The sequence below is a fragment of the Candidatus Kaistella beijingensis genome (genome assembly GCF_020084865.1).
Classification (GTDB): domain Bacteria; phylum Bacteroidota; class Bacteroidia; order Flavobacteriales; family Weeksellaceae; genus Kaistella; species Kaistella beijingensis.
The window spans coordinates 1960829-2018499 of sequence record NZ_CP071953.1 but is presented as its reverse complement, the minus strand read 5'-3'; the positions used below and the strand labels follow the sequence as shown (position 1 = coordinate 2018499).

Annotated in this window: 56 protein-coding genes (2 of these 56 running past the window's edge); 25 read left to right on the top strand and 31 right to left on the bottom strand. The window is 37.3% G+C overall.

What is annotated here, in order from left to right:
- Positions 1 to 1268 carry the 3' portion of an NADP-specific glutamate dehydrogenase gene (gene gdhA, locus J4771_RS09405; protein WP_224134766.1) on the top strand. Its footprint begins 91 nt before the window's first position, so 1268 of the gene's 1359 nt are visible here — the last part of the coding sequence; its start codon lies beyond the left edge, outside the window; the stop codon is at positions 1266 to 1268.
- A 164-nt stretch (positions 1269 to 1432) separates the two neighbouring features.
- Here gdhA and J4771_RS09400 read toward each other — a convergent pair whose 3' ends face one another.
- The 3 genes from J4771_RS09400 to J4771_RS09390 form a co-directional block, all read right to left on the bottom strand.
- Complete coding sequence (locus J4771_RS09400) at positions 1433 to 1720, bottom strand: hypothetical protein (RefSeq protein ID WP_224134765.1); 288 nt, start codon at positions 1718 to 1720, stop codon at positions 1433 to 1435.
- 110 nt (positions 1721 to 1830) lie between these two features.
- Positions 1831 to 2322, bottom strand: coding sequence for a YkgJ family cysteine cluster protein (locus J4771_RS09395; RefSeq protein WP_224134764.1), 492 nt, complete (start codon positions 2320 to 2322; stop codon positions 1831 to 1833).
- Between the two features lie 194 nt (positions 2323 to 2516).
- Positions 2517 to 2663: a hypothetical protein gene (locus J4771_RS09390; RefSeq protein WP_224134763.1), complete on the bottom strand. Its 147-nt coding sequence runs from the start codon at positions 2661 to 2663 to the stop codon at positions 2517 to 2519.
- Between the two features lie 227 nt (positions 2664 to 2890).
- Between J4771_RS09390 and J4771_RS09385 the strand changes: the two genes are divergently transcribed.
- On the top strand, positions 2891 to 3280 hold the full coding sequence (locus J4771_RS09385; RefSeq protein WP_224134762.1) for a group III truncated hemoglobin: 390 nt from the start codon (positions 2891 to 2893) through the stop codon (positions 3278 to 3280).
- On the opposite strand, the gene J4771_RS09380 is transcribed toward J4771_RS09385, so the two are convergent.
- The 7 genes from J4771_RS09380 to J4771_RS09350 form a co-directional block, all read right to left on the bottom strand.
- Positions 3277 to 4353 (bottom strand): calcium:proton antiporter, encoded by a 1077-nt coding sequence (locus tag J4771_RS09380; RefSeq protein ID WP_224134761.1) that lies wholly within the window; start codon positions 4351 to 4353, stop codon positions 3277 to 3279. The genes J4771_RS09385 and J4771_RS09380 overlap by 4 nt on opposite strands.
- 61 nt (positions 4354 to 4414) lie before the next feature.
- The gene (locus tag J4771_RS09375; RefSeq protein WP_224134760.1) at positions 4415 to 4768 is read right to left on the bottom strand and encodes a DUF6122 family protein; all 354 of its coding nucleotides are present in this window, start codon (positions 4766 to 4768) and stop codon (positions 4415 to 4417) included.
- 139 nt (positions 4769 to 4907) lie between these two features.
- Positions 4908 to 5633, bottom strand: a complete 726-nt coding sequence (locus tag J4771_RS09370; RefSeq protein WP_224137807.1) for a DNA alkylation repair protein — start codon at positions 5631 to 5633, stop codon at positions 4908 to 4910.
- Between the two features lie 81 nt (positions 5634 to 5714).
- Positions 5715 to 6926 (bottom strand): GTPase HflX, encoded by a 1212-nt coding sequence (gene hflX, locus J4771_RS09365; RefSeq protein ID WP_224134758.1) that lies wholly within the window; start codon positions 6924 to 6926, stop codon positions 5715 to 5717.
- A 131-nt stretch (positions 6927 to 7057) separates the two neighbouring features.
- Positions 7058 to 7330, bottom strand: coding sequence for a SemiSWEET family sugar transporter (locus J4771_RS09360; RefSeq protein ID WP_224134756.1), 273 nt, complete (start codon positions 7328 to 7330; stop codon positions 7058 to 7060).
- 57 nt (positions 7331 to 7387) lie between these two features.
- Positions 7388 to 7648 (bottom strand): SemiSWEET family sugar transporter, encoded by a 261-nt coding sequence (locus J4771_RS09355; RefSeq protein ID WP_224134755.1) that lies wholly within the window; start codon positions 7646 to 7648, stop codon positions 7388 to 7390.
- Between the two features lie 139 nt (positions 7649 to 7787).
- A complete protein-coding gene (locus tag J4771_RS09350) occupies positions 7788 to 8222 on the bottom strand; it encodes an META domain-containing protein (protein ID WP_224134753.1) in 435 nt (144 codons plus the stop codon).
- 72 nt (positions 8223 to 8294) lie between these two features.
- On the opposite strand from J4771_RS09350, the gene J4771_RS09345 reads away from it, so the two are divergent.
- Positions 8295 to 8771 (top strand): YdeI/OmpD-associated family protein, encoded by a 477-nt coding sequence (locus J4771_RS09345; protein WP_224134751.1) that lies wholly within the window; start codon positions 8295 to 8297, stop codon positions 8769 to 8771.
- Positions 8771 to 9289 (top strand): GNAT family N-acetyltransferase, encoded by a 519-nt coding sequence (locus J4771_RS09340; protein ID WP_224134749.1) that lies wholly within the window; start codon positions 8771 to 8773, stop codon positions 9287 to 9289. The genes J4771_RS09345 and J4771_RS09340 overlap by 1 nt, the downstream gene beginning before the upstream one ends.
- Positions 9290 to 9373: 84 nt before the next feature.
- Here J4771_RS09340 and hemE read toward each other — a convergent pair whose 3' ends face one another.
- The 4 genes from hemE to hemA are packed head-to-tail and all read right to left on the bottom strand — an operon-like array spanning position 9374 to position 13349.
- Entirely contained in the window at positions 9374 to 10402 is a 1029-nt protein-coding gene (hemE, locus tag J4771_RS09335) for a uroporphyrinogen decarboxylase (RefSeq protein ID WP_224134747.1), read from the bottom strand.
- 55 nt (positions 10403 to 10457) lie between these two features.
- On the bottom strand, positions 10458 to 11132 hold the full coding sequence (locus tag J4771_RS09330; protein ID WP_224134745.1) for a uroporphyrinogen-III synthase: 675 nt from the start codon (positions 11130 to 11132) through the stop codon (positions 10458 to 10460).
- Positions 11133 to 11176: 44 nt separating this feature from the next.
- Entirely contained in the window at positions 11177 to 12088 is a 912-nt protein-coding gene (gene hemC / locus J4771_RS09325) for a hydroxymethylbilane synthase (RefSeq protein WP_224134743.1), read from the bottom strand.
- The gene (hemA, locus tag J4771_RS09320) at positions 12075 to 13349 is read right to left on the bottom strand and encodes a glutamyl-tRNA reductase (protein WP_224134742.1); all 1275 of its coding nucleotides are present in this window, start codon (positions 13347 to 13349) and stop codon (positions 12075 to 12077) included. The genes hemC and hemA overlap by 14 nt, the downstream gene beginning before the upstream one ends.
- A 299-nt stretch (positions 13350 to 13648) precedes the next feature.
- Between hemA and J4771_RS09315 the strand changes: the two genes are divergently transcribed.
- The 5 genes from J4771_RS09315 to rodA all read left to right on the top strand — a co-directional run bounded on the left by J4771_RS09315 (position 13649) and on the right by rodA (position 19418).
- A complete protein-coding gene (locus J4771_RS09315) occupies positions 13649 to 14674 on the top strand; it encodes a rod shape-determining protein (protein WP_224134740.1) in 1026 nt (341 codons plus the stop codon).
- A gap of 26 nt (positions 14675 to 14700) precedes the next feature.
- Positions 14701 to 15552, top strand: coding sequence for a rod shape-determining protein MreC (gene mreC / locus J4771_RS09310; RefSeq protein WP_224134738.1), 852 nt, complete (start codon positions 14701 to 14703; stop codon positions 15550 to 15552).
- Positions 15549 to 16055 (top strand): rod shape-determining protein MreD, encoded by a 507-nt coding sequence (locus tag J4771_RS09305; protein ID WP_224134737.1) that lies wholly within the window; start codon positions 15549 to 15551, stop codon positions 16053 to 16055. Before mreC ends, J4771_RS09305 begins: the two co-directional genes overlap by 4 nt.
- Positions 16056 to 16173: 118 nt before the next feature.
- Positions 16174 to 18192, top strand: a complete 2019-nt coding sequence (locus tag J4771_RS09300) for a penicillin-binding transpeptidase domain-containing protein (RefSeq protein WP_224134736.1) — start codon at positions 16174 to 16176, stop codon at positions 18190 to 18192.
- On the top strand, positions 18189 to 19418 hold the full coding sequence (rodA, locus tag J4771_RS09295) for a rod shape-determining protein RodA (protein ID WP_224134735.1): 1230 nt from the start codon (positions 18189 to 18191) through the stop codon (positions 19416 to 19418). Before J4771_RS09300 ends, rodA begins: the two co-directional genes overlap by 4 nt.
- Positions 19419 to 19826: 408 nt before the next feature.
- On the opposite strand, the gene J4771_RS09290 is transcribed toward rodA, so the two are convergent.
- The gene (locus J4771_RS09290) at positions 19827 to 20519 is read right to left on the bottom strand and encodes a C40 family peptidase (protein ID WP_224134734.1); all 693 of its coding nucleotides are present in this window, start codon (positions 20517 to 20519) and stop codon (positions 19827 to 19829) included.
- Positions 20520 to 20837: 318 nt separating this feature from the next.
- Entirely contained in the window at positions 20838 to 23036 is a 2199-nt protein-coding gene (locus tag J4771_RS09285) for a glutamine synthetase III family protein (RefSeq protein ID WP_224134733.1), read from the bottom strand.
- A gap of 202 nt (positions 23037 to 23238) precedes the next feature.
- Here J4771_RS09285 and J4771_RS09280 point away from each other — a divergent pair, with 202 nt between their 5' ends.
- From J4771_RS09280 to J4771_RS09270, 3 genes are all read left to right on the top strand, one after another.
- On the top strand, positions 23239 to 24924 hold the full coding sequence (locus tag J4771_RS09280; protein ID WP_224134732.1) for a DUF6909 family protein: 1686 nt from the start codon (positions 23239 to 23241) through the stop codon (positions 24922 to 24924).
- 92 nt (positions 24925 to 25016) lie between these two features.
- Entirely contained in the window at positions 25017 to 26864 is a 1848-nt protein-coding gene (locus J4771_RS09275; protein WP_224134730.1) for a M1 family metallopeptidase, read from the top strand.
- Positions 26865 to 26958: 94 nt separating this feature from the next.
- Positions 26959 to 27717 carry a type III pantothenate kinase gene (locus J4771_RS09270; RefSeq protein ID WP_224134729.1) on the top strand — a complete coding sequence of 253 codons (759 nt, stop codon included), beginning with the start codon at positions 26959 to 26961 and terminating at the stop codon, positions 27715 to 27717.
- A gap of 23 nt (positions 27718 to 27740) precedes the next feature.
- Here the strand turns inward: J4771_RS09270 and J4771_RS09265 are convergent, their stop codons facing one another.
- The 7 genes from J4771_RS09265 to J4771_RS09235 all read right to left on the bottom strand — a co-directional run bounded on the left by J4771_RS09265 (position 27741) and on the right by J4771_RS09235 (position 34627).
- Entirely contained in the window at positions 27741 to 28172 is a 432-nt protein-coding gene (locus tag J4771_RS09265) for a nucleoside deaminase (protein WP_224134728.1), read from the bottom strand.
- A 255-nt stretch (positions 28173 to 28427) separates the two neighbouring features.
- Positions 28428 to 29057: a hypothetical protein gene (locus J4771_RS09260; protein WP_224134727.1), complete on the bottom strand. Its 630-nt coding sequence runs from the start codon at positions 29055 to 29057 to the stop codon at positions 28428 to 28430.
- Between the two features lie 41 nt (positions 29058 to 29098).
- Entirely contained in the window at positions 29099 to 29710 is a 612-nt protein-coding gene (locus tag J4771_RS09255) for a YdeI/OmpD-associated family protein (RefSeq protein ID WP_224134726.1), read from the bottom strand.
- 313 nt (positions 29711 to 30023) lie between these two features.
- The gene (locus tag J4771_RS09250; protein ID WP_224134724.1) at positions 30024 to 30680 is read right to left on the bottom strand and encodes a 50S ribosomal protein L25/general stress protein Ctc; all 657 of its coding nucleotides are present in this window, start codon (positions 30678 to 30680) and stop codon (positions 30024 to 30026) included.
- A 102-nt stretch (positions 30681 to 30782) separates the two neighbouring features.
- Entirely contained in the window at positions 30783 to 31721 is a 939-nt protein-coding gene (locus J4771_RS09245; RefSeq protein WP_224134723.1) for a ribose-phosphate pyrophosphokinase, read from the bottom strand.
- An 88-nt stretch (positions 31722 to 31809) separates the two neighbouring features.
- Positions 31810 to 33372 (bottom strand): SGNH/GDSL hydrolase family protein, encoded by a 1563-nt coding sequence (locus J4771_RS09240; protein WP_224134722.1) that lies wholly within the window; start codon positions 33370 to 33372, stop codon positions 31810 to 31812.
- Positions 33373 to 33391: 19 nt separating this feature from the next.
- Positions 33392 to 34627 (bottom strand): OmpP1/FadL family transporter, encoded by a 1236-nt coding sequence (locus J4771_RS09235; RefSeq protein WP_224134720.1) that lies wholly within the window; start codon positions 34625 to 34627, stop codon positions 33392 to 33394.
- 387 nt (positions 34628 to 35014) lie between these two features.
- Here J4771_RS09235 and J4771_RS09230 point away from each other — a divergent pair, with 387 nt between their 5' ends.
- From J4771_RS09230 to J4771_RS09205, 6 genes are all read left to right on the top strand, one after another.
- Positions 35015 to 36355, top strand: a complete 1341-nt coding sequence (locus J4771_RS09230) for a PSP1 domain-containing protein (protein ID WP_224134719.1) — start codon at positions 35015 to 35017, stop codon at positions 36353 to 36355.
- Complete coding sequence (locus J4771_RS09225; RefSeq protein ID WP_224134718.1) at positions 36348 to 36812, top strand: gliding motility lipoprotein GldH; 465 nt, start codon at positions 36348 to 36350, stop codon at positions 36810 to 36812. Before J4771_RS09230 ends, J4771_RS09225 begins: the two co-directional genes overlap by 8 nt.
- An 8-nt stretch (positions 36813 to 36820) precedes the next feature.
- On the top strand, positions 36821 to 39205 hold the full coding sequence (locus tag J4771_RS09220; protein WP_224134717.1) for a transglycosylase domain-containing protein: 2385 nt from the start codon (positions 36821 to 36823) through the stop codon (positions 39203 to 39205).
- Positions 39162 to 39821 (top strand): hypothetical protein, encoded by a 660-nt coding sequence (locus tag J4771_RS09215; RefSeq protein WP_224134716.1) that lies wholly within the window; start codon positions 39162 to 39164, stop codon positions 39819 to 39821. The genes J4771_RS09220 and J4771_RS09215 overlap by 44 nt, the downstream gene beginning before the upstream one ends.
- Positions 39822 to 39920: 99 nt before the next feature.
- Positions 39921 to 41465: a protein adenylyltransferase SelO gene (locus tag J4771_RS09210; RefSeq protein ID WP_224134715.1), complete on the top strand. Its 1545-nt coding sequence runs from the start codon at positions 39921 to 39923 to the stop codon at positions 41463 to 41465.
- A 146-nt stretch (positions 41466 to 41611) separates the two neighbouring features.
- Positions 41612 to 42886 carry a DUF6080 domain-containing protein gene (locus J4771_RS09205; RefSeq protein ID WP_224134714.1) on the top strand — a complete coding sequence of 425 codons (1275 nt, stop codon included), beginning with the start codon at positions 41612 to 41614 and terminating at the stop codon, positions 42884 to 42886.
- A gap of 58 nt (positions 42887 to 42944) precedes the next feature.
- On the opposite strand, the gene J4771_RS09200 is transcribed toward J4771_RS09205, so the two are convergent.
- The 7 genes from J4771_RS09200 to J4771_RS09170 form a co-directional block, all read right to left on the bottom strand.
- Positions 42945 to 43289, bottom strand: a complete 345-nt coding sequence (locus J4771_RS09200) for a hypothetical protein (protein WP_224134713.1) — start codon at positions 43287 to 43289, stop codon at positions 42945 to 42947.
- A gap of 37 nt (positions 43290 to 43326) precedes the next feature.
- Positions 43327 to 43704, bottom strand: a complete 378-nt coding sequence (locus tag J4771_RS09195) for a hypothetical protein (protein ID WP_224134711.1) — start codon at positions 43702 to 43704, stop codon at positions 43327 to 43329.
- A gap of 2 nt (positions 43705 to 43706) precedes the next feature.
- On the bottom strand, positions 43707 to 44684 hold the full coding sequence (locus J4771_RS09190) for an endonuclease/exonuclease/phosphatase family protein (RefSeq protein ID WP_224134710.1): 978 nt from the start codon (positions 44682 to 44684) through the stop codon (positions 43707 to 43709).
- A gap of 5 nt (positions 44685 to 44689) precedes the next feature.
- Complete coding sequence (locus J4771_RS09185) at positions 44690 to 45331, bottom strand: rhomboid family intramembrane serine protease (protein WP_224134709.1); 642 nt, start codon at positions 45329 to 45331, stop codon at positions 44690 to 44692.
- A 5-nt stretch (positions 45332 to 45336) separates the two neighbouring features.
- A complete protein-coding gene (mutL, locus tag J4771_RS09180; RefSeq protein WP_224134707.1) occupies positions 45337 to 47094 on the bottom strand; it encodes a DNA mismatch repair endonuclease MutL in 1758 nt (585 codons plus the stop codon).
- 72 nt (positions 47095 to 47166) lie between these two features.
- Positions 47167 to 47886: a class I SAM-dependent methyltransferase gene (locus J4771_RS09175; protein WP_224134705.1), complete on the bottom strand. Its 720-nt coding sequence runs from the start codon at positions 47884 to 47886 to the stop codon at positions 47167 to 47169.
- Positions 47887 to 47975: 89 nt separating this feature from the next.
- Positions 47976 to 50087, bottom strand: coding sequence for a prolyl oligopeptidase family serine peptidase (locus J4771_RS09170; RefSeq protein ID WP_224134704.1), 2112 nt, complete (start codon positions 50085 to 50087; stop codon positions 47976 to 47978).
- 135 nt (positions 50088 to 50222) lie between these two features.
- Between J4771_RS09170 and J4771_RS09165 the strand changes: the two genes are divergently transcribed.
- The 7 genes from J4771_RS09165 to J4771_RS09135 all read left to right on the top strand — a co-directional run bounded on the left by J4771_RS09165 (position 50223) and on the right by J4771_RS09135 (position 56895).
- Positions 50223 to 50414 (top strand): hypothetical protein, encoded by a 192-nt coding sequence (locus J4771_RS09165; RefSeq protein WP_224134703.1) that lies wholly within the window; start codon positions 50223 to 50225, stop codon positions 50412 to 50414.
- A 199-nt stretch (positions 50415 to 50613) separates the two neighbouring features.
- Positions 50614 to 51642: a PA0069 family radical SAM protein gene (locus J4771_RS09160; RefSeq protein WP_224134702.1), complete on the top strand. Its 1029-nt coding sequence runs from the start codon at positions 50614 to 50616 to the stop codon at positions 51640 to 51642.
- A 223-nt stretch (positions 51643 to 51865) separates the two neighbouring features.
- Positions 51866 to 53269 (top strand): nucleoside recognition domain-containing protein, encoded by a 1404-nt coding sequence (locus tag J4771_RS09155; RefSeq protein WP_224134701.1) that lies wholly within the window; start codon positions 51866 to 51868, stop codon positions 53267 to 53269.
- An 83-nt stretch (positions 53270 to 53352) separates the two neighbouring features.
- The gene (locus J4771_RS09150; protein ID WP_224134700.1) at positions 53353 to 53745 is read left to right on the top strand and encodes a hypothetical protein; all 393 of its coding nucleotides are present in this window, start codon (positions 53353 to 53355) and stop codon (positions 53743 to 53745) included.
- A gap of 40 nt (positions 53746 to 53785) precedes the next feature.
- Positions 53786 to 55135: a TolC family protein gene (locus J4771_RS09145; protein WP_224134699.1), complete on the top strand. Its 1350-nt coding sequence runs from the start codon at positions 53786 to 53788 to the stop codon at positions 55133 to 55135.
- An 84-nt stretch (positions 55136 to 55219) separates the two neighbouring features.
- On the top strand, positions 55220 to 55810 hold the full coding sequence (locus J4771_RS09140; RefSeq protein WP_224134698.1) for a SprT-like domain-containing protein: 591 nt from the start codon (positions 55220 to 55222) through the stop codon (positions 55808 to 55810).
- A gap of 2 nt (positions 55811 to 55812) precedes the next feature.
- A complete protein-coding gene (locus J4771_RS09135) occupies positions 55813 to 56895 on the top strand; it encodes a mannose-1-phosphate guanylyltransferase (RefSeq protein WP_224134697.1) in 1083 nt (360 codons plus the stop codon).
- A gap of 50 nt (positions 56896 to 56945) precedes the next feature.
- On the opposite strand, the gene J4771_RS09130 is transcribed toward J4771_RS09135, so the two are convergent.
- Positions 56946 to 57671, bottom strand: the 3' portion of a protein-coding gene (locus J4771_RS09130) for a glycosyltransferase family 9 protein (protein WP_224134696.1). 240 nt of this gene lie beyond the right edge of the window; the window shows 726 of its 966 coding nt (coding positions 241-966); its start codon lies off the right edge, out of view; its stop codon occupies positions 56946 to 56948.

The following is a 57671-nucleotide window of genomic DNA, read 5'->3' as shown; positions in this document are numbered from 1 at the left end:
TAAAAGAAGTTGCGGTTACTGTAATACCTTTCATCGCGACCAAGAAAGAATATAACGGTATGAAACTTTTGGAAAGAATGTCGGAACCAGAGCGAACTATAATTTTCAGGGTTGCGTGGGTTGATGACAAAAATGAAATCCAGGTGAATCGTGGTTTCAGAATTCAAATGAACTCGGCGATTGGTCCATACAAAGGTGGAATTCGTTTTCATCCAACGGTGAATTTATCTGTTCTTAAATTTTTGGCTTTCGAACAGACTTTCAAAAATTCTTTAACCACTCTTCCGATGGGCGGCGGAAAAGGAGGTTCGGATTTCGATCCGCAAGGAAAATCCGACATGGAAATCATGAGGTTTTGCCAAGCTTTTATGACAGAACTTTGCAAACACATCGGCCCAGAAACCGACGTTCCTGCAGGTGATATCGGAGTTGGCGCAAAAGAAATCGGATATTTATTCGGGCAGTACAAAAAAATTAGAAATGAATTTACGGGAGTTTTAACCGGAAAAGGTTTGGCTTACGGAGGTTCGTTAATTCGTCCTGAAGCAACTGGATACGGCGTTGTTTACTTCGCTGAACAGATGTTGAAAACAATTGGACAGGATTTTAAAGATAAAGTAGTTACCGTTTCAGGTTTCGGAAATGTTGCATGGGGAGTTGTGAAAAAAGCGACAGAACTTGGAGCAAAAGTTGTGACGATTTCTGGTCCTGATGGATATATTTACGATAAAGAGGGAATCAGCGGTGAAAAAATCGACTATTTATTAGAGTTAAGAGCGAGCGGAAACAACCGTGCGGAAGATTACAGAAAGAAATATCCAAATGCAGAATTTTATCCGGGAAGAAGACCGTGGGAAGTGAAATGTGATGTGGCGATTCCTGCTGCAACACAAAACGAACTCTTTCTTGAAGACGCAAAAATTCTTGTTGCAAACGGAGTGATCTGCGTAACAGAAGCTGCAAATATGCCTTCAACTTTGGATGCGATTAATTATTTCCTAAACAGCAAAGTGCTTTTCTCTCCAGGAAAAGCTTCCAATGCGGGTGGAGTTGCAACTTCCGGTTTGGAAATGACACAAAATTCAATTCGATTGAACTGGTCTTCCGAAGAAGTTGATGCCCGTTTAAAGGAAATCATGATTGGGATCCACAAAGCGTGCAAAGATTACGGAACTGAAGAAGACGGATATGTAAACTACGTAAAAGGTGCAAACATCGCAGGTTTCGTGAAGGTCGCGGAAGCAATGTTGGCTCAAGGAGTGGTATAAAAATAGAAAAGGCTCGAAAATTTCGGGCTTTTTTCTTTAGATAAATCCTGTCCCGGGAAAATGGGAAAAAGTAAAATGGAAGGATAAAAAGCATTGATTTTCAATGCTTTTTATTATTTGTGAAAAAAAATCCCGAAAAATATCGGGATTTATTGATGTGCGGCTTACTCAATTCTTTCTCTCTTCGCTTCCGCTTTTTGCTCTTTTACTGGTTCTGCTTTCAATTCTGCAGCTGCTTCTGCTTTTTGCTCGGTTGCTTCAATTCTTTTCTTTTCTGCGGCAACCTGATCTTCTGTTGCAGCAGTGGTATCTGATTTTGGTTCTGCTTTTACAGCTGCTTTGGTTACCACTTCAGCTTTTGCCTTAGAAATCTTTTCAGCTTTTGCGGTTTGAGCATTGGCTAACGACACTCCTGCAATCAATACTGCTGCAGTTAAAACTACTTTTTTCATAATAATTAAATTTGATTAGTACGGTAAAACAACGCAAATAAAATTAAAAGAATATTTCTCTTCTGAAAGTTTAACGAACTTTATCAATCTTTAAGACTTGCAAAATCAAATTATTTCCTTTGCAAATTTTTCTGAATTTTCTCTACAAACTCAAAGGCAGCCGGACAAATTAGGGTGTTTTTAATCGTGAGGTGATTGATCTGGTAAATCTTTTTTCTGTCCGTATGTGGAAATTCTCTACACGCTTTTGGACGTACTTCATAAATAGAGCAGGTATTGTCCTCATTCAAAAACCAACACGGTAGATGTTGCAACACTTTATCGTTGTCTTCATCAGTTCGCAAAAATTTTGCCTCGAAATCGGAAATTTTCATTTTCAAATGTTTGGAAATTCTTTCGATGTCTTTTTCGGTAAAAAGTGGTCCGGTTGTTTTGCAGCAGTTGGCGCATTGCAGACAATCGATTTCTTCAAAAACTTCGTCGTGGGTTTCCTGAACGAGATAATCCAGGTTTTTGGGCGGCTTTCTCTTTAAACTTTCAAGAAATTTTTTGTGTTCTTTCTGTTTTAAAGATGCCTGATTTTTGTAGAATTGTAAATCCATCTTTTTTTGTTTAAAATCGTTTGAAGTGGTTTGAGGGGGTTTGAAATGGTTTTGAAAATGAAAATCAAACAAAATCAAACAAAATCAAACTCAAATATTTACTTTTTCATACGCATCAATTTTGCTCAAATCTAGAATAGTGGTTTTGTGGTCTTCGCTTGATTCATACCTTTTGATGAATTTCGCGCCGTAAATTATTTCAGAATTAATATAGGAAGTTTTCTGAACCACGGTGTTTGCAAAACCTCATCGAAAGCTCGAATCTGAACCATGATTTGAATATCGGTTTCAGCATCGTGAAAATCTTCTTTCTCTAAAACCGAAAAATGGAGAATCTTCATCTATTTTATGAACAATCGTCCAATTTAATTACAATAAAATAATTTTGTGCAACTCCACATTAAGACGATAAAAATTGCTTTTTGGAACCCCGGAATTGCTCCCAAAGCCGCTTTCATCGCGCGATTGTTGGCGGATTGTTCTTATTTTTCTTGCCATAATTTTGCAAAATTAAACTATATTGACTGAAGTCATAAGTTTAGCCATAAATAAAAAGTAATTTTGATGCATGAAAAAATTGGAAACAAGAGATGATATAGAACTTTTAGTGAATAAATTTTATGAGAAAGTACAGCATGACGACACGATAGGTTTCTTTTTCAATGACGTTGCAAAAGTGGATTGGAGCAAACATTTGCCGAAAATGTACTCGTTTTGGGAAACCATACTTTTCGGACAAATGACGTATAAAGGAAATCCGATGGCCGTACATTTCCCGATCAATGAAAAAATACCGATGGAAAAAAGGCATTTCGAACATTGGGTAAAATTATGGACTGCCACGATTGAAGAAAACTTCTCCGGAGAAATGGCGGAAACCGCGATTTATAAAGCCAATAATATTGCCAATTTGATGGGCTTCAAAATGGAAACGGCAACGAGGTTGAATAAGAATTAAGGCACAATCACCGTAAAAATATACGCCGCCAAATTCACGAGCAAAACAGTTCCGTAAAGGTGATTGGTTTTTCCCCGGCTTAACGAAAGCATCACCGTGAAAATGGAAAGTACCAAAAGAATAATCGATTTCATGTCGAGTCCCAATACAAAAGGAATGTCGTAAAGAATACAAACCACAGAAATTGCCGGAATCGTTAATCCAAGGCTCGCCAAAGCGGAACCCAAACCAAGATTGATGGAGGTTTGAATTTGATTGTTGCTCGCCGCACGAATTGCAGCCAAACCTTCGGGAAGTAAAACGACGAAAGCGATAATTACTCCAACCAAAGCTCTGGGAGCGCCCACATTTTCAACAAAATTTTCGATAACCGGTGAAAGTCCTTTTGCCATAAAAATTACAACTGCAAGACAAATTATTAGCAAAACCAAACTAATAACCGTCTCGAGAATTGTTGGAGGTGCTGCTTCATGCGTAGTGTTATCTGGCTCTTCTACAACAAAATAATTACGATGTCGAACAGTTTGAAACATTAAGAAACTGCCGTAAATCACAAGACATGCCGAAGAAATAAATACCAACTGACTTTCGGTATAAAACGGCCCGCGAATACTTGAAGTATAATTTGGTAGAATTAAAGTGAGAACCAAAATCGCAATCAAGCTAACCAAATAAGTCGTCGCGGAATTGGTGATGAAGAATTGTTCCTTATATTTTCTGCTCCCAACCAAAATACAGATGCCAAGAATTCCGTTCAGTATAATCATGACCGCTGCAAAAACGGTATCTCTGGCGTAAGTCATCGCGCCTTCTCCACCGGAAAGCATGAACGAAATAATTAAACCTACCTCAAGAATGGTGATGCAAATGGCGAGAATTATTGTTCCGTAGGGTTCGCCCACTTTATGGGCAACCACTTCTGCGTGATGAACTGCCGCCAAAACCGTGGCAAATAATAAAATTGCACCCACAATATTGGAAAAAATGGTGTCATTTAATCCGCCTAAAAGATAAAAAGCGGAAGAAATGACGGGAAAAATAATCGACCAATGAAGTAATTTTTTCAATTTCATAACTTAAGATTTGCGACAAAATATAAAAAATCTATCAAAAATCAAATAGTTATTCAAAAAATTAATAACTATTTAACATTGCCTTCCACAAATAATAATCCTGAAAGTCGGTAAACATGTGGAAAAGAAGTCCAACCGAAATGATTTTGTAGTTTCCCTTAAGAAAAATTGTGCCTAAAAAATAAACTGCAATCATCGGATAAGAATGCAACGGATGAAAACCAACGCTGCTTCTATTCGGGTCAAAAACTGGATTGGCAAAAACGTGGTCCAAATCTACCACCATCGTTGCCAACATCAAAAAATAGGCATGTTTCCAATTATTTTTGAAGAAAACTTTCGCAATGACAATCGGAAAAACCAAATGCAGAAAATAGTGGATGAATTCTCGAAGGTAAAAAAGGTGGTCTATCATTTAGAACTCATTTAGATTTATTTTAAATGTTTTAATGTTCTCGCAGATTTAGCAAATCACGCAGATAAAATGCGGTGAGAGATCTGCCAAATCAGCAAAATCGGCAAGGCTTTATCAATTGAAAAGATTTAAACAAACCTTAAACTCTCCCTTTCAAAAAGTCCTGTCTCAAATCTTCATCCAGTTTTTCAATGGCATAACGAAGTGAAGTTCTTGGCATTGTTTTGTAATGAAGTTTTAGGAAATCAAGGAGTTCGGTTTGGTTCTTTTCTCCCATTTCTCGGAGAAGCCAACCGTTTGCTTTGTGCATTAAATCGTGTTCGTGATGAAGGTTTTTCAACGCCAATTCTTTTAGTAACTCAAAACTGTTTCCTTTTCTTGAGTGCCATATTGTAGAAACAATTGCCATTCTTTTGCTCCACAAATTATTTTCTTCCGAAAGTTTTCTCAAAATTTTATCACCCTGATTTTCAAAGCAATATCTTCCTAAAATTTTGTAGCAGGAATTATCTACCAAATCCCAATTGTTAATTTGTTTTTTGTTTTTGAGATAGAATTTTACGATTTCGTCTTTCTCTTTCGGGTCTTTTGATTTTTCAAATTTTGCCACCAACATCAAAAGCGCAGTATGACGATGTTCGTGAATTTTTGAGGAAAGCAGTTCTCCCAATTCTTCCAAAGAAATTTTGTTCCAAAACTCTTTTGCCACTTTTCTTTGGTCGGGAACAGTAACGCCGATGAATTGGTCGCCTTCTGCGTATTCACCTTTTCCTGCCTTGAAGAATCGGGGGAAAAATTCTGCTTTTTCTTTGATGGAAAGAAAATCGAGAGCGGATTTGATTTGGGTGATGATTTGATTTTTAATTTTAAACAGAATACTGTAAAGTTGTTGTATAAATTGATAAAATAGAGTCTTTTGCGATGGTAAAACTCCGGGTCTCTGGGTTTAAGCGTCTTCCTCCTCAAAATACTCAAACAGAAAATCATTATACGGAAATCTTGAAATATGGATTTTCAACACCTCATCGTAAATCATTTTCTTCATTTCAGGGAAATTTTGTTTCGTTAAAGCCGAAATGAAAACTGTTGGATATTTCGATTTCGACATCCACGTTTTTTCCCATTCTGCAAGTGAAATATTTTTTTTGTTGGCCGGCGTCAAATCGTCTTCATCCTTTTTCTCGTAAGCGAAAGCATCTATCTTGTTGAAAACCATAATCATCGGTTTTTGATGTGCTCCGATTTCCATTAAGATTTGATTGACGGAATTGATGTGATCTTCAAAACTTTCGTGGGAAATATCCACGACGTGAATCAGCAAATCCGATTCACGAACTTCATCCAAAGTGGATTTAAAACTTTCTACTAACTGTGTGGGCAATTTTCGGATAAAACCAACGGTGTCCGTCAACAAAAACGGTAAATTACCAATTACAACTTTGCGAACTGTAGTATCTAAGGTTGCAAACAATTTATTTTCTGCAAAAACTTCCGATTTTGAAAGTGCGTTCATCAAGGTAGATTTCCCAACGTTGGTGTAACCAACCAAAGCGACACGCACCATTTTTCCGCGGTTTTGTCTTTGTGTGGACATCTGCTTGTCGATGGTTTTTAGTTTTTCTTTCAATAATGAAATTCGGTCGCGGATAATTCTTCGGTCGGTTTCAATTTCTGTTTCTCCGGGTCCACGCATTCCAATTCCGCCTCGTTGTCTTTCCAAGTGTGTCCACATTCTCGTCAATCGAGGCAATAAATATTCGTATTGAGCGAGTTCAACTTGTGTTCTTGCATAGGAAGTTTGGGCTCTTTGTGCGAAAATGTCTAAAATCAAATTGGTTCTGTCCAAAATTTTGACTTCCATTTCCCGCTCCAAATTTTTCAGCTGCGACGGTGAAAGTTCATCATCAAAAATTATAGTTCCAATTTCGTGTTCTTTTACGTAATTTCGGATTTCTTCGGCTTTTCCGCTTCCTACAAAAGTTTTGGAATCGGGTTGCGACATTTTTTGGGTGAAGCGTTTTTCCACAGTTGCACCTGCTGTAAATGCCAAAAACTCGAGTTCATCGAGATATTCTGTGAGTTTTTCTTCGTCTTGATTTTGCGTAATTAAGCCTACAAGAACGGCTTTTTCATATTGATGGTCTTTTTTTTCTAGCATAAAATTTCAGCTTTCGGCTTTTACAAATTTAAGGCTTTATATCTCACGGATTCCACATATTTCCACAGATTTCGGTAATGATTAATCTAAATTATAGCTAGTAAACATATTAGTATCTGTGAAAATCCGTGTTATCTGTGTAATTTCTCTGTAAACTTCCACTTCATCCAAAGCATAATCACAGCGGTAAAAAACACAACGATATTCGTTAAAATTACAGAAATACTGTCTTTAAAAACGCCGTAAACAATCCAAATAATGGTACTTGCCAAAACGATGAGAAATGTAGAAACCGAAATATCTTTTACCGATTTTGATTTCCAAGTCTTAAATATTTGTGGAACGAAGGTGATACAGGAAAGAAATCCTCCTATTAAGCCAATAATTTCAGGGTTGAAGTTCATATTTTATAAAATTTCACCTGACAAATTTAATCTTTTTCCAAACCTTTTTGTTCACAATTACTTATTGTAAATAAATTTTAAGACAAGTAGAACAATCGTTGCCAAAGCTGCGATAATATTGGTCACAATCATGGAAATATGGTCTTGAACAATTCCGTACCACAGCCACAACCCACTACTCAAAATTCCGATAATGCAGGTAAGCAACGAAATTTCTTCCGCTGATTTCTCCTTCAGAATTTTAATAATTTGCGGAATAAAAAGTGCGGAAGATAATCCTCCCGCTACAAATCCAATTATTTCAGGGTTTATGTTCATAAGTGATTAGTACTGAGTAATGGGGTAATAAGTTTAACTTACCCAAACTAAATAATTTATCTAGAATCTGCAATACTAAAATCAAATAAAATTTCTTAAACTTTTCTTCTGCCATTTCTCATTACCCTTTGCTAATTGTCTAATCCCAATCTGCCGCAACAAATTTCATTTTTTCGCCTTTATCGTTGGTAAGCGTGAGGTGATGACCGTCGATTTCATACTTTGCCATTGTTGGAAGCGACTTTGCAAAAGCGGTTTCCAAATCCATGTTTCCTTCGCAATACATCATTGTACTTCCAATATCGGAAAATTTCACGGTTCCGTTCGAATAAAACGTAGCGGTTAGAAACATTTTGTTGCAACCCATTGTTGCTCCGTATTGATTCGGATTTGTTTTCGTGGGCGACATATCCATGTTTGCACGATTTTTCACCATCAAATCTCTTGGGAAATCTTGGAATTCAATCAACATCCATTGTCGGTTAATTTCACCTGAAACTAAAGTTTTAGTTGAACAATTTTGAACGAATAAAATTCCTGCAGAAAACAGTAATACTGCGATTATCTTTTGCATAAAAATAATTTTCCCACTTAACTCCCATTTTTGTGCCGTTATTCCTAAATTTGAAATTGAATTTTTATTAAAATGACTCAAGATTATATTTCATTTCAAGCCATCATTCAACAGTCGGGAACAATTAACGCTGCGTTTGTAGAGTTTCCTTTTTCAGTGGAAGAACTTTTTGGGAAAAAAGGTCAGGTAAAAATCAAAGCGATTTTTGATGGAAAAGTAAAATATCGTGGAAGTTTGGCAAAGATGAACTCCGATTGCCACATTCTTGGATTAACGCAAGAAGTGCGAAATAATCTTGGAAAATCTTTTGGCGACACCGTTTCCGTAAAACTTTGGGAAGATAAGGAGAAAAGAATTGTCGAAATTCCCGAAGATGTGCAAATTGTTTTTAATGAAAATCTAAAAGCAAAGGAATTGTTTGAAGCAATGAGTTACACCCACAAAAAAGAATACATCCGTTGGATTGTGGAAGCGAAAAAGCCCGAAACTCGCGAAAACAGGAAAGTGAAAATGATTGAAATGATACTTGCAGTAAAAAAAGGAATTTAATGGAGAATAAAAAAATTGAAACGGAAAGGCTTGTTTTAACTCCAATGTCAGTCGAGGATTCACCACTTATTTTTGAGTTGTACAATTCGCCGAACTTTATCAAATTTATTGGTGACCGAAATATCAAAACGCTTGAAGATGCGGAAAACTATATCAAAAACAGGTTTCTTCCTCAAATGGAAAGACTTGGTTACGGAAACTTTTTGATTACCAAAAAAGATGACGGAAAGAAAATCGGCGGCGTTGGAATTTTCGAACGGGATGGTTTGGATGTTCACGATATCGGCTTCAGTTTTTTGCCCGAATTTGAAGGAAAAGGTTACGGTTTTGAATCGGCTTCAAAATTATTAGAAATTGGATTTAAAGAATTTGGTTTAAAGAAAGTTTCAGCAATCACGACCAAAGAAAATATTTCTTCACAAAAACTGATTGAAAAATTGGGCTTGAAATTTCAGAAAAAGGTTCGGCTTCCGGATGATGACGAGGAATTGCTGTATTATGAAATTGAAAAGCGATAAAAAAGTTGAACACGCCAAAATGACGTGTTCAAAAAATTTCTTAAAACTCTTTTCGGCGCTCGCTTCGCTCGCGCCAAGATTCTCCTAATTCGGCTTCCAATCCACCACCGCACGAATAAACGCTTCCGCATTTTCCAATGGAATATTTGGTAAAATTCCGTGGCCAAGATTTGCGATATATTTGTCTTTTCCGAAACGGTTGATCATTTCGTTCACCATTTTCTTGATGGTTTCTGGCGATGAATGCAATCTTGCAGGATCAAAATTCCCTTGCAAAGTCATGGTGTGATTCGTTAAAACTCTTGCAAATTCAGGGCGAATGGTCCAATCAACTCCTAAAGCGGAAACTTTTGACAACGTCATTTCTTCCAAAGCGAACCAACAACCCTTTCCGAAAACGATCACGTGAGTTAATGGCGACAGTGCTTCCACGATTTGGTTGATGTATTTCCATGAAAATTCCTGATAATCTTCCGGTGACAACATTCCGCCCCAAGAATCGAAAACCTGAACTGCGGAAACCCCTTTCTCCACTTTTCTTTTCAAGTAAGCAATCGTGGTATCGGTAATTTTTTGCAATAATAAATGTGCTGCTTCAGGATTTTGGAAACAGAAAGATTTCGCGATATCGAACGCTTTCGAGCCTTTTCCTTCCACGCAATAGCAAAGGATTGTCCACGGCGAACCGGCAAAACCAATCAAAGGAATTTCGTTGTCGAGTTTTTGAAGCGTCAATTCAATCGCATCGAAAACATATCCCAAAGTATCATTAACATTAGGAACTTCAATATTCTGAACTTGTTCTGCGGTACGAATTGGCGTTTCCAACCAAGGTCCGATGGAATCCACCATTTTAAAATCGATTCCCATTGCTTGTGGAACCACCAATATATCTGAAAACAAAATCGCGGCATCCAAAGGATATCTTCGAATTGGCATCATCGTGATTTCTGCAGCAAGTTCCGGAGTTCTACATCTTGTGAAAAAGTCGTATTCATCGCGCATTGCACGAAATTCGGGTAAAAATCTTCCCGCTTGTCTCATCATCCAAACCGGTGGTCTTTCCACGGTTTCTCCTCGCAATGCCTTTAAATACAGGTCGTTCTTAATCATTTCTACTTATTTAAGTTTTTGAAATTTCCTATTCATTATAGAAATTTCTAATTTTTTATTTGCCTTCCACTTTGATTAATTGGAGTAAAGCTGCTAAATCATTATCTTTTCCGGTGAACACTCCTTTATCGGTAAACTTGCCGATTTCCGAAGTGGTTGTTTCACCAATTGAAAATATCTTGCTGAAATTCAACAAATTATGTTGCACAAAACTTCTAACTCCACTTGGCGAAAAAAATGCAACTGCGTCGTATTGGTGCTCCACTTTAGGATAGAGAAGTTCGGTTTCGTACACCACCACTTTTCGATATTCGACGTTTTGAAGCGGCAATTTTTTCTGCAAAATATCCAACGCCAAATTTCCACAAAAATGGATGAACCTTTCTTTTGCACAATTTTCAACGATAAACTCGGAAAGTTCTTTGGCATTTTTTTTCAGTTTAAAAACACCGAAACCGTATTTTCTCAATCGCGCTTTTGTCTTTTTCCCGACGCAATAAATTTTGTTAAAATGTTTGTCCATGAAATTTTCATCGGGTTTAAAACCATTAGCAAAAAAAGCGTCCACTCCATTTACCGAAGTAAAAATCAACGAGTAATTTTCCAAGTCGAACGGACGAACTTCTTTATGGTTAATTTTGATAACCTCCACAAAATCACATGAAAAACCATTTCCCAATTTCTCGGAAACCTGTTTTTCATTAAGCTTTTTTGTGAATAATATTTTCATGAATTGAAGTGTATGAAAAATGTAACTGTTGATAAATCTCGGGTTTACAGGTGTGTTTTTATTTCGGCCATCAATTCTCTTCCGCCGTTTTCCAAAAGTTTCTCAGCCAAATTCTTTCCAAAATTTTTGCCTTCTTCCCAAAGGAAAATTTCGTCGGTTTCGATACAGTTTTTTCCGTCCAACGAACATAATCTTCCTTGAAAGCGGATTTCATTTTTATCGTTCATTTCGGCAAAAGCCCCAATTGGCGCAGTACAGCCGCCTTCCAAAGTGTTCAGAAAACTTCTTTCAATATCAACGCAAATTTGGGTCGGAAGGTGATTGATTTCTTCAAAAATTTCCTGGATTTCCTCGTCATCCTTTCTTGCCGTAATCGCCACAACTCCTTGTGCAGGAGCGGAAATCATCATCGGAAGGAACTCATAATCAACTACTAAGCTTATTCTTTCAATAGCCGCCAAAGAAAAAAGTGTGGCGTCGAAATCTTCTTCTTCCAACTTTCTCAATCGGGTTTGAACATTTCCACGAATGTCGGAAAATTGAGCTTGGGGAAATTCTTTTAACCAAAATGCTCTTCTTCGGAGGGAACTCGTCGCGACTTTCAAATCTTTTAGTTCAAGATTTTCTGCGCCTTTTCTTCGAACCAAAATATCCTGGGGAAAATCACGCTTTAAAACCGCAATAATTTCCACATTTTCAGGAAGTTCGGTTGGAATATCTTTTAAGGAATGAACGGCAATATCAACTTCGTTATTCAATAAAGCAATGTCTAAATCTTTGGTGAAAATCCCAGTAATTCCCAATGAATAAAGCGGCTGCGTCAAATTTTTATCACCCGTTGAAACAATGGGCGTGATTTCCGTTTTATAATTTCTGTTCTGTAAATTTTTTGCGACTTCACGGGCTTGCCATAGTGCGAGCGGCGAATTTCGGGTTCCGATTTTAATGCTTCTCATTGAATTCCTTATTGGGTTGTTCCACGAAAATTTCGTGCATTAACTTGCTAATTTCTTCTGCTTTCCACGGATTGTCGATGATATATTTTGCGAAACGGTTGGTGATTTTCTGTATCATTTTCTCCGAAAGCTGCATGTCATTCACATCAACATATTTGTGTTTTTTGTGGATGTTGTGCATTTCGTTGCGCTCCATATTTTTCAGAACAGCCTTGAAATGATGGATGTTTGGAGCGAGTTTTCTTTTCTTTTCCCATTCCAAGAAATCCTTGGTCATTTCCTTGATAATTTCTTCGGCTTTCGGAATTTCCTTCTGCCTTTGAACCATCGTTTCGCTGATGTGCAGTGAAAGTTCGTCCACATCTACCAAACTTACGTTTTGATTTTCGGTTATGTTTTTTTCCACATTGTTTGGAATCGACAAATCTATCACCAAAGTTTCCTTTCCATTTGGGAAATGGGTTTTGTTGATGATGGGATGTTGCGCTCCTGTTGCGACAATCAGAATATCGGTTTTTTTGAGTTCGTTATTAAAATCAGCAAATTCGATGTGTGGAATTTTATATTTTTCTGCAATTTTTTCCGCTTTGTCGGAGCTTCTGTTGGCAATTTTTACTTTCGGTTTGTAAACGTGTTTTACCAAATTTTCAACCGTATTTTGTCCAATTTCACCCACTCCCAAAAGCAAAATATTTTTGTCGGAAATCTGAGTTTGATTTTTTAAAATATAATGCACCGCTGCGTAAGAAACCGAAGCTGCTCCGTTGGAAATTCCCGTCTCATTCTTGATTCTTTTTGAAATTTGAATGGCGGAATTAATGGCTCTTTCCAAAAATGGGTTCGAGTTTTGTTTTTCTTTTTTGAAACGGTGATAAGCATTTTTAATCTGTCCTATAATTTCGAAATCACCAATAATCTGACTTTCCAAACCTGCAGCAACACGGAAAAGGTGATTGAGCGCTTCCTCGTGTTTCAGAATATTCACATACTTCATGAATTCCGTTAAACTCACGCCGATTGTTTTGCAGTAAAGTTCCGCAATCAAAAGGTAATTCGGAGTTGTCGTGTAAATTTCGGTTCGGTTGCAGGTAGAAACCACGAACGCGTCACCCAAATTCTCGTCATGAATTTCGTTGACAAAATTTTTAATATTCTCATCAAAAAAAGCAAATTTCCCCCTTGTTTCGGCATCGGCTTTTTCAAAACTGATGCTTAACACAGCGAAATTAGAAGTTTTGTGTAGATTTTTATCCGTGTTCATAAAGCAACCGCAAATTTAAGACTTTATATTGAATAAAAGAAAGGCGCGGAATATGAAGATTATCAGTGAAATCTATTGGAAAAGAAAAAATCAGTTTCGCTTTCTATGATGATTCCAGCTTTTTAAAAAAACCATTTCGTCATTTGATTTTCAATTGAAATCAAATATTCTCACCATTAAAAAGTTATAGTAGAAGATCCGTGAACTTTAATAAAAATTTAACGGAATTTATTTGAAATCAAATTTTTAGAACGGTTCTAAATTTATATCTTTGTACACTTTAAAAAATTAGCAGAAAAATGGGGTTATTTGATATGTTCACGCAGGATATTGCGATAGACTTGGGAACAGCGAACACACTAATTATACATAATAACAAGATTGTGATCGACCAACCGTCGATCGTGGCAATCGAAAGATCTACAGGGAAACCAATTGCAGTAGGTGAAAAAGCAAAACACATGCAGGGGAAAACCCACGAAGACATTAAAACAATCAGACCTTTGAAAGACGGCGTAATCGCTGATTTCCACGCATCTGAACACATGATCAAGGAATTCATCAAACAAATTCCGGGAATTAAAGGAAAACTTTTTCAGCCGACTTTAAAAATCGTTATCTGTATTCCATCGGGAATTACCGAAGTTGAAAAACGTGCGGTCCGTGATTCTGCCCAAAAAGTAAATGCTAAAGAAGTTCGTTTGATTTATGAACCAATGGCTGCAGCAATCGGTGTGGGAATCGACGTGCAAAAACCTGAAGGTAACATGATCATCGACATCGGTGGTGGAACAACAGAAATCGCCGTAGTTGCTTTAGGAGGAATCGTTTGCGACAAATCCGTAAAAATTGCGGGCGACGTTTTCACCAACGATATTGCTTATTATTTAAGAACACACCACAATTTATACATCGGTGAAAGAACCGCTGAAAGGGTAAAAATCGAAGTTGGTTCCGCTATCGAGGAATTGGATGTTGAGATCGAGGACATTCCGGTTCAAGGACGTGATTTAATTACAGGGAAACCAAAAGAAATTATGGTGAACTACAAGGAAATCGCGCGTGCTTTGGACAAATCCATCATCAGAATTGAGGATGCAGTGATGGAAACTTTATCCTTAACTCCGCCGGAATTGGCTGCAGATATTTACAAAACAGGAATTTATCTTGCAGGTGGTGGTGCGCTTCTTCGTGGACTTGCGGACAGACTTCACAAGAAAACAGGACTACCTGTTTTCGTAGCGGAAGATCCTTTGAGAGCCGTAGTTCGCGGTACCGGAATCGCTTTGAAAAACATGGATAAATTCAACTTCCTGATAAAATAAACCGTTAACTTTTACGACATTCACTGATGGGATTTTTGCTGAGATTATTTTCGAAGAACGGTTTGTTCGTCTTCTTTATATTCCTGCAGCTCATTGCTTTGGTATTGATTTTCAGCAGAAACTCGATGCAGCAGTCGTGGATTGCCGCACAAACTGCCGCATTCAATTCGTGGGTTTCGGGATATATTGATGAAGGTGCTTCTTACCTGAAACTCAAGCAAATCAACGAACAGCTTGTTGCCCAAAACAAAGTTTTAATGGAGCAAGTTTACGGAAAAGGAACGTCGGAAATCCCACAATTTAGAAAGGTTCACGACACAATCGGTGGCGGACAAATCTACACTTTCGTGGATGGCGAAATTATTTTCAACAGCATAAACAGAAAAGACAATTATTTCACCATCAATCGAGGTAAACGAGACGGAGTAATGCCGAAAATGGGCGTCATGGCGCCGAAAGGAATTGCAGGAATCGTTATTAATACTACCGATTCTTATGCTTTGGTTCAATCGGTTTTAAGTTTGGATAAAATTAAAATCAATGCCGCGCTGAAAAAATCGGGATATTTTGGAACTTTGACTTGGCGAGGAGACGATTCTCGAACGATGCATTTATCGGATGTTCCTAAATATGTTCCGCTTCAAATTGGCGACACCGTTGTAACCGACGGAAAATCAGCCATTTTCCCAAGAGGAGTGATGATTGGAAGAATTTCAGGCTATGAAGTCGACAGCAAAACAGGTTTTTGGGATATTGCCGTAGAGTTGAGTGAAAAGATGGGGAATTTGAGCAAAGTTTACGTAGTAAAAAGCTTGAAAAAAGCAGAAGTAAGTAGAATTCAAGATACTTTGCAGGCAACAATTAAAAGAGAAAAATGATAAGCAGAACACTTTTTACCGACATCTTGATGATTGTTTTTCTTGTGGCACTGCAAATTTTTGTGCTGAACAGAATTACGCTTTTCGGGAAATATACACCGGTTCTTTATCCCGTTTTTGTGATGTTTTATCCGTTTTTCAGAAATAGGTTTCAGTTTTTGGCGTTGAGTTTTATGCTCGGTTTGTCGATTGATGCGTTTCTTTACACTTGGGGAATCAATGCTTTTGCAACCACAATTATAGCCTATTTTAGAACCTTGATTTTCCGAACTTCTACCGATACTTCCACGGATTTCTTTTCTTTTCAGAGTTTGCAGTGGACGCAGTTTTTGCTCTTCATCGCATCGAGTATTTTCTTCCATCAATTGTTGGTGCAGTATATCGAGTTTTTCAAATTCAGCCGTTTTTTCGAAATATTTCTGAATGTTTTGGCAACGAGCGGGATTTCCTTTATATTTATCCTGATGTACGCTTTGGCTTTTAGGATTAAGCAAAGAATCTAAAATTTATAGTAACAATACTTTGAAATAGTCACAAACTTTAATGGAATTTTTGCCATTAAGAAAGTTAAGATTGTAAAGATTTTTATTTCTCTAATTTGGTTGAAAAAACCATAATTTAATGAAGTCACAATATTTAAAAATAACCGTTATTCTCGCCGTTATTGCTGCAATTTTTATAGCAAGACTCGCCTATTTACAGTTGTTTACTGACCGATATGCCTTGAACGCGGCAAATACTTCCATTAAAACCGAATACATCATTCCGCAACGCGGCGTCATTTTCGACCGAAACGGGAAAATTATGGTGGGAAACCAGCCTTCTTATGAAATTTCCTTCACAGAAGCTTTGATGCGGCCGGATTTTGATACGTTGGATTTTTGTCATTTAATGAAAATCAACAAAGCAGATTTCATTAAAAGAATTAAAGACATTAAGAAAGAAAAATATTATTCGAAACTGACTCCGATGACTTTCATGAAAAATTTAAGTCGGGAGGAAATTGCCCGAATTCAGGAAATAATCTTTAAATATCCCGCTTTTAATATCGTTTCGAGACCACAGCGACAATATGAAGTTTCAACTTCCGGAAATCTTTTGGGTTATACGAATGAAGTAAACGATAGCGACATTAAGAAAGATTCACTTTACTATTTACCTGGCGATTTCATCGGAAAAACCGGTGTTGAAAAATCTTATGAGAAAGAACTTCGTGGGATTAAAGGAGTACAATACATTCAAAAAGATATTAAATTAAGAAGCATTGGTCCCTACAAAAACGGCACTTTGGATAAAGATGTTGTGACAGGAAAAGATATCACTTTGACCATCGATTACGATTTGCAGCGAATGGCGGAAGAAATGATGGTCAACAAACAGGGAGCAATTGTAGCACTTGACCCTTCAAATGGAGAAATTTTAGTGATGGCAACCGGTCCCGATATTGATCCAAATCTTTTTACAGGCCCAGAAAAAACCAAAAATTTATATCGTCTTCAAATGGACACGATATACAATAACCGTCCAACTTTTGACCGTTCTGTTCAAGCGGCTTATCCACCCGGATCGACTTTCAAATTGTTGACTGCTGCTGCAGCACAACAAATGGGTGTGATGGATGAAAACACCATTTTTCCTTGTGGAAGAGGATTTAATTATAAAGGTTTAAGAGTTAAAGGTCACGGCGGAGCTGATCCATTGATTCCTGCGATTCAAGTTTCGAGTAACTGTTATTTTTCGTATGCCTTTATTGCGATCATGAACAAATATCCTGGAAATCCATCCAAAGGTGTTGATGAATGGAAAAAAATTATGAGCAGTTTTGGAGTCGGAGAATTTTTAAACAACGATTTGGCGGTGGGTTCAAAAGGTAGAATTCCAAGTGGTGCATTTTATGAAAAACGAAGCGGCGGGAAAAAAGATTGGAGCAACGATTACACCATGAACGGTTCTATTTTCAACGGAATGGGACAAGGCGATGTTTTGTTGACTCCCTTACAAATGGCAAATGCAACAGCGGCAATCGTGAACCGAGGTTGGTATTACACTCCTCATATCGTAAAAGCGATTGACGGAAAACCAAACCCGGATCCAAGATTTAAGGTAAAACACAAAACTTTGGTTCAACCCAAATATTTCGAGCCCATCATCAAAGGAATGGAAAAAGTGGTTTTGGCGGGAACAGCACGTGGTTTAAAATCCAACGACTTTACAATGATTGCAAAAACGGGAACTGCACAAGTTCCGCAAGGGAAAGACAACTCTATTTTCGTTCTGGCTGCTCCGGCTGAGAACCCTAAAATTGTTGTTGCCGCGGTTATGGAGCATGCGGGATTCGGGGCAACTTGGGCAGGTCCGGCTGCGACAGTAATTGCCGAAAGATATTTATTAGGCGATTTGAAACGTGAACACCTGTACAAAAAAATGGTCAATGCGAGCTTCATGCCTGAGTACAAAAGACAATGGGTGGTTGATTTAAAAAGAAAGGGACTCTACAAAGAACCCAATAAAGATTCTATAAAAATAATGCAGTTGGAAGACAGCATCAAAATCGTGAAAAACGAAACCTTAAAAGCACGACTTATTTATAAAAGAGATTCATTAAGATTCAGACTAAAAAACATAACTCCGAAAAAATGAAGTGGGCAGAAGGTTTAGATAAGTTAAGTATTTTCCTGTATCTCGCAATTTCTCTTTTTGCGGTGACGAATATCTACAGTGTTGACGAAAGTCTGGGAAAAAAACAGTTGATTTTCTTCTGTATTTCGTTGGTTGTAGGTGGGATAATTTTCATGATGAGAACCAAATTTTTTGAGAATTTCGCAAGTATTATCTACGTTTTAGGTGTTTTGCTTTTAATCGGGCTTTTCCCTTTCGGGACAGAAATTTTAGGACAAAAGAACTGGTATAAATTCGGCGGATTTACAATGCAGCCCGTAGAATTTGCTAAAATTGGAGTTGCTCTAATGTTATCCAATTATGTTTCGGGACCGGATTTTAATTTGAAGTATAAAAAATCCGTTTATACGGTTTTAGCCGTCATTGGAATTCCCGCAATTGTAGTTCTTGCCATTCCCGATGTGGGTTCGTTATTGGTTTTTCTAGCCTTTTTCATTGCACTTTATCGTGAAGGTTTAAGCGGATGGTTCTTCGGCGTGATTGGAATTATCGCTGCGGTTTTCCTAATTTCTTTAGCGATTAACCCTTTATATGTAATTGGTGGAATTGCTGTAGTTTTCTTGCTCATTATTTTTCTTAATTTTTATAGAATCCACTGGAATGTGATGTCTGTAGCTTCCTTTTTGGGATCGTTTCTCCTTCTTGCGGGACTTGCTTACGGAACTCCTAAAATCTTAGAAAAGATGCCGAAACACCAACGTGAACGAATTGAAGTTCTTTACAAAGGTGAAAAAGCATTCCGCGATACTTCGGGCTATAATCTGTTGTATTCGAAAACAGCAATCGGTTCGGGTGGGTTTTTCGGAAAAGGTTATAAAGAAGGTTCGGTTACGCAAGGAAAATTCGTTCCAGAACAGGAAACCGACTATATTTTTTGTACCGTTGGTGAAGAATGGGGCTTTTTTGGCGCAACGCTTCTTGTAATTTTTTACGCTGTTTTTATCGGAAGAATTTATTATTTGGCTGAACGACAAAAATCAATATTCAATCGTGTTTTTGGGTATTGTTTTGCCTCAATTCTATTGATTCACTTTGCCATTAATTTAGGAATGGTGATGGGACTTTTCCCAACGGTTGGGATTCCACTTCCCTATTTCAGTTATGGCGGAAGTTCTTTTTTAGCCTTCTCGATTATGACCTTTATTTTCTTTAAGCTGAATTACGCGGATCGAAATAGTTTGGTGTAAAAATATTTCATTTTTATGGAATAAGGCTTCTTTTTCTGAGGTCCATAACAAAAGTTCTGCACTGCTGCAAAGCGAATTTAACAGTATTGAACTTATCATTTAGTTTTCGTAGCTTGACCACATAACATTTTGGATTATTCTAAATTTCGGCTAAATCCTTACCTATTTATCTATTTTAAGCAGGCTGAATCCCGCTCCTACTGATGAAAAATAAACGTTTACCTCAAGAAAAATAGAAAAAGATTGAGTCAATTTTCTCAAGAATTATTCTCAATTCTTAGTAGCCGACATTTCTATCGATGTAATCTTAGTAATTTTCATGAAAGTTACCATTTTCTGAAAACCATTCAAAAAAAACCCAACAAAAAAGCCACCCAAATCGGTGGCTTTTATAAGATCAATTATCTATTAATTATTATTTGCGAAACTGTTGTTAAAGTTTTCTTGGGAAAGGATTCTTTTTGCAAATCTGTATTTCGGTCCCCAATAAGAATCTCTTAGTGAAGATATCATCACTCCTCTCGATGTTGCGGCGTGAATAAACTTAACTTCACCTTCTTCGGTTACACTTTCAACGATTCCAACATGTGAAATTCTGCTTCCTCCTTGGTGCGAAAAGAAAATTAAATCTCCTTTCTGAAGTTCCGACTTTTCAACTCTTTCACCTTCTTGAGCCTGTGCTGCAGCAACTCTTGGCAAATTCATTCCTGTTACTGCTCCGAAAACTGAAAGTACAAACGCTGAACAATCGATTCCTCTTCTTGTCATTCCTCCGTATCGGTAAGGAGTTCCAAGGTAAGATTCTGCTTCGGTTAAAATTTCGTCGATTTTTTTGGTGAATTTGATGGTTTTAGCGATTTCCTCGTTTTTTAAAGAAGCTTCTAAGCTCTTTGCAGCGGCAGCCTTCTCATCAGTGAAACTGTTAATTAATTGTGCTTTTGCAGTTTCTAATTTTTTATTGTCAATCGATGCAAGTTTGGCATTTGATTTGTATTCGTTAACGTAAGTTGTTGGTGTTGAAACTACATAATTGGTTACACAAGACTGTAGCGAAAAAGTAGCGATAACAGCAGCAAAATAAAACAGAACTCTTTTCTTCATATATTTGATTATCTGTGTTAAAAAGTAATATTTGTTTTTAAAAGCAAGACAAAAGTAGATATTCGGGTTAGAAATAGGGTTAAAACACCCTTTTTGAAAACCTATTTTAACACATTTTAACACTTCCTTTTGGAATGTTAAAAGAAAATAAGCTGCAATCCCTTTATTTAGGGGATTGCAATTTTATTTTTATTAAGATTTCTTAACATTTATCTAAAGCATCTATTTATTTTATAACATTCTTCTATAATGATGGAATTATTCAAAAAAAATCCGGAATAAAAATCCCGGACTTTAAACCAAATCTCGTAACGATTGTTATCTCGTAAAGAGCAATTCTCTATATTTTGTCATAGGCCAAAGTTCGTCATCCACCAACATTTCTAATTCGTCCGAAGCGTTTCTAATGGCCTCGAAAAGTGGTTTAACATCATTACAGAAAGCTTCCGCCATTTTTTGTGAGTCTTGAACTGCTTTTGCTTTTTTAATCGCGGCAAGCAAGGTTTCTACCTGAACTTTAATCACAGAAACATGTTCGGAAATTTCCTTAATCATTTCCATCTGTTCTTTCGCCAAAGTTTTGAATTCTTTCTCACCGAAAATTTCTTTCAAGCCTTTCACGTTTTCAATCAAACGGTTTTGATAATTTAAGGCACAAGGAATAATGTGATTTCGCGCAATATCCGCTAAAACGGTTGCTTCAATAGAAAGTACGGTTGAATATTTCTCCAACTTGATTTCATTTCTCGCTTCAATTTCACGGTGAGAATAGATTCCAAGTTCCTCATAAAGTTGGATGAATTTTTTATCAAGTTCCTTTTTCAAAGCTTCTGGAGTGGTTTTTAAATTGTTCAAACCTCTCTTTTTCGCTTCTTTCGCCCAATCATCTGAGTAACCATCGCCTTCAAACATAATGTTTTTAGAAACTTTGATGTACTCTCTTAAAACATTGAAAATTGCTTCGTCTTTTTTCAGTCCACCTTCAATTAAAGCGTCAACTTCTTTTTTGAAATCCTGTAACTGTTTAGCAACAATCGTGTTCATCACGGTCATTACTTCTGCACAGTTTGCTGAAGAACCAACCGCTCTGATTTCAAATTTATTGCCGGTAAATGCGAAAGGCGAAGTTCTGTTTCTATCGGTATTATCTAAAAGAATTTCAGGGATTTTTCCAACAACATTTAATTTAAGTTCTGTTTTTTCTTCCGGTGAAAGTTTTCCGTCGGTTACTTTTTCCAACTCTTCTAAAACTCCGAAAAGTTGCGAACCGATGAAAGCAGAAATAATTGCAGGCGGTGCTTCATTTGCTCCTAATCGGTGATCGTTGCTTGCAGAAGCAATACTTGCTCTTAACAAATCTGCATAATCATGAACCGCTTTAATGGTGTTCACAAAGTAGGTAAGGAACTGTAAATTTTTCTTCGGATTTTTTCCCGGACTTAAAAGATTTTCCCCTGTATCGGTTGCCAAACTCCAGTTATTGTGTTTTCCACTTCCGTTCACTCCCGCAAAAGGTTTTTCATGGAAAAGAATATGGAAATGATGTTTGTGTGCCACTCTCGCCATTAAATCCATCAACAATGAATTGTGGTCTACTGCAACATTCACTTCCTCAAACATTGGAGCCAACTCAAACTGATTGGGAGCAACTTCGTTATGACGAGTCGTTACAGGAATACCCAATTGCATACATTTGATTTCCAACTCCTTCATAAAGTTCATCACTCTTGTCGGAATGGAACCGAAATAGTGGTCATCTAATTGCTGTCCTTTCGCCGGAGAATGTCCAAGCAAAGTTTTTCCAGTAATCACCAAATCCGGTCTTGATTGATACAGCGCAGAATCTACCAAGAAATATTCCTGTTCCCAACCTAAAGTGGGAGTTACTTTCGTTACGTTTTTATCAAAGTATGATCTACAAACATCGGTCGCTGCTTCGTCCACTGCATGAAGCGCTCTTAACAAAGGTGCTTTATAATCCAAAGTTTCACCGGTGTACGAAATAAAAATCGAAGGAATACAAAGTGTCGTTCCCAAAATAAACGCAGGAGAAGTTGGATCCCATGCTGTGTAACCTCTTGCCTCAAAAGTATTTCTAATTCCGCCATTCGGGAAAGAAGACGCATCCGGTTCTTGCTGAATTAGCATTCCGCCAGAAAATCTTTCAATCGCTCGATCACTTTCAAAAGGAGTAAAAAAAGAATCGTGTTTTTCCGCAGTTGTTCCTGTTAATGGTTGGAACCAGTGTGTATAGTGGGTTACGCCTTTGCTTAAAGCCCAATCTTTCATCGCCACTGCAATTTGGTCTGCAACGTCGCGCTGTATTTTGGTTCCTTTTTTTATCGCGTTTTGTATGGAAGTAAATGCTTCTTTGGTTAAATACGACCTCATGGTTTCCTCGGAGAAAACATTTTGGCAGAAAAGTTCCGATAATTTTGAAGGAACTTCAATCTCGTTGTCTTTTCTGAAATCTTTAAAAGACAGCGTTTCTAATGCTTTAAATCTTAAATTTGACATTTTCTGTACGTTTTTACGGGGCAAATTTATAAAAAAATATAAAACAAAATCATTTTACCCTAAAAATTTTAGGGGTATTAGTAAATTTTTAATATATTTATTTGTAAAACTAATTTTAAAATTCACAATTAATTAACCATGTGTATAGATAAGGTATAGGAAAATTTGGAGGTTTGTATTATCTTTGCCAAAAGATACACCTATGGTAAATTCACGAGCACGCGAAACTACAGAAGCTATTGAGCGACTTTATGTTTCGATGCGTCACTTATTCTATCGCGGTTTTTTCAAACCATCCGGAATCTCCGGCGAAAGTCTTCGGTCTTTGTTAATGACCATCAATCCTGAAATTTACGGCACAATGAGCGTTCCCAACAAAATAGAACTGAACGGTTTGCTATATGTTCTCGACCGACTTCCGGAAGGAATTGAGGAGTGTTCATTCATTCACCTTACTTCGGATGAAGGTTTTGAAAAGGGAAGCTTTGAGGTGATCGTTCCGAAAAAGAGAAGGAGAAACTGTTACCGAATCGATGAGCATCAGATGAATATTGAGGTTCTTCTTGGACGTTCAGAGATTTACGATATTTTGACGCACCTTACTTTCCTTTATATTGAAGCGGATAAAATTAAAAACCTTGCTTTCGTTGCCGATGAAAATGATAAACCGACAAGAACTTGGAGAATCATTGAGGAAGTGGCGAAAGGCGAGAAAAAATTCAGCAGAAAGGAAAAAGAAGTGGCTTTAATTCATCTTTCTGCACTTTTGGGAAGAACTTTTGACGAAACTTTGGATGCTTATAATAATTTCGGCGACGATAAAAATCCTGACCGTCTTTTCAAAATCATCTATCACCTTGGAAATGTAAGCTTCAACGATTACAAAAAAATCCGTGAAAGAGAAGTCCACTTCACAGCGATTTTAAGGGAAAGAATTGGTCACCACTTTTTCGGTGAAAAATGGGCAAATAAAGTAAAGCAAGTTTTAGCGGAAAACAATCTGCAGATGCGACCTTTACACATTATTTCCGCCAATATGCATTCCGTGAAAAATATGTTGTACGGAAATGACGCGCTCGGAAGAAAAGCCACGAAAAGTGTCGATTACAAAATGTATGAGGAAATTTCAAACAAAAAAGCTTTGCAGGAAAAAGTTCTCGAACATTCACAAAAAGCAGGATTAATCTATATTGACGATCAAAGTGGAAGTAATATCGACGTTCAAATCATCGATTTGGCAAAAACAGATTTGAAAAACACTCCATTTTCAGGACTGAAATTTTCAGGTGAGGATGTTGTCATGGTTTTCGATTATGCTTTCGGTGAACAAGCTTACGAAATCATGGATGAATTGCTTCGTCCGTACGATTACAACGGCGAAATTTACACGATGAAGGTGAGATCAATTTCCATCATGGGTAAAGCAGGAATTTTGATGGGCGGAAAAGGAGATATTATGATTCCAACTTCCCACGTTTTTGAGGGAACTGCAGATAATTATCCGTTCCACAATGCATTGCAACTCGCTGATTTCGAAGACGATGAATTGAAAGCGTTTGAAGGCGGAATGGTTACCGTTTTGGGAACTTCGCTTCAAAACAAAGATATTTTAAGATATTTCATGGACACTTCATGGAAAGCCATCGGACTTGAAATGGAAGGTGCACATTACCAAAAAGCGATTCAGGTTGCCTCAAAAATTCGCCATCACATTTCAGAGGATTTATTTGTGATGTATGCTTATTACGCATCGGATAATCCTTTGGAAACGGGTTCTACCCTTTCTTCGGGCGGACTTGGTTTGACAGGTGTGAAGCCGACTTATCTAATTACCTATCGAATTTTGGAGAAAATTTTGGAGAGTTCGAAAACTGTCGCCAAGAAATAATTTTCTTAAATAATAATCGAATCCTTTCATTCTTTTGGTTTGAAAGGATTTTTTATTTTAAATTTTTATCTTTGGTCAAATTAAATTTTTAAATGAGGAAACTTCTTTTAACAATCGTATTTTCAGCAATTTCGATCTTTTCTTTTTCACAGCAGAACGCTTATTATCAGCAATCTGCAAAGTATAAAATGGACATCGATATCGATGCACAAAACTTTACATACCAAGGAAATCAGACTTTAACCTACATCAATAATTCTCCCGATGAATTGAAAGTCGTTTATTTTCATCTTTATTGGAATGCCTTTAAACCCAATTCCATGATGGATCAAAGAGTTCAAAGTCAAGGGAAAAACGGAGATTCAAGATTACAAACGAATGGCGTTTCAAGATTGGCTTCCATTCCCAAAGAGGAGGAAGGCGCACAAAATATTCATTGGATCAAACAAAACGGGAAAGATTTAAAATTTGAAATTCAGGAAACCATTATGAAAGTGGAACTGAATACACCGATAAAACCCAATTCTTCCACCACTTTTACTATGGAATGGGATGCAGTAATTCCACAACAAATCCGTCGTTCAGGAAGAAACAATCGTGAAGGAATCGACATGTCGATGACGCAATGGTATCCAAAAATCGCAGAATACGATTACGATGGTTGGGCAACTTTTGATTATATCGGAAGAGAATTTCACGCACCGTTTGCTGATTTCGAAGTCAATATTAAAATCGACAAAGATTATATTATTGGAGCAGGCGGAACATTGGAAAATCCTTTAGAAGTAAAAGGTTACGACCAAAATGCAAACATTAAATCCGACGCAAAAAACAAGGCGACGTGGAAATGGACTGCAAAAAATATTCTCGATTTTGCGTTTGCTGCTGATAGAGATTACACGGTGGAAAGTTTCACGATTTTAGACGGGCCAAAAATTTATTACGTCTATCAAAAATCTGAAAAAACACAACTTTGGGAAGAATCAAAACCTTATGTAACCAAATTTTTCCAACTGATGAACGCGACTTTGGGAAGATATGCTTATCCAAGTTATGCCTTTATTCAGGGCGGTGATGGCGGAATGGAATACGGAATGTGTACTTTGATGCTCGGTGAAGGTAGAACTTTGGAAGGATTGGTTGGTTTGATGGTTCATGAAGGAGGACATTCTTGGAACCAGCAAATGTTGGCTTATAACGAAAGTGTGCGACCATGGATGGATGAAGGCTTCACGAGTTATTATGATGATTTGATTATGCATCAACTTTTTCCGCCGAAAGAACCCGTTGCAAATCCTTTTGTAAACTCAATTAAATCTTACGTTAATTTCACGAAAACAGGAAAAGAAGAACCCGCAGTTTGGTTGGCTGATCATCATGATGGCGGAAACGCTTATTCCATAGCTTCTTACGTGAAAGGTGAAGTTTTCTTGGTACAGCTTGGTTATATTGTTGGTGAACAAAATTTGTCTTTAATTATGAAAGAATTTTTCAACCAATGGAAAATGAAACATCCGACGGAAAGAGATTTCCTGCACATCGCACAAAAAACTTCGGGAATGGATTTGAAATGGTTTCAGCATTATTGGATCAATACCACCAAAACGATTGATTACGCCATTAAAAATGTAAAATACGAAGCAAATTCCACGACAATTACTTTAGAAAACAAAGGCTCCATTCCCATGCCGATAGATTTTTCGATCTTGACGAAAGACAAAAAAGTGGTGAATTACCAAATTCCAATGAGCATGACACATGTTTGGAAAAGCAAAGATATCTACGGCGACTTCAACACTTTGGATTATTGGAAATGGACGCAAAAAGAATATACCTTTACCATTCCTTATAACAAATCGCAGATTTCTGCTTTGGGAATTGATTTTTCTCAAAGATTGGCAGACGTGAATCCGGAGGATAATTTTGTGGAAGTGAAGTGATTCCTAAGGAGTGAATGGTGAATTCGCTTCGCTGTCAATGGTGAATTTTAGCACAACTTGAAACTTTAAACCTGAAACCTTAAACTAAAACCAGATGACTTCAATCGTAATCAACATCGGCAATACCAACATCAGATTCGGACTTTTTGATGACGACAATTGCGACATTTCGTGGATTCTGAACACCAAACCGTACCGAACAAGCGATGAATTGCAGATGCAATTTATGATGATGTATCAAACCCACAAAATTGAAGCTGAAAATATCGATAAAATCATCATCGGTTCCGTTGTTCCACAATTGACGCACGATATTTCGAGGGCGATCGAAAAAATTCACGGCAAAAAACCGGTAATTGTCGACCGAACAACGCATTCTGAAGTTCAGCCTAAGTCAAAGCAAATGGGAACGGATATTTATGCAAATTTAGTTGCTTCACACTACCTTTATCCCGGAAAAAAGAAAATCATCCTCGATTTTGGTACGGCTTTAACCGCAAGTTGCATTGACGAAAAAGGCGAAACTTTAGGCGTAATCATCGCTCCCGGAATTATTACCTCCTTGAATTCTTTAGTTGGACAAACCGCACAACTCCCTGAAATCGAATTGGTAAAACCTAAAAGAGTTCTCGGTTTAGACACCGTTTCCTGTATGCAGAGCGGAATGGTTTACGGATTCCTTGGAATGGTGGAAGGTTTTATCGACCGAATCAATGATGAAGTACAAGACGATTGTTTCGTGGTTGCAACAGGCGGAGTATCACATGTTTACAAACCATTGACGGATAAAATTCACGTTGCGGATCGGTTGCATACGCTGAAGGGATTGTATTTTTTGGGGAAAGATTTGTAAAGAGCAGAGCCAAGACCCGATTTTCATCTCTTATTCTTAAAAAACTCCTTAATGATCGCAGAACACTCATTCTCCAAGACTCCAGAAACGATTTCCGTTTTTGGATGAAGTGACAAGTTTTTGTTGATAAATCCTCTTTGTTCATCTCTTGCTCCGATGACCACTTTAGAAATTTGCGACCAATTCAAGGCGCCGCAACACATCACGCAAGGTTCTAGCGTGACGTACATTGTGCAATTCTGCAAATATTTTCCGCCCAAAAAGTTGGCGGCGGAAGTAATTGCCTGCATTTCTGCATGTGCCGTGACATCGTTCAAAGTTTCGGTGAGGTTATGCGCTCTTGCAATAATTCTGTTGTTTGAAACAATGATACAACCGATGGGGACCTCATCTTTTTCAAGTGCGGTTTCTGCTTCCTGCAAAGCGATTTTCATAAAATATTCGTCGGAAAACATCAATTTATTTAGGTCTTAATATTAAAAAAGGTTCAGTGCAAAACTAAACCTTTTCATCAATATTTTTTATATATTAGAAACGGTAACCAATTCCAAGCATCCCCCTTTCCTGTAATTTTGTTTACTTCATCTAAAAAATCACTCGTTTCTTTAACTCCGAATCTTCTAGCAAAAACTCGCCTCAAAAATTATATCTTTCTTTGCAGCCCATTTTCCCCCAAACCCAATTCCTTGATTTCAATCAAGATCAGAAAATTATTCAAAATTCATGGCCAAAGGAAGCCGGAATCTGTAGCGAACAGCTGTACCATTAATAAATGCGGGATCAAATTTGTTCGGGAGAAGATACATTGCGATTTCCGCTTGTCGGTTGAAGGTGAAATTCTCGCCTTCTGCATGTACTGAACTAATGGAGCCGTCTTTCTCCACTACAAAAACGACATTTGTTTTTAATTGCTTTTCTTGCGTGTAAACAGCGTCGGAATAAAACAAATCGGCAACCTGGCTGCGAAGATTTTCGAATCCTCCCGGATATTTTGCTTCTTTGCTGAGTTCGGTTTTTGTAGGATTTTCTAAACTGATTTGTGGCAAATTCTGGAAGTTTAGGCGGCTCAAATCTTCTCTGTTTTTTACTTTGATTAAAGCCCCAATTAAAGCGGTATTTTGAATACTGTCCATTTTTTTCATGAACTCTGAAAAATCTTTTTTAATATTGATTTTGCCGGAAACATTCGGCTCTTTATCAAATCGCTTCTTAAATTCATTATTCAGCATAAATCGTTGATAATCAAAATAGTTCTTCACCGATTTAAACTCCATATTTTGCTGTCCGAAAATTAATTTCAGACCAAAAACACAAAACATGAAAAAAAATTTTTTGCTCATGGCAAAGTTTGCTTGATGTAAATGTAAATATAAAATTTAAATCAACATTCTTCGTATTTCCAATTTCTGCCTTTTCCTTCGGAAATCCATTCGACAGCTTGTTCTAATCGCTTGTTTCTAGTGGTTTCTGTTTTAGCGTCGGTAATCCACAAAATGTATTCTTTACGGAAAGAAGGTGACGATTTCTCGAAAATTTCTTTTGCCCTTTTATTTGAATCTAATGCTTCTAGAAAATAATTTGGTGTTTCGATTTCAGTTTTTTTCGGTGGCGCTTTTTTTATGGTTATGCCCATATCGGTAAGTTCCATTGCTTCTTTAATAGCGGCTTTAAGTTGCGGTTTTGAGGGAAGGTCTGAAATTTTGGTGATTTTCCCTAAAGAGAACATGGAGTTTTTTTCGATGTTTTTGGTGAGTACCTTCATGGTCTTCATTTCTTTTTCCAGCCAAAATCCGAAAGCGCAATGGTGTTTGAATGCGGACATCGAACAGAGAATTTTACCTTTGTATATAAAGTTGGGAAAGCTCCATTTCCAACCTTCCTCAACTTCGGGGCAGGTTTCGTGGATGAGTTCTCGCAGATAAATTAAGATCGGTTTTGCGAATTCTGCGGATTTTTCGATGTAGTCATCTACTCTTTGGTCGTTTACGGGCATTTTCTGAAGTTTTGATTGAAGTAAAATTAACGATTTACCACGAATTCTCGACAACAACTATTTCCTGCTGGTAAGAGGAAAAGAAGTTTTTGTTTTAGCCCCGATGGAACGGCATGTTCGAGCTCTTTTTTCTGCGGCGGCTTCGCCGCCGCAGAAAAAAAGCGAGTAGTGACAGCGGGACCGGATTTTTAAAGAAGCGAAAACTTCGTTGCTCCTACAAAAAATTGAGATTGCTTCCTGGAATTTCACGCTCCCCGCAATAAAAAATCCCGCCAAAATAATTGACGGGACTTGGTATCGATTTCTGAATTTCTTATGCTTCAGTAGATTTTTCTTCAGTTGTTGGAACATCTGGAGATTGATCTTTTACTTCTTCTGCTTCTAATTCGTCTTCTTCATCCATTGCAGCTGCACCTCCTTTCATTGCAGTTCTAGACATCTTCACGGCAACAACTACCGCATTGTCTGGATGCATGAAGGTAAATCCATCAGCTTTGATATCACCAACATAAAGTTTGTTACCAATTTTAAGCGGCGTTACATCTACCACGATTTCATCCGGCAGGTTTGCAGGGATCGCTTTTAGTTTCAACTTTCTGAACGACTGACGAAGTGCACCACCTGCAACAACACCTTTTGCACGACCTGTAAGTCTTACCGGAACTTCCATTACCACAGCTTTGTCATCTGAAAGTTGGTAGAAATCCGCATGAAGGATTTTGTCGGTGATTGGGTGAAATTGGATGTCCTGAAGTACGGCAGGAATTGTGTTTCCGTCAACCTCAATAGATACCGTGTGTGCTTCAGGAGTGTAAACCAAACCTTTGAAAGATCTTTCTTCTGCAGAAAAATTTAAGGTTTCTTTTCCTCCGTAAACAACACAAGGAACTAATTCAGCATCACGTAAAGCTTTAGTAGACTTTTTGCCCACGCTTTCTCTTTTTGTACCTTGAATTGTAATTGATTTCATTTCAATGAATGTTTAAAAATTTAGGGTGCAAAGATATAAATTTGTTTTGTAATAAAAAAATCCTTCGCTGCGGAAGGATTTAGCTATGGACAGCATCCAAAATTAAATAATAAACTTATCGCTGATTGATTTATGCTCATGTACCATTCTCATCACGTCTGCAAAAAGCTCCGCGCAAGAAAGTACTTTTATTTTGGGGGTCAAGTCGGTTTTTACGGGAATGGTATCGGTTACAATAACTTCTGAAATTTTTGAGTTCTGTATGTTTTCATACGCTTTTCCGGAAAGAACGCCGTGAGTTGCCATCGCTCGAACAGATTTTGCTCCGTTTGCGATCAGAATATCTGCGGCTTTGCAAAGTGTTCCGGCTGTATCTATCATGTCGTCGATGAGGATCACGTTTCGGTCTTTTACGTCACCTATCAAAAACATTTCTTCCACTACGTTTGCCTTTTTTCTTTCCTTATAACAGATTACCACTTCTGCTCCAAGGTGACTTGCGTAATTTTTTGCTCTTTTTGCTCCCCCCATATCTGGAGAAGCGATGGTGAGGTTTTCTAGGTTTAAAGAAAGTATATGATCAATAAATAAAGTTGATGCATAAAGATGATCCACCGGAATTTCAAAGAAACCTTGAATTTGATCCGCGTGAAGATCCATCGTCATGATTCTAGTTGCTCCGGCTGCGGTGAGAAGATTTGCCACTAATTTTGCGCCGATTGGTGCTCTTGGCTGATCTTTTCTGTCTTGTCTTGCTAAACCGTAATAAGGAAGAACTACGGTGATACTCTTTGCGGAAGCTCTTTTTGCGGCGTCAATCATTAATAAAAGCTCCAAAAGATTGTCTGCGGGTGGAAATGTGGAACCTATTAAGAAAACCCTTCCTCCTCTTACGGATTGATCAAAAACGGGTTCAAATTCACCGTCACTAAATTCCTGTACTTTAATTTTTCCTAAGTCCTGCCCGTAATAATGGGCTATTTTTTCCGCCAAGGCTTTACTTGTTCTGGTGGAAAATAGATAACTTGCCTGTTCAGCCATTTTTACTTTTTTAGATGTACAAATTTAAAAAAATAAAACCACCCAAAAGAATTTCGAGTGGTTTTACAAACTGATTTTTAATTACAGGTTAAGGGAATGTAACTCCGCTGTACTTGTTTACATTTACTAGCGGTAATGTGGAACTATATTTTGCATTGATTGCTTTAATAAATTCGTTAGCTAAAATAGCATATCCTCTTCCTGTTGGATGAACGCCATCAAGAGAGAATGAACCTCCTGTAACAAATGTTGCAGTGTACTTCACTCCATCAAACTGGATTCCGGCCGTAGAATTGAGCTCTCCCATTTTTGTATTTGCATCTACCAAAGCAAGGGAATATGAAGAAGCTAAACCGCTGATTGCAGTGTTGTAAGCAGTAACTGCTGTTGCAATATTATTAACCTCTTTCGAAGTTAAAGAAAACTGATCAGCAAGTGGGAAAGATGCACCAATAATGAATTGTGACGTTGCAGTTGGAGCTTGACGGGTAATTGCATCTAAACCTAATTCATTGGAAGCTGTTAAAAGGATTAGTTCACCCGCTTTAGCTTGTCTAGCTTGCCCGAAAGCATTTCCTAAAAACGCAGCTTGTGTAGCTGGATAACCGTTTGCTGTTAGAACCGCTGTAAGTCCTGCTGAAACATTTGGTAAAGAGTTATCAACAATAATTACAGGGTTGTTTCCTGCAACTACCGGTACGAATCTTCCTGATTGTCCAAGATAATTTAATGCGCCAATTAATGGGTTAATTAATGATGAATTGATTGCGGCAGCTTTAGTCGCATCTAGCGCAATAGTGTTATAAGGCACTCTGTTGAAGAAAGGAATTGCTGTTACATTAGGAATATTTGCAATAACGCCTTTTGTAGAACCAACACTTTTCAATCCGTCCAAAACACTTTTAATTACGCCACCAACAACGTTTGGATCAGAGATATCATTCCCTTTATATGTTGTGGGATCCAAATTTCCTGTTTGAACAACCGCTGGAGTATAAGTGGTAACTCCGTTTACGGTGGTGGAGTTCATACCACCGTTTGTTGCATAGGAAAGAACATCATTATTTCCGATCCAAAGAGAGAAAAAGCTTGGCTTCATTTCCATCGCATCACTTAATACGGACGATGTTGCTGGGTTTTTTGCAAATCTTACGAAATAAGGATTCGCTTTTCCTAAAGGGAGATTTGCAGGATTTCCATAACCTGGAGCAACCAAATGGTAAGATTTAGCTCCCGGTACCCCCATATTATTGTAAGGTCCCGAAGCGTAAATATTAGCTAAAGTTGTAGCTCCTGTTCCAGCAGCAAAACCCAATCCCATTGTTGGAGTAAGTACTCTTTTATTGGTGAAGCCAACCGCAGGAATTCCACCCAAGTTGTCCGCCATTAAAGGCTGCTTGAATTCCCCACCTCCCGCAAGTTTCATTTGAGCTGCGATCATGGAAGGGAAAGATTCGTTTTGCCCGTCGATATATAAAGCTCCGTCTCTGTAACCAGAAGTTAGTGAGTTACCGATGGAAACGTATTTTGTGAAATCCGCGTCGCCTTTTGTAACCGTAACGCTGCTTACGTCGGTATCAAAATCTCTTTTACAGCTAACCGTAAATAATAAAGTTGATAAAGCAACTGTTGAAATTAATATTTTTTTCATGTGTAGATTCTTATTTTATTTAAAATGCGTTGTATGATAAACCTAAACCAAAGAAATATGCTTTGGCTTTCGCCTGCCCGTTAAAATTATAGAAAGAATTCTTTACCTCTCTCGGTGTTTGGAAGTTATACGCTCCGGAAAAATCAATTCCTAAACCTTTCCATTTGTAACCAATACCTCCGGTAATTACATTAGCTTCGAAAGATGGACTTTCTGCGCTGAAATCAGAATCAGCATAAGGTGATTCATCATGATAATATCCTAATCTTCCTGCTAAAGCATCTGTAAACATATACTGTGTACCCACTCTCCACGTTTTAGTGCTTTTCCAATTTTTTGGGGTAATCAAAACAGTTGGGTCACTTGCCTGGTTTCCTATTGGTGCTTTTTCAAAATCAAGTGTTAAAGCATAATACTGATCCCATCCGCTGTAATTGAAGTCTCCCGAAACTTGCCATTTTGGCGTCACTTTATAAGTTGCACCAATGGTGTATTCGTCAACCAAAGGCAAAACCGCCTTAAAATTGTCCTGTCCGCTTGAGTTAAGCCCAACCAACGGATACAAACTAGGGGAAATATTAAAAGTAGCAACACCTTTATCTGCCTTCATATCAACCGGTGAACGATAAGCGATGCTCACATCAAGTTTATCCGTCGGTCTGAAGTAGAACCCTAAACCAAATCCCTTCCCTGAAGCTTCGTCATCTTTAATATTCAAAGTTCCTCCCAATTGCGTTACCGCTTTTGTCCAATCTACCGTTCCTTTTGCATAGATGAAGCTACCTCCCAAAGAAACCCAATCAGCAAGTTTAAATGAAACCATTGGTTGGAAATAAAGAGCCTTTAATTCAATTTCCTGTACAATTTCTTTACCCGCCCAATCTGTTGGCCATTTTACAGTACTTCCATAAGGCGTTGCAAAACTGAAACCCAATGAAACATTGTCTAAAACTTTATAGGCAGCTGCGAAATAAATGGGCGTTCCCATCGGGTTGTCTGTTTTATAAGACTCCAATGTTTGCAGGTTTTGATATTCAACTTCTGCATTAATTCCAAACCCTCCCGCTGCAACACTCAGTTTATTAGGAATAAACGAAATTCCCGCAGGATTGAAAAATGCAACACTCGCATCTTCCGCATGAGCACTTGTATGAGCCATTGCCAATTGCTTTACGCCCTGTAAAGAAACTCTGAATCCTCCTGCATACACAAGAGAAGCGGCCAATAGTGCTGTAGATACAACAATTTTTTTCATAAAATTCATTATTAATGGTTACAAATATAAAATTATTTTTTTAACAGGTGTTAATAAATCTTAATTTTTTTTAAACAAATTTCAATTTCGCTATTTTGTTTAAGATTTATTTTTGCTTAAACTTAAAACAAATCCCTTATTAATAAGACATTGTTATAAATTCAAGAAAGCTGTTTACAAACCGTTTAAATTAAATCTTTTCAGTAAAACCATTATTTTTTTTAAAATTTCAATTATATGATTTGCATAATATTAAAGATATTGTTAACAAATCCGCAAGAAAAATAAATTTTCATTAAAAACTAAAGATGGTTCACAAAAAACATTCTTCCTAATATATGCAAAATAAATTTGTGCTAAATTTGCAGGAATATATAATATATCAATATGAGTTGTGGATGCAAAACATCCGGCGATTCGTCCCATTCATGCGGAACAAAATCTGCGAATGGCTGTGAAAGTGTAGATACCTGCGGAAATAGCTATAAATTAAGCGTCTTCGATTGGCTCTCGAATATCAACAATCCTTCCGAATCCAAATGTGATTTTGTGGAAGTAAGATTCAAGAACGACCGAAAACATTTTTATAAAAACGTACATCATTTACCGCTTCATATTGGGAGCGTAGTAACAGTAGAATCGAGTCCGGGTCACGATACAGGTGTGGTAAGTCTCACCGGAGAGTTGGTGAAAATTCAGATGAAAAAGAAAAATGCAACTGAAGAAAACCCTCTTAAAATTTACCGTTTAGCCAACCAAAGAGACATCGAAGTTTGGCAACAATCAAGAGAAAAAGAGGAATCGGTAAAAATTCAGGCGAGGAAAATTGCGTACGCTTTAAACCTCAACATGAAGATTACCGATGTGGAGTTTCAAGGTGACGGACAAAAAGTCACTTTTTATTACACCGCAGATAATCGCGTGGATTTCAGGCAATTAATTAAAGAATATGCCGCCGCTTTCCGTACCAAAATCGACATGAAACAAATCGGTTTCCGCCAGGAAGCTGCGAAAGTGGGCGGAATTGGTTCTTGCGGCAGAGAATTGTGCTGTTCAACTTGGTTGACTGATTTCCGTTCTGTGAATACGAATGCAGCTCGTTATCAGCAATTAAGCATCAATCCTCAAAAATTAGCAGGACAGTGCGGAAAACTTAAATGTTGTCTGAACTACGAACTCGACAGTTACCTCGATACCTTAAGTGATTTCCCTTCTTCTTCAACGACTTTAGATACGGAAAAAGGAAAGGCTTTCTGTATTAAAATCGACGTTTTCAAAAAGAGAATGTGGTTTGCTTATGTTGACCATTCCATGGCGTGGTACGATTTGGAAGTGGGTGAAGTGAAAAAATTAATCGCCCAAAACAAACGCGGCGAGAAAACTCCACCTCTTGAAGACTTAAAAGTACTCGACGTTCCTACCAAATCGGTGGATTTAATTCAGGAAAGTAATATCGAACGCTTCGACCGAAAAAATAGAAATCAGGGTAAAAATCAAAACCGCAAAAAACCGAACAACCAACAGAAACCTTCGGGAAAACAGCGACCAAACCCAAAACCTGAAAATAAAGTTTCGGAAAAGAAACCCGATGATAATCAAGGCGAAAGAAGAAAAAATTCCCCTGAAAAAGTTCAGCAGCAAAATCAGACCCAGAATGCGAAACCGCAAAATCAGCAGAAGAAAAATTTCAAGAAAAAAATTCAGCCAAAACGTGACGACAATGCATAAGATTTTCGGGTTTTTTTTCGTTGTGTTGATGCTTTCGAGTTGCAGCAATCCTTCGGAACAAGTTTATATGAAAACCCTCAACGGGGATTGGAACAAAAAAGCAGAACAGAAATTCGATTTTAAGGTAAACGACGCGCAACATCCAAAAAATATTATATTTGTTGTAAGAAACAACAATGATTATCCGTACAGTAACATTCGGTTTATCGTGAATCTTCAGGAGTTGAAGCCGAAGAAAAAAACCATCGACACTTTGAACTACATTCTCGCGAAACCAAACGGAGAATGGATCGGAAAAGGTTTCGGCGATACAAAGGAAACGTTGTTTCAATATAAATTGAATTATAAATTTCCTCAAAACGGTGATTATTCCATCGGAATTATTCAGGCGATGCGAAATGACAACCTGAAAGGAATTGAAGATATTGGTGTAAAAATAGAGACGGCAAAACCGTAGCATCATTTATGGAAAACAAACAAAATCTGGGAAACAAGCCAAAGCAAACGTTTCCCCTTCCTCCCAAAAAAGTTAAAAACCGCGGTTGGAAAAAGTGGGTAAAATTCATTTGGATAGGACTCATTGCCATTATATTAGGAATTGCAGGATTATTTTTTGCGACTTCGCAAGGTTTCCTCGGAACTATGCCCGATGTAAAGGAGCTTGAAAACCCCGACATTTATGTGGCTTCGGAAATTTATTCCTCCGACGGGAAACTTTTAGGAAAATTTGAAAAAGAAAAAACGCAGCCCGTAACTTACAAAGAATTGCCGCCGTATTTGATTTACGCACTTCAAGCAAAAGAAGACGAGCGTTTCAAGGAACACTCCGGAATTGATTTGCAGTCTATCGGAAGAGCGGTTGTTTACGGTGGTTCTCGTGGGGGTGGTTCAACGATTACGCAGCAGTTGGCAAAATTATTATTTACAGGAACCGCTTCACAAAATAAGGTTCAAAGAGCTTTCCAAAAATTAAAAGAATGGGTTGTAGCGGTAAGTCTTGAAAAACGTTATACCAAAGAAGAAATCATCACTTTATATTTTAATAAATTCGATTTCCTGTACAATGCGAACGGAATTGAAATGGCATCTCGAATCTATTTCAACAAAACGACTTCACAACTAACTTTACCTGAAGCAGCTACTTTTGTGGCAATGCTTGAAAACCCGGTGAAAAATAATCCAATGCGAAACGAGCAGCGTTCAAAAGCAAGACGCGATGTTGTTTTAGACCAAATGTTGAAAACAGGATATCTAGACCAACAAACGTATCAAAAAGCTGTTGACACGCCCATTGTACTTGATTATCATCCGGTAAAATCTATTGATGACGGTTATTCCGCTTATTACAAGTTCTATTTAAGAAAAGAAATCGACGGTTATTTAAAAGACTACGAAAAGAAAACCGGAAAGACTTTAAACTTATTTAAAGACGGTTTGAAAATCTACGTAACATTGGATTCAAAAATGCAGGTCTATGCAGAAGAGGCCATTAAAGAACACTTAACGGACCTTCAGAAAAGATTTGATGCGGAACAGCGTGGAAGAAAACAGAGACCTTTCTATTACCTTAATGACAAACAAATTGAAGGGGTAATGGTTCAAGCTATGAAGCGAACCGGGCGTTACAAGCAATTGAAAGCAGCGGGAGTTTCGGAAGATTCCATCATGCTTGATTTCAAAACTCCGACTAAAACCTCTAGATTTACTTGGAACGGCGAAGAAGAAGTAGAAATGTCACCGTGGGATTCCATCCGTTATCACAAACAAATTGCTCAAGCCGGCTTAATGTCGATGGTTCCGGGAACGGGAGAAATCAAAGCTTGGGTTGGAGGAATTAATTGGCAGCATTTTCAATATGACCACATTAAACAGGGTAAAAGACAGGTAGGTTCCACTTTTAAACCTTTCGTTTATGCGACTGCGATTATGAAATTGGGAATGACGCCTTGTTCAACCGTTTCCAACGCAACTTACAGAAAAGGAACTTGGACTGTTGAAGGTTCCGGAGGAAGTTTAACGCTTCGTGATGCACTTGCTCACTCAAAAAACCCGGTTGCAGTTCGTTTGATTGAAATGGCGACACCGAAAAGCGTGATTCAAACCGCTCGTGATTTGGGAGTAACCGAAGAAATTCCTAATGAATATGCTGTTGCACTTGGTTCTTCCGATATTACGATTTACGAAATGTTGGGAGCTTATTCCACATTCGCGAATTATGGAAATTACATTAAACCCGAAATGATTTGGCGTATTGAAGACGCAAACGGGCGTGTTATTAAAGAAGTAAAACCGGTCATGAAAGAAGTAATGAACGAGCTTTATGCCTACACGATGATTGATCTGATGAAAGGGGTGGCTGAATTCGGGACTGCTTCCGGAGAATTGGGCAGAAAAGGAGTTCCAAAAGGGGTAGAAATTGCCGGAAAAACAGGAACCACACAAAATAATTCGGATGGTTGGTTTATGGGAATTGTACCGAATCTCGCAACAGGAGTTTGGGTTGGTTGGGAAGACAGGGCAACCCACTTTTGGGGAACCGGTGAAGGTCAAGGCGCGAAAATGGCACTCCCAATTTGGGCGATTTTCATGAAGAAAGTTTGGGCAGACAAAGAACTTGGAATCACGATGGAGGATAAGTTTGTCAAACCTTCGAATTGGACGGGAAGTTGTTCCGACCTTCAAGGTTTAGGCGGTTATGGTGATGATGGCGGATTACAAACCATCGACGAAATTAAAAATCCAAAACCCGTGGAACCCGTAAACACCGGACCAAAAAAGTCCTCCGGCAAAAAAGAGGAAAACGTGAATGAAAACCTCAACACCGGTGAAGAAATTGATTTTAACAAATAAATATCAGTTATTCTTAAAGCCGATGAGAAATGTTTTTTGTATTCTGTTTTTTGTTGTGGCTCAATTTCTATTTTCACAAAAAATTGCGATTAACCCAATTAATGATACTGAAAACCTATATAAGCTAGGGTTTTCAGGAATGGTTACAGAAAATCAGTATGCACAATTTATTGCTAATTCAGATTTACACCCAATAAAAGGATTCCAGTTTAAGATTAATCCACAAAGTAAAAACTCTACTTTCTTCTTTAATATTTATACAAATGAAAATGGGAAACCAGGTAAAATTACTCACCATCTTCTCGTAGAAACAAAAAGAAATAGCAAAAGTCAAGTTATATCAATCGAATTTAACGGATTAGAATTCAATGTTCCACGTGAGGGAATATTTTGTGGTATTGAATGGATTACAACAAAGAAAAATAAAATGGTTTTTGATAAAATTTATTCAAGTGAAAAACAAGACCTTTATTATCCAATACTCTCCAATAGGAAGTCGGAAACAGATATTTTGTGGTATTTTAAAAATGATAAGTGGGAAAGGAAATTAAACGACCCCTTGGAACGCAACTCTTTAGACATGGATGTTTCAATTGAACTTGTTATGGCTTATTAATTTTGTATAACGACTGATTTCGAATACTTAATTTTCATCTTAAATAATATTTATCCTTTCAAATTTTTGGAAGGATATTTTTTTACCGACCTTTGAAATATGAATTTAGACAAAATCACGCAACAATATTTAGACAAATTTCCCGGAGACTTTTCAGGAAATCCCATGCAGCGGCAAACTCCCAAAGTTTTGTTTTCAACTACAGATATTGTTGAGTTTCAAAATACTCAACTTCTAGTCTTTAATGAAAGACTGTCGGAAGAAATCGGTTTGGGAAAAGTTGAGAATGAGGAAGATTTAAAGTTCATGAATGCCGAACGCATTCCAAAAAATTTAAAAACTTACGCCACCGCTTATGCAGGACATCAATTCGGAAATTGGGCGGGACAACTCGGCGACGGAAGAGCCATTTTTGCAGGCGAAATTGAGAATTCTAAAGGGAAAAAAACCGAACTTCAATGGAAAGGAGCGGGAGCAACTCCCTATTCCCGACATGCGGATGGAAGAGCAGTTCTTCGTTCCTCGGTTCGGGAATATTTGATGAGTGAGGCGATGCATCATTTGGGAATTCCTACAACTCGAGGTTTATCGCTTTCTTTGAGTGGTGAAAAAGTCGTGCGAGACATGATGTACGATGGAAATCCCCAATACGAAAATGGTGCAGTCATGATGCGAACTGCGGAAAGTTTTCTGCGTTTTGGGCATTTCGAACTGCTTTCTGCTCAAAATGAAATTGAAACTTTACAAAAACTTACCGATTTTACCATTGAAAATTATTTCCCTGAAATCGATTCTAAAAGCCCCGAAAAATATTCGGAATTTTTCCAAAATGTTTCGGAAAGAACCGCCAATTTAATCGTGGAATGGTATCGTGTCGGATTTGTTCACGGCGTGATGAATACTGACAACATGTCGATTTTGGGATTGACGATTGATTACGGACCGTTTTCTTTTGTCGATGAATATTCTTTGAACTTCACTCCAAACACCACCGATTTGCCGGGAAGAAGATATGCTTTCGGAAATCAGGCAAAAATTGCGCAATGGAATTTATGGCAATTGGCGAATGCGCTTTTTCCTTTAATTAAGGACGAAAAAAAATTAGAGAAAACGTTAAACGATTTCAACGAAATATTTTGGAAAAAACACGATGAAGTGATGGCGAAAAAATTTGGTTTCAATGAAGTTTTGGAAGGAGACGACCAACTATTTACCGACGCACAAAAATTGTTGGAAGACTTGAAATTAGATTACACTTTGTTTTTTAACCGTCTTGAAAAATTAGTGACAACATCAGATTTGAAGGAACTTTTCGGGGATATTTCTTATTCAATTTTAAATGAAGAACAGCTTTCAATGCTTGAAGTCTTTATTAAAAATTATCAAATCCGTTTAGAAAAAAACACGATTTCAAAAGCGGAATCCTTAGAATTGATGTCTAAAACCAATCCAAAATTCATCCTTCGAAACTATATTTTATTTGAATGCATCGAAGAATTGAAAGTTGGCAAAAAAGATTTGTTGAATAAAATTTTAGTTGCTTTAGAAAATCCTTACCAAGAAACTTACCCGGAATTTTCACAAAAGCGTCCTTCCAAATATGATGGACAAACAGGATGTTCGACGCTTTCTTGTAGTTCGTAATTTTTAAAGCCACATAGACACATAGTTGGGCAGTTTCTTTTTTTTGATTACAAGTTGTTGAAGGATTTACTTCTAAATGCCTATGTTGCGTAAAAAAATTTCATAAATCTTAAACCGTTCACTACTTTTGCCGAAAATTTAAACCATTGAACTTCAAACAAAAATTTTTCGATTTTATAAAAACAGTTTTCCCCGCTACAAAATTTGAAACGCTATTATTTCTAATTTTTTTGAGTATTTATGGAGCATTGGGTACTTACATTGCACTGAATTACCGAATTATTTTCGACAATAGAATTCCGTGGGACGCTTATTTTAGTTTTGATAACCGAGCGATTGTGATGACCGGTGGTGGTTTTGAAAGACATCCGCTTGCGAATTATTTCTTCAATTGGATTCGGGAATTTGCATTGTTGTTTTCAGATGGAAAAAAAGATGCCAATTTTCGTTTGGTTTTAGCGTGGTGCAGCAATTTTGCAGTGAGTTTGAGTTTGATTCAGATCTATAAATATTTGAAAAACATCATCCGTTTGCCTAAAAATATTTCGCTTTTAATTCTATCGTTTTTTGCGTTTTTCACGACTAATATTTTGCTTTCATTTACGCCTGAAACTTATACTTATACTTTATTTTTCCTTGTTCTCTTTAATTATTATGCGGCTTTAAAATTGAAAAAAGAAGCGATAATTCCTGCAACCGCACTCACTTTAGCAACGATTTCTATTGGTGGATTAACCGTGACGAATGCGGTGAAAGTTTTTATATCCGTACTTTTTGAGAAAAATCTTTTTCAGAATTGGAAGAAATTTGGGAATGCAGTTTTAAGGGTTTTAATGTCCATTGTGATTTTTGTTTTGCTGTTTCTTTACCGTTTAGATTTCGATTATATGCGATTTCTAAACAAATCCGGAGAACAATACGATAAGTTTTCCAAACCGAAAGTCACTCCACTTTGGGACATGATTTCTTCCTGGTTTTTTGGTGGAAATATGTTGTTCCCATCTTTCGTCATCCGTGATTATCACAATAAAAAAGGGTTTTATTACAAAGCACTTTTCATGGATGTTTACACTTCGGTGATTCCATATGTTTTTGTTGCGGCGGTTTTAATTTTAGTTTTTTGGAGTTATTTCAAGAACTTCAAAAATAAGTTGGTTCAAGTTCTAATGATTTCGTTTTTGGTGGATATTGTGATTCACTGCATCTTGAAATTCGGCCTTCACACTTCTTATATTTATGGTGGCCATTTTATTTTCGTGGTGCCGCTTCTGATTGGTTGGCTTTTTTATTCTTATAAAAACTCACCTAAAATGTTATCATTTCTTTTTGTAACAGTTGGTGTTCTGTTCTTTTATTTGGCGATGAACAATTTGTTGCGAATGGAAGAGTTTTTTGTTTTTCTTGAAAAATATTACAGATGATTGGTTGCTACGACTGCTCCAATTACATAAAAAATTGAACGCAAAAACAGATTTTTTTCTAATTTTTTTTCAAATCTTCCTTCACTTTTTCGGCTTCTTTTTCGACCTTTTCGGCTCCTTTTGATGCGGCTTCTTTCAAGTCCTCTCCTGCTTTTTCTAAATGTTCTCCTGCTTTATCAGCAGCTTCATCAATTTTTTCTCCTGCCGTATTTAATTTTTCTTTTGCCTTATCCACGGTCGCATTGATTTTTGCTGAATCAACACCAGTGGTTTTTTCAGTTTCCACAGTCGTTGTTGTAACGGATCCGTCTGGATTTTCTGAAGTTAAAACCTTTGTTTCCGATTGTTTGCAGGCAGTTAAACTTAGGGTCAAAAAACCTGCTGCTAAAAGATAATTTTTCATAATGGTAATTTTAGTGGTGTTTAGAAATTATAAGAAATTACGGGTTTGTCGCGGTTTCAGTCGGTGCAGTTTCAACTGTTTTTTTGTCTTTTTCCTTTTCTGCTTTTTCAGCATCTTCCGTTATTTTCTTTTCTTCCGCTAATTTTTTGTCGGCTTTATCTTTTTCCTCCTTCAAGATTCGTTCCTCTTCCATTTTTTTACGGACTTCTTTTATAGAATCTTGATATTGCTGTGAGGACATTCTAATTTGTCGTGCAATATCCACCGAAATTGCGCCTGCTGAAAACGAGTCCTTTGCAATGGTGTCATAAGGAGGAATAGCGCTTTCTTTCGACGAAATCACGACATCATCTTGTGTGTTTTTTCCACAGGAAAACAAAAAAAACGGGATGTTTAATAAAATTAAATTCTTCATTTTTAATTAATTTTAAATTCGGCAATTACAGGGAAATGATCAGAAACTTTCACCGAGCGGTCCACTTTATAACTTACAGGTTTTATTTCTTTAGAACAGAAAACATAATCAATCCTAATCGGGAATTTATAATCGTGAAAGCTTGTTGAACTTCCCTTTCCCACTTCCATAAAAACATCTCTTAAACCTTTCCCCAAATGATAATATTCGTAAGAATTGGGAACTGAATTGAAATCTCCCGCCAAAATCACCGGATATGGCGAATTGTCGATTGCTGTCCGGATTTCGGCAACTTCTTGCTGATGAACTTTGAAAGTAGGGAGAAGTCTTTTCACAATGAACTTTGCCTTTGCACTATTTGTTTCAAAATCTTCTCCTGGTTTTACTTGTGCTTTATCAAAAGAAAATGGATTCAAATAAACATTCACAAAACGAATTATTTTTCCATTCACATCAATGTCCGCAAAAAATGAATTTCCGTTTCCGGTCTTGGTAAGTTTTCCCTGATTTACAATTTTATATTTTGAATTTAAAGCGACAATTTCATAATCTCTAGTTCTGTTTTCAAATCCCGGAATATTAAATTCGCTTCCATATTCTTGTCCTAAAATAATATCTGCGTTTTGTTTTTCAAGATAGGTATAGTTTAATTTCACATCAACCGCTCCTCCCTTTACGTTATAGGTTACAATTTTAAGATTAGGTGATTCTGCTTTTTTAGCACTAAAATTCACCCATCTTCTTGTCGGGTTAATCAGTATTAATGAAAACATTACAAACAGAAAAGCTCTTTTCTTTCTCAAAATAATCCAGAAAAAAATCATTAAAACATTCATAATCATCAAAACTGGAAAAGCCAAGGAAAGCAAATTAAACCAGGGAAAAACCTTCGGTGGAATATAAGCATTGAGCAAAGTTCCCAACAAGAGAACAATGATGAAGAAATGAGAAACCGTTAAAACAAACCGAAAAATTTTCATTGACGTTAATCAATTCTGTACTGATTGTTCTTCCACATTTTGGCCAAAATAAATCCCACAATTGCACCACCAATGTGTGCGAAATGCGCAATTCCGCCCATTGAACCACTGAAACCTAAGTACAGTGAAATCACGATAATTCCGGGTAAAAGATATTTCGCCTTAATCGGAAACGGAATGAACATGAAAAACAATTTTGCATCAGGAAACATGGTAGAAAATGCTGCAACCACACCGAAAATTGCTCCTGAAGCTCCCATCATTGGGATGGAATATATTTCCTCCAAGCTTGCGCCTTGAGTGATTTCGAAAAAATTCCAGGCACAATTTAGAAGATAGGCTCCAATTCCGCTTAAAAAATAGAGGATAATGTATTTTTTTTCTCCTAAAACTTGCTCCAAAACCGGTCCGAAACTCATCAAAGTCAACATGTTAAAAAGAATATGCGTCAAACCAATTCCCTGTCCTAAAGGCGCATGCATAAACATGTGCGTGATGACTTGCCAAATTCTGAAAAACGGTGAGCCAATGTAATACACCGAAAAAAGTTCATAAAATTTCGGGAATGCCACGAAGTTGGAAACCAAGTAGAAAATCACATTTAAAATGATGATATTTCGGGTAATCGGAGTAAGTTTTGGAAACATAATTTTTAAAATTTATTTTTTAATTCCTCCAACGGAATTTCGATGAAGCATCTTTTTCCGGTTGGTAAATATTCCGGGAAGCCGAGTTCTGTAAAGTCTTTGATGACCTGTTCCGCATCCATTTTATAGAGGAAGTCAAAACGGGATTTACTTTGGTTTTTATTCCATTGGTTTTTGTAAAAATTCATGAATTCTTCTTCCGTTCTGTATTCCAAAATTTCAAAAAGATTTTCCATGAATTTCATGACCTGGGTTTCTTTCAAACCTTCCGGAACGGCGTCAATTCTTAAAACGTTATCATTTGCAATCACCATTTCAAAACCGAGTTCGGGAAGAAATTTCTTAATGGAACGAAACTTATTTTTCTCAATTTCATTCATGTGATATTCCAAAGAAAAAAGCAGCGTGTGTCTTTCATTGCTGATTTTTTTCTTCGCATTTCTTTCGCCCACAACCAAACGGTGCATTCTCCCCAAATCGAGCATCAACGTTTTTCCGCCTTTGTTGAAAAGCCAATAACCATTCGGAAGCCGCATTAAATCCTCATCAAAATCTTCATCTTCAAACAAATTAATTTTCGAAGGTTCTGCTTGGATATTTTGCTGATAAATTTCAGTCATCGCCACTTTTTCGCCGGTGGAAACTTCCTCACGAAACGGATTGTAATTTCTATCTACCGTAATTTCAGGTGTTTTGAAACTTCCTGCATTTACTTTTTGGTGAACAAAAGCGTCAATACTCGAATCTCTGTCGAAATCCAAACTTGGCGCGACATTGTAAATTCCCAAGGATTTTTTAATCGTCGAACGAATCAAAGCGTAAATCAAATTTTCGTCCTCAAACTTCACTTCTGTTTTTTGTGGATGAATATTCACATCAACTTTTTCGGGATCCAACTCCAAGAAAAGAAAAAATGTTGGAATATATCCCGGCAAAAGCAAACCTTCAAACGCATCCTGAACCGCTTTGTTGAAATAGGCACTTCTAAAAAACCTTCCGTTTACAAAGAAAAACTGTTCGCCACGAACTTTCTTCGCTCCTTCAGGTTTTGCGACAAATCCGTTGAGTTTCACCCAACCTAAATCTTCTTTGATGGGAACTAAAAGCGGTTGTAATTTCCGTCCGAAAATTTCAATAATTCTTTGCAGTAAACTCGATTTTCTTAAACGAAAAATAATATCGTCATTGTGGAAAAGTTCGAAATCTAAATTCTCATGAGCGAGTGCAACCCTTTGAAACTCATCAATAATGTGACGAAATTCCACATTATTATTTTTTAGGAATTTTCTTCTCGCAGGAACATTGTAAAAAAGATTTTTTACAGAAAAGTTTGAGCCTTCCGCCGTTTGAATCGGTTCCTGAAACTGAAAACCACCACCTTCAATATAAATATTTGTTCCGGTTTTCGCATCGTGGGTTTTTGTTTTTAACTCCACCTGAGCAACTGCCGCGATGGAAGCTAAAGCCTCTCCACGAAACCCTTTGGTAGAAATTTTAAAAATATCTTCGGTCGTACTGATTTTAGAAGTTGCGTGTCGCTCGAAAGCCAATCTTGCATCGGTATCGCTCATTCCGCTTCCGTTGTCAACAACCTGAATTAAATTTTTTCCGGCATCGCGAATGATGAGTTCGACTTTCGTCGCACCTGCATCAATGGAATTTTCCATCAATTCCTTCACGATGGACGCAGGTCTTTGAACCACTTCACCGGCGGCGATTTGGTTGGCTACATGATCCGGCAAAAGTTTGATGATATCTGACATTTTTTTACAATCCCACAAAAATAACGATAAGTTGCGGGGTTTTGAAAAATTGTTTTAAATAGTTATCTATAATTATTTGTATTTGATTTCGTTGATTTTTACTGAAACTTTTTTAGCGATTTTTTCTTTTAAGTTTCTTTGGTCTGCAAGATGTTTCAACTGAAAATCTCGCTTCTTTCTGATGACCATGAAATGATAATCTTCTTCTTCCCAAATTCCGTATTTCTCAAAAAACACAAGTTCCAAATTGTGTGTTTCCAAATGTTGAATTACCGGGAAAAGATGAACTTCCTGATCGATGACCTGCAAAGTTTCAGGATGGTTAATTCTCGCATAACCAATGTATTGCGGGTTCGGAATATTGATTGCGATTTTTGTTTTATCGGTTGCAATTTTTGCTAAATTTCCAAATAATTCCTCATGCTGTTCCAAGGGAATGTGTTCAATCACATCCATCAAAGTAATGAAATCGAAGTCTGAATTTTTGGGATGATATTTTACAACATCTGCAACATCGAAATGAATATTCTTTTTACTTTTCAGTTCGGTTTTCGCCACAGTGACGCTTTTTTCACTCAAATCAACGGCTTCAATAATTCCGCTTGAAACCTTCTTTGTTAAAAGTTTGGTGAAAATTCCAACACCACAACCAAGTTCCAAAACTTTTGAATCGTCTTTTAATCCTAAACCCATCAATCTTTTGTACAAAGAAATCAACCTTTCATTGGCACCGATTTTTAATTGGCGTTGAACATATTCGTCGTAGAATTCAGCAATATCTTCCTTTTTCATGTGGTAAAAATAAAGAATTTTATTCTTTCAACTTTAAATAAAGAAACTTCCCGTAAATTCAGGAAGTTTCTCAATACCATTACTTTAATCTATTTTTTCAAATTTTTGAAACCCATTTCGAATAAAGCAAAACTCAATAAATCAGCATTTTCGCCAATTACTTGATCAGTGCTTCTTCCTGCACCGTGTCCTGCATTCGTTTCAATTCTTACCAAAATTGGATTTTTACAGCTTTGCTTTTCCTGCAATTCTGCCCCAAATTTGAATGAATGAGCCGGCACAACTCGATCATCGTGATCACTAGTAATTATCATGGTTGAAGGATAGCAAACTCCTTTTTTTACATTGTGAACTGGTGAATAAGATTTCAGATATTCAAACATTTCTTTGTTGTCTTCTGCGGTTCCGTAATCGTAGCTCCATCCAGCTCCAGCTGTAAATTTATTGTAACGCAACATGTCTAAAACTCCAACTCCTGGAAAAGCAACTTTCGCCAAATCTGGACGCATGGTCATTGTTGCTCCCACTAAAAGTCCTCCGTTTGAACGACCTGAAAGCGCCATGAATTCTTTGGAAGTATAACCATTTTTCTGTAAATATTCTCCTGCAGCAATGAAGTCATCGAACACATTTTTCTTCTGCATTTTTGTTCCTGCATCGTGCCATTTTTTTCCATATTCACCTCCACCGCGAATGTTTGGAACGGCATAAACTCCGCCATTTTCCATCCAAATTGCATTGACTACAGAAAACGCAGGTTGCAGACTAATATTGAAGCCACCGTAGGAATATAGAATTGTTGGATTCTTCCCGTTTAATTTAAGTCCTTTTTTGTAGGAAATCATCATCGGAACTTTTGTTCCGTCTTTTGAAGTATAGAAAACCTGTTCTGAAACGTAATTATCTGGATTGAATTTTACCTTTGGCTTTTGGTAAACCTCGGATTTTCCGCTGTCTGCATCGAATTTGTAAATCGTTCCCGGTGTGATATAATTCGTGAAAGAATAATACATTTCCTTTTCTTTTTCTTTTCCGCCAAAACCACCTGCGGTTCCAATTCCCGGTAATTGAATGTCGCGAACTAATTTTCCATCAAAATCCATTTGCTTCACATAAGTTACCGCATCTTTCATATATTTTGCAAATAGGTAACCTCCTCCTGTTGAAACACTTAACACGTTTTCAGTTTCAGGAATCACGTCAATCCAAACATCAGGATTGTTGATGTTGAATTTCACCAAACGCATATTCGGCGCGTTTTTATCTGTTAAAGCGTAAATGAAATCGCCTTTAGAATCCACAAAATCGGTATTGTAATCATATCCTTTTTGAATCGGAATGAAATCTGAATTTTTAGTTAAATCGTTGATGTACAATTCATTTCCGTTTGTTGCTTCCGAGGCGCTTAAAATCTGATAGCGCTCATCTTCAGAAACGCCGATTCCCATGTATCTTCTCTTGAAGTTTTCGCCGCCAATAATCAACTTGTCTTCAGATTGCTTTGTTCCCAATTTGTGGAAATACACTTTGTGGGTATCTGTCTTTGCAGAAAGTTCGCTTCCTTTCGGTTTGTCATAGCTTGAGTAGAAAAATCCTTCGTCGCCCAACCAAGAGGTTCCTGAAAATTTCACATCAACCAAGGTTTCGTCGATTTTTTCTTTAGTTAAAGCATTGAGAATGATGATTTTATTCCAATCACTTCCTCCTTCTGAAATTCTGTACGCTACTAAATTTCCTTTTTTATTGAAAGAAACTCCCGCCAAAGAAGTCGTCCCTTTTTCAGAAAACTTATTCGGGTCTAGGAAAACCTCGGTCTTTCCGCTTTTGTCGGTTCTGTATAAAACCGATTGCGCCTGAAGTCCGTCGTTCTTATAAAAATAAGTGAAATCTCCTTCCTTAAAAGGTGCACCAATTTTTTCGTAGTTCCAAATATCCTTCAATTGCGAACGAATTTCTTCACGGAATGGAATCTTCGCCAAATAATCATTGGTGAATTTCACTTCACGCTGTACCCATTCTTTGGTATCTTCGGCACGGTCATCTTCCAACCAACGATAAGGGTCTTGAACTTTTGTCCCGAAATAGTCATCGGTTTGTGAAACTTTTTTGGTTTCAGGGTACTTTAAGTTTGTCATTTTCTGAGCACTGAAATAAGTTACAGCGAGAGAAGCCACTGCAACTGAAAACATTTTTATCTTCATTAGACTTTAATTTTCTCAAAAATATATATTTTAAACCATTTTATGGAATTAAGGACAAATATTAACAAACTTTAAAATTTTAGATTATTGAAAGGGAATAAATTTTGCTTAACTTGGTCGAGCAAACTATTTAATATGAAAAAAGAGACAGGAATTTTATTAGCGGGAAGCTTGGGTGTCCTCATTGGATTAGGAATTTTCGGCATCAGAAAGTTTTTATCGAAGAAACACAAAGAATATCATGATTACTATTCAGATTTTCACCTTCATTTCGACAAAAGATATAGGGACGAACATCACGGTGTGGAATTTTTAGCGATGCAATAAAACTTCACGAAAATATAACTTCATCCTGATTTCTATGATTTCAGGATTTTTTGTGGAAAAGTTACGTGTTAACGTGAATTGTTTTTTTACATAACCCAATAATTTTGCTTTCTGCTTTCTGCTTTCTGCTTTCTGCTTTCTGCTTTCTGCTTTCCGCTATCAATTATCACTCATCAATTATTAATATTACTCATCATTCATGAAAAAAGGTCAAGGCGCACAGAAAAATGAAATTAACCGCTTCGACCGATATACTTTTGAAGCGGAAGATGAAGATTTTGAAAAAGTGAAAACATCTTTCACCGAAGTTTTTCCGAAAACCATTGTGAACGAGGTGAAAAGTCCCGATTTGCGGATGGAATATTCCATGAATCCTTATCAGGGTTGTGAACACGGCTGCTCTTACTGTTTTGCAAGACCGACGCATGAATATTGGGGATTTTCTGCGGGTTTGGATTTCGAGCGGAAAATAATGGTGAAGAAAAATGCGCCGGAACTTCTCGAAAAATTTTTTCAAAAAAGAAATTACGTTCCAAAAACCATTATGCTTTCAGGCAATACCGATTGTTATCAACCTGCCGAAAGACAATTTGAAATCACCCGAAAAATTTTGAAAGTTTGTTTGGATTATCGGCATCCCATTTCTATTTTAAGTAAAAATGCTTTGGTTTTGCGGGATTTGGACCTACTAAAACCGATGGCTGAACAAAATTTGGTTTCTGTTGGTTTGAGTATTCCTACCATCAATGAAGAAATTCGCCGAAAAATGGAACCAAGAACCTCATCAACTTACAACAAATTAAAGGCGATTGAAATTCTTTCTGAAAACCAAATCCCAACAATGGCAATGGTTGCACCCGTAATTCCTGGTTTGACAAGTGATGAAAGTTTAAACATTTTGAAAACCGTTTCCGAAGCGGGAGCACAAACTTTTGGTTATAGTCTGATTCGGTTGAACGATACCGTTGAACCTGTTTTTGTGAATTGGATTAATGCTAACTTTCCTGACCGTGCGCAGAAAGTATTGAATTTAATCCGTTCGATGCGGGGCGGAAAATTAGGCGAAAAAAGATACCACGAACGATACAAAGGTGAAGGAAATATTGCGGAAATGATTCACAACACTTTCGCTTTGGGTCGAAGAAAATTTTTTGCTGATAAAGAAATGCCGAAGCTTTCCTCAGAAAATTTTACTGGAACAAAAACACAACAATTACGTTTATTTTGATTCCATAATTTGAATATGGATATTGGATGTCGCCGCTTCGCGGCTCATTTGCTTGTAATTTCTTTTCATTCAAAGGGCTTCACCCTTTGCTATTGATTCCGCCGCTTCGCGGCTCCGCAACCATTATGTTTGCGATGGTTTTCTTTTCTCGGCTTCAGACTTCCAACTTCCCGCTTTCTGAAAACAAACTTTTTAGCTACATTTACTCAAATTTTTTGAGCAAATGGTTTTAAGCAGAATTTGGAGCGCCTTTATCATCGTCGCAATTTTGGTGGCAAGTGCAAAATATTTATTCTCGGATAATTACAAGGCGATTTACAACGACATGGTAGTCGGAAAAAGTGGCGACACCGTACAAATCGCAACCAAAAATATCAACGAACTGAATCCTGAAATTAAGAATTCACTTTTATTAAAGCCAACTTTCGACGATAACCGAATTCACTACAAAACCGATTCTGCAAAATCTGTAGTGAAAGTTTATCGGGTTCAAGAAACCGACGGCGTGATTGGAACCTCCGAAACTGCGGTGAAAATCTGTTTAGGCTTGATTGGCATTATGACGCTCTTCATGGGTTTCATGGGAATCGCAGAAAAAGCGGGCGGAATCAATTTGCTTTCTCGATTTATACAACCATTTTTCTCCAGACTTTTTCCTGAAATTCCAAAAAACCATCCTTCTTTTGGTCACATGTTGCTCAACTTTTCCGCCAATCTTTTAGGTTTGGATAATGCCGCAACTCCTTTTGGTTTAAAGGCGATGGAAAGCTTGCAGACTTTAAATCCAGATAAAGACAAGGCGAGTAATTCCCAGATTATGTTTCTCTGTCTTCACGCAGGAGGATTGACTTTAATTCCTGTGTCCATCATTGCAATCCGTGCTTCGATGGGTTCTCACACACCGACCGATATTTTTCTTCCGTGCATGATTGCTACTTTTGCGGCAACAATGGCGGCAATGTTGATTGTTTCAATTTATCAGAAAATCAATTTATTTCAGCCGGTTGTCATTGCTTATTTAGGTGGAATTTCTGCCATCATCGGACTACTTGTGGTTTACCTTGTGAATTTAAGTAAAGAAGGCCTCGATGATTTCAGTAAATTATTGAGTAACGGAATCATCCTTCTCATATTTTTCGCCATCGTTCTCGGAGCGATCTATAAAAAGATTAATGTTTTCGATGCCTTTATTGAAGGTGCAAAAGAAGGTTTTTGGACCTGCGTTAAAATCATTCCCTATTTGGTCGGGATGTTGATTGCAATTTCTTTGTTGAGAACTTCAGGAGTTTTTGACGTGATTATCGATGGGATGAAATGGGTTGCAGCCGTGGTAGGTTTCGACACGAGATTTGTGGACGGACTTCCAACCGCTTTGATCAAACCTCTTTCAGGAAGTGGAGCGAGAGGAATGATGGTGGACACGATGCAGACTTTCGGCGCGGATAGTTTCCAAGGAAAATTGGCGGCGGTTTTACAGGGAAGTTCGGATACGACATTCTATGTGATCGCGGTGTATTTTGGAGCTGTTGGAATTAAAAACACGAGATACACGGTAACCGCGATGCTTTTGGCAGATTTGGTGGGAATTATTACTTCAGTGGTTTTGGCTTACGTCTTTTTTGCCTAATCTCTCGCAGATTTTGCAGGTTACTCAGATTTCTTTATAAAAAAACTTGAAACTTTGACCTTGAAATATGAAACAAAAAAATTATGATTCACGATAAAGACTACATCATCCGAATAGTAAAACAGTTCTCCGAAATGTTGGCGACTTTGCTATTAGGGAAAAACGAGGGAACGCTTCCGGAAGAACAACAACGGATTTTCGAGACGAATATGAATGATACCTTCAAAATGCCTTTCGAGGAATTGGCGTCGAAATCTTCTGATGAAATTATTGCCTTGGTTGATACAAAAGACAGTTCACACCACGTTCCCTATTTCGAACTTTTGGGACATTTGTTTTACTTTAAAAACAAGGAAAATCCAAATAAAGATTTTGCTGAAAAAGCGAAAACTTTCTACGAAACCTATCTTCACAGAAGTGGAATTTTCTCCATGCCGATTATGTCGAGAATTGGTGAATTGAAGAATTCTTTGTAACATTTTTCTGATTCCGTCGTCTAATTCATTAAAATTCTTAATGAAAAGATTTGCGGTTTTAACGTTGAGCTTGATTTCCTTTGTCGCCTTTTCGCAAAAAAAATGGTCTTTGGAAGAGTGTGTGAATTACGCCGTAGAAAACAATCTGCAGGTAATTCAAAATCAATATTCGAAAAAGAGTCAGGACAATTCTTTACAGATTGCAAAGCGCGAATATCTTCCTTCAGTTTCTGGCAATATTAATAACAATGCGACTTTCGGACAGGGAAGAGATATTTTTGGAAATTCCAATCGTAACGACAATTTCAGCAACAGCGCAAATGTGGGAGCAGATATTTTAGTCTTTAATAACGGTAGACTTGAAAAAAATATCAGAAAAACAGAGTATGATGTTCAAGCAAGTCAGTTTGATTTGGAACGAGTTAAAAATGATATTTCGCTACAAATTGCACAACAGTATTTGTCCGTCCTTCTGAATCGGGAAATCACCAAAATTTCTGAAAGCGCACTTGAAAATGCAGACAAACTTTACAAAAGAGCCAAAATAACCACAGAAGTCGGAACAACTCCCAAAACAGTTTTAGCGGAAGCGGAAGCAGCTTTGGCAAGAGAAAAACAAAACGTGAAAACCGCAGAAATCAATACCAATCGAAGTTTATTTTCTTTAGCGATGTTATTGCAACTTTCTGATTATAAAAATTTTGACATTCAAGACGTTCCTTTAAATTCTGTTTTAGATGCACCTTTATATTCTGCGGAAAACATTGTTAATCAAGCTTACGAAAATCAACCACAAATAAAGGCGGCAGAAACAAGAATCAAATCCGCTGAAGCACAAACCGAAATTACAAAAACCGCATTTTGGCCAACTGTAACGGCGAATGCGGGAATCGGAACTTCTTACTTCAATTCCTTGGTAACCAATTATGCAGGAGTTGACATCAACGGAAACCCTATTAAAGAAAGTGGTTTTTTCAAACAATACAAAGATAATTTCGGGCAGCAATTAGGTTTGTCTGCAAATATTCCCATCTTTAATAAAGGAATTACGCGGCTAAATGTTGAGCAATCAAAAATCAATGAAGAGATTGCGAAAACCACTTTGCAGCAACAGAAACAGGAGGTTTTGCAAAATGTTCAAAAAGCCCAATTTGATGCCGAAAGCAATTACGAAGCTTATCTTGCCGCGATGGAAGCCGAAAAGAGCTCAAGACTTGCTTTAGATTTTGCCGAAAAAAGTTACGAAGCCGGAAGAACCACGATTTACGATTTGAATGTAGCTAGAAATAATTACGCAAACGCTCAAGGTTCTGTTGCGCAGGCTAAGTACAACTATCTTTTCAGTATGAAGCTTTTGAATTTTTATGCAGGAATTCCCTTATCTTTATAGAAATTAATTTAGAAACACGAAAATTCCACTTCTTTGAAGGGATGTATTCTGAACAAAGTTCAGAACACGGGGTAGCTTTAGCATATGTCAGTTTCACTTTTAGAAAAATATCTTCCCGAAAAAACTTTGCCCTTTTTAAGAAAATGGTTTGGTGAACATTATATCCACATCAAAATCACAAAAGGTAGAAATTCCAAATTGGGCGATTATCGCAAAATGCCCGACAAATCTCATCAAATCACCATTAATTCTACGCTTCAACCGCAACTTTTCTTTTTTGTTTTAACGCACGAATTGGCACATCTGATTGCTTTCGAAAAATTTGGCAGACGAATTTCTCCTCATGGTTCGGAATGGAAACAGACTTTTCAGGAAATGCTTTTGGAAAGTATATCAATTTATTCCGAAGATTTAAAACCCATTATTTTAAATTTTTCAAAATCACCGAAAGCCAATTTCATGGCAAGTCCCGATCTGGTAAGATATTTCCACATTGAAGATTACGAGGATGAAAGCTCTTATATTGAAGACTTAACTATAAATGACCGTTTCATTTATCGCAAACAAACTTATATCCTGCAAGAAAAGCTTAAAAAAAACTATCTTTGTCAAAATCTCGACAACGGAAAAAAATATATTTTCAAACCTTTGGCGAGAGTAGAAATTGCAAGTTAATTATGTCTAAATCAAATTATTACTGCGTCATTATGGCAGGAGGAATCGGCAGCAGATTTTGGCCGATGAGTACCCAAAAATATCCAAAACAATTTCAGGATATTTTAGGAACGGGTCGCACGATGATTCAGCAAACCTACGACAGAATCAGTCAAATTGTTCCCAAAGAAAACATTTTCGTCATCACCAATAAGGAATATGTTTCGTTAACAGAACAACAATTACCGGAACTAAAACCTGAAAATATTGTTGGCGAACCGATGATGAAAAATACGGCAGCTTGCAATATCTACATGGCTAAAAAAATCGCCGACCTCAATCCCAGTGCAAACATGATTGTGCTTCCTGCCGATCACCTGATTTTAAAGGAAAACATTTTTTTGCGAAAAGTAGAATTGGCTTTCAACCTTGCTGAAAAAAACGACTACCTCATCACTTTAGGAATTAAGCCAACTCGTCCCGATACAGGTTATGGCTATATTCAGTTTGTCGAGAAGAAAAATTCGGAATATTTTAAGGTGAAAACGTTTACCGAAAAACCCGATTTAGAAATTGCCAAAACCTTCCTGGAAAGCGGTGATTTCCTTTGGAATGCAGGAATTTTTGTGTGGAACGTAAAATCAATTTTGGCTGCTTTCGATAAATATTTGGAAGAAATGTCGCAGCACTTTCAAAGTTGTGAATATAATTCCAAAGGCGAATCGGCATGTATCGACCTCATTTACCCGAAGGTCAACAAAATTTCCATCGACAACGGAATTCTGGAAAAAGCGAAAAATGTTTACGTGATTCCAGCCGATTTGGGGTGGAGTGATTTAGGAACCTGGACTTCAGTTTATGAAAACGCCGAAAAAGACGAAGAGAAAAACGCGATTAAATCCAAACACGTCCTCACCTACAACTCCAAAGGAAATATTGTTCGACTGAAAAATAAAAACAAAGCTGCAATTATCGATGGTTTAAAAAATTATATTATTGTGGATACCGAAAAAGCACTATTAATTTGCCCAAGAGATAATGACCAGTTGATTAAGAAATATATTCAGGATTTGAAAACGTTGAAAAAGGGCGAAAAGTTCATGTAATCTTTGACACAAAAAATAAAAATCTTTCATTAGTTTGAAAGATTTTTTAGTTATATCTTGTTGATAATCTGTTGAATATTAATTTCTTCCAAGCAAGCCCAGTCGCCGCGATAACATTCTTTGTCTCCAAAAACAGAGCAAGGTCTGCAAGTTAAATCCTTGATTTGAACCACGTCATTTTCGCTTTGTCCATAACCGAGAAATCCTGCAAAAGGATGGGTTGAACCCCAAATCGAGACGCATCTAGTTCCCATTAAACTCGCCAAATGCATATTCGCAGAATCCATGGAAATCATGAGTTCCAGTTCTGCAATTTTTTCAAGCTCCTGTTTCAAAGAAAGTTTTCCTGCAAGGTTTTCCGAATTTGGGATTTCCTTTTGCCAATTGCTCAGAATTTCTACTTCATTTTTTCCTCCGCCAAAAAAGGAGATTTTGTGTTTTGATGAAAGGATTTTTGCAACTTCAAAAGATTTTTCCAATGGAAGCATTTTCCCTTTGTGTTGTGCAAAAGGCGCAATTCCGATTCCTGACTTTTCAATATTTTTTGGTCGTAATTGATTCGAAAGTTCAACGTTAAAGCCCATTTCGCGGAAAACATCAGCATAACGTTCCGTAGTTTGTTTCAGTTGCTTTTTTTCGAGATTCCAAACGTCAGTCAGTTCCTCCTTTTCCTCTTTTCCTTTATTGATTTTAAAGACTTTAAAACCTTTTCTATTGAAGATTCTGTCTAAAATTTTTGCTCGAATAACATCGTGTAAATCAGCAATGTAAGCTGG

Bases quoted from the DNA above. Each gene is read 5' to 3' on its own strand.
- J4771_RS09215 (WP_224134716.1), top strand. From the start codon at position 39,162: ATGAAAACCTCAACACCGGTGAAGAAATTGATTTTAACAAATAAATAT.
- J4771_RS09400 (WP_224134765.1), bottom strand. From the start codon at position 1,720: ATGAAAAAAGTAGTTTTAACTGCAGCAGTATTGATTGCAGGAGTGTCG.
- J4771_RS09340 (WP_224134749.1), top strand. From the start codon at position 8,771: ATGGAGAATAAAAAAATTGAAACGGAAAGGCTTGTTTTAACTCCAATG.
- J4771_RS09290 (WP_224134734.1), bottom strand. From the start codon at position 20,519: ATGAAGAAAAGAGTTCTGTTTTATTTTGCTGCTGTTATCGCTACTTTT.
- J4771_RS09280 (WP_224134732.1), top strand. From the start codon at position 23,239: ATGGTAAATTCACGAGCACGCGAAACTACAGAAGCTATTGAGCGACTT.
- J4771_RS09250 (WP_224134724.1), bottom strand. From the start codon at position 30,680: ATGAAATCAATTACAATTCAAGGTACAAAAAGAGAAAGCGTGGGCAAA.
- J4771_RS09210 (WP_224134715.1), top strand. From the start codon at position 39,921: ATGAATTTAGACAAAATCACGCAACAATATTTAGACAAATTTCCCGGA.
- J4771_RS09275 (WP_224134730.1), top strand. From the start codon at position 25,017: ATGAGGAAACTTCTTTTAACAATCGTATTTTCAGCAATTTCGATCTTT.
- J4771_RS09390 (WP_224134763.1), bottom strand. From the start codon at position 2,663: ATGAAGATTCTCCATTTTTCGGTTTTAGAGAAAGAAGATTTTCACGAT.
- J4771_RS09265 (WP_224134728.1), bottom strand. From the start codon at position 28,172: ATGTTTTCCGACGAATATTTTATGAAAATCGCTTTGCAGGAAGCAGAA.
- J4771_RS09260 (WP_224134727.1), bottom strand. From the start codon at position 29,057: ATGAGCAAAAAATTTTTTTTCATGTTTTGTGTTTTTGGTCTGAAATTA.
- rodA (WP_224134735.1), top strand. From the start codon at position 18,189: ATGAAGTGGGCAGAAGGTTTAGATAAGTTAAGTATTTTCCTGTATCTC.
- J4771_RS09385 (WP_224134762.1), top strand. From the start codon at position 2,891: ATGAAAAAATTGGAAACAAGAGATGATATAGAACTTTTAGTGAATAAA.
- J4771_RS09220 (WP_224134717.1), top strand. From the start codon at position 36,821: ATGGAAAACAAACAAAATCTGGGAAACAAGCCAAAGCAAACGTTTCCC.
- J4771_RS09185 (WP_224134709.1), bottom strand. From the start codon at position 45,331: ATGTTTCCAAAACTTACTCCGATTACCCGAAATATCATCATTTTAAAT.
- J4771_RS09380 (WP_224134761.1), bottom strand. From the start codon at position 4,353: ATGAAATTGAAAAAATTACTTCATTGGTCGATTATTTTTCCCGTCATT.
- J4771_RS09175 (WP_224134705.1), bottom strand. From the start codon at position 47,886: ATGAAAAAGGAAGATATTGCTGAATTCTACGACGAATATGTTCAACGC.
- J4771_RS09360 (WP_224134756.1), bottom strand. From the start codon at position 7,330: ATGAACTTCAACCCTGAAATTATTGGCTTAATAGGAGGATTTCTTTCC.
- hemA (WP_224134742.1), bottom strand. From the start codon at position 13,349: ATGAACACGGATAAAAATCTACACAAAACTTCTAATTTCGCTGTGTTA.
- J4771_RS09165 (WP_224134703.1), top strand. From the start codon at position 50,223: ATGAAAAAAGAGACAGGAATTTTATTAGCGGGAAGCTTGGGTGTCCTC.
- J4771_RS09285 (WP_224134733.1), bottom strand. From the start codon at position 23,036: ATGTCAAATTTAAGATTTAAAGCATTAGAAACGCTGTCTTTTAAAGAT.
- J4771_RS09135 (WP_224134697.1), top strand. From the start codon at position 55,813: ATGTCTAAATCAAATTATTACTGCGTCATTATGGCAGGAGGAATCGGC.
- J4771_RS09235 (WP_224134720.1), bottom strand. From the start codon at position 34,627: ATGAAAAAAATTGTTGTATCTACAGCACTATTGGCCGCTTCTCTTGTG.
- J4771_RS09345 (WP_224134751.1), top strand. From the start codon at position 8,295: ATGACTCAAGATTATATTTCATTTCAAGCCATCATTCAACAGTCGGGA.
- J4771_RS09350 (WP_224134753.1), bottom strand. From the start codon at position 8,222: ATGCAAAAGATAATCGCAGTATTACTGTTTTCTGCAGGAATTTTATTC.
- hemE (WP_224134747.1), bottom strand. From the start codon at position 10,402: ATGATTAAGAACGACCTGTATTTAAAGGCATTGCGAGGAGAAACCGTG.
- J4771_RS09270 (WP_224134729.1), top strand. From the start codon at position 26,959: ATGACTTCAATCGTAATCAACATCGGCAATACCAACATCAGATTCGGA.
- J4771_RS09155 (WP_224134701.1), top strand. From the start codon at position 51,866: ATGGTTTTAAGCAGAATTTGGAGCGCCTTTATCATCGTCGCAATTTTG.
- J4771_RS09195 (WP_224134711.1), bottom strand. From the start codon at position 43,704: ATGAAGAATTTAATTTTATTAAACATCCCGTTTTTTTTGTTTTCCTGT.
- J4771_RS09140 (WP_224134698.1), top strand. From the start codon at position 55,220: ATGTCAGTTTCACTTTTAGAAAAATATCTTCCCGAAAAAACTTTGCCC.
- J4771_RS09240 (WP_224134722.1), bottom strand. From the start codon at position 33,372: ATGAAAAAAATATTAATTTCAACAGTTGCTTTATCAACTTTATTATTT.
- mreC (WP_224134738.1), top strand. From the start codon at position 14,701: ATGGGATTTTTGCTGAGATTATTTTCGAAGAACGGTTTGTTCGTCTTC.
- J4771_RS09190 (WP_224134710.1), bottom strand. From the start codon at position 44,684: ATGAAAATTTTTCGGTTTGTTTTAACGGTTTCTCATTTCTTCATCATT.
- J4771_RS09255 (WP_224134726.1), bottom strand. From the start codon at position 29,710: ATGCCCGTAAACGACCAAAGAGTAGATGACTACATCGAAAAATCCGCA.
- J4771_RS09150 (WP_224134700.1), top strand. From the start codon at position 53,353: ATGATTCACGATAAAGACTACATCATCCGAATAGTAAAACAGTTCTCC.
- hemC (WP_224134743.1), bottom strand. From the start codon at position 12,088: ATGAGAAGCATTAAAATCGGAACCCGAAATTCGCCGCTCGCACTATGG.
- J4771_RS09330 (WP_224134745.1), bottom strand. From the start codon at position 11,132: ATGAAAATATTATTCACAAAAAAGCTTAATGAAAAACAGGTTTCCGAG.
- J4771_RS09375 (WP_224134760.1), bottom strand. From the start codon at position 4,768: ATGATAGACCACCTTTTTTACCTTCGAGAATTCATCCACTATTTTCTG.
- J4771_RS09355 (WP_224134755.1), bottom strand. From the start codon at position 7,648: ATGAACATAAACCCTGAAATAATTGGATTTGTAGCGGGAGGATTATCT.
- J4771_RS09160 (WP_224134702.1), top strand. From the start codon at position 50,614: ATGAAAAAAGGTCAAGGCGCACAGAAAAATGAAATTAACCGCTTCGAC.
- J4771_RS09315 (WP_224134740.1), top strand. From the start codon at position 13,649: ATGGGGTTATTTGATATGTTCACGCAGGATATTGCGATAGACTTGGGA.
- J4771_RS09145 (WP_224134699.1), top strand. From the start codon at position 53,786: ATGAAAAGATTTGCGGTTTTAACGTTGAGCTTGATTTCCTTTGTCGCC.
- J4771_RS09300 (WP_224134736.1), top strand. From the start codon at position 16,174: ATGAAGTCACAATATTTAAAAATAACCGTTATTCTCGCCGTTATTGCT.
- J4771_RS09395 (WP_224134764.1), bottom strand. From the start codon at position 2,322: ATGGATTTACAATTCTACAAAAATCAGGCATCTTTAAAACAGAAAGAA.
- J4771_RS09305 (WP_224134737.1), top strand. From the start codon at position 15,549: ATGATAAGCAGAACACTTTTTACCGACATCTTGATGATTGTTTTTCTT.
- J4771_RS09245 (WP_224134723.1), bottom strand. From the start codon at position 31,721: ATGGCTGAACAGGCAAGTTATCTATTTTCCACCAGAACAAGTAAAGCC.
- hflX (WP_224134758.1), bottom strand. From the start codon at position 6,926: ATGCTAGAAAAAAAAGACCATCAATATGAAAAAGCCGTTCTTGTAGGC.
- mutL (WP_224134707.1), bottom strand. From the start codon at position 47,094: ATGTCAGATATCATCAAACTTTTGCCGGATCATGTAGCCAACCAAATC.
- J4771_RS09170 (WP_224134704.1), bottom strand. From the start codon at position 50,087: ATGAAGATAAAAATGTTTTCAGTTGCAGTGGCTTCTCTCGCTGTAACT.
- J4771_RS09200 (WP_224134713.1), bottom strand. From the start codon at position 43,289: ATGAAAAATTATCTTTTAGCAGCAGGTTTTTTGACCCTAAGTTTAACT.
- J4771_RS09230 (WP_224134719.1), top strand. From the start codon at position 35,015: ATGAGTTGTGGATGCAAAACATCCGGCGATTCGTCCCATTCATGCGGA.
- J4771_RS09225 (WP_224134718.1), top strand. From the start codon at position 36,348: ATGCATAAGATTTTCGGGTTTTTTTTCGTTGTGTTGATGCTTTCGAGT.